Origin of the sequence: Pseudovibrio flavus (assembly GCF_009711345.1) — a bacterium.
Taxonomy (GTDB): Bacteria; Pseudomonadota; Alphaproteobacteria; order Rhizobiales; family Stappiaceae; genus Pseudovibrio; species Pseudovibrio flavus.
In genome coordinates, this window is sequence record NZ_SMMA01000064.1 from 285419 (window position 1) to 343089 (window position 57671).

Sequence of the window (57671 nt, forward strand, 5' to 3'; positions counted from 1 at the left end):
AAATGACATTGGCAGAAAAGCAAGGCGTCGGGGCGAGCCTGTCCCACCGCTCACGTGCGTTCGACCTGTTCAAGGCCGACTGCCTCTAACTTCAAAAAGCAAAAAATGACTGTGCAACCGGACGGCGGATTTGGAATCTATGTGCATTGGCCCTTCTGTTTGGCCAAATGCCCGTATTGTGACTTTAACTCACACGTTCGCCACCAGCCGGTTTCACAGCAAGCTTATGCTGACGCTCTCATCAAAGAGCTTTCGTGGTTTGCCGAGCAGACCAAGGGGCGTGAAGTTGGCTCTATCTTCTTCGGCGGAGGTACACCTTCGCTGATGGAACCGCAAACGGTTGCCGCCATTATCGACGCGATTGCCGACAAATGGTCGCTTGCGCCAAGCGCTGAAATTTCCATGGAAGCTAATCCCACCAGCGTGGAGGCAAACCGGTTCGCCGGTTATCGCGCAGCCGGTGTAAACAGGCTTTCGGTGGGTATTCAGGCGCTTAACGATCGTGATTTGAAGATCCTTGGCCGCCAGCATAACGTAGCTGAGGCTATCCGCGCCGTAGAGACCGCGCGAAAGACGTTCCCGCAGATTTCTTTTGATCTCATCTATGCTCGCCCGGAACAAACCTTGGAAGGCTGGCGCGAGGAGATCAATTTAGCGATTGATTTGGCTGCTGATCACCTTTCCATGTACCAGCTGACAATCGAGGAAGGCACCATGTTCCACCGCCTCTATGCGGCTGGAAAAATGGATATCCTCGATCCGGATAAAGCGGCGGATCTTTATGATTTGACGCAGGAAATCACCGCACAGCGCGGCCTACCCGCCTATGAGGTTTCCAACCATGCCGCGCCTGGCTCCGAGTGCAAGCACAATCTCGTTTATTGGCGCTATGGTGATTATGTCGGCGTAGGGCCCGGTGCCCACGGGCGCATCACCCGTGAGGACGGCAGCAAGCTGGCGACCTCTATGGAAAAGCACCCTGAAACGTGGATGGGCCTTGTCGATAGCGCTGGCATTGGCGTCACCGAGTCCTTTGATCTGACCACAGAAGAGCAAGGCGATGAAATGCTGCTAATGGGGCTGCGCCTTGTCGAGGGGCTGGATGTACCGCGCTATGAAGCGCTGTCTGGCCGCACCTTCAACCAGCGCCGCCTTTCCCAGTTGCAGGAAAATGGCATGGTGGAGTGGATTGGCAATACCCGCCTTAGAGCAACGCCGCAGGGTATGTGCCTACTTAACGCTGTGCTGGGTGAGTTGGTCTCAGACTAGCTCCATTACTCTTCTTTCGAGCTGCAGAATTCCCATCGTATTTGGGTGGAAATAGTTGCGTAGCCTAAAATGGCTGCTTCTATTTGTGCGTTGCACATTAATGGTTTTTCCAGATATTCACAGATAGACCCGCGTATTGACGCTATAATACGCGCTAAAACCTTGACCAATCACCATTCGACTATCCTATATGTTGAGGTTCTAAGTGATTAAACCTAAGAATTTTGCAGTGCACTAAGCGGGAGGCTGCTGCCATAGAGCAGTAATAGGGCACGAGCGGCATCACGAGCGGAGGCGTACCAGTTGCTTTATTACCAACTCTACGAGCTAAATCACGCAGCCCTTACGCCAATGCGCGCCGTTGCTGATGCAACCCGCATGTACTTCAAAAACCCGCTAAACCCAGCAACGCACACCTACCTTGGCCGCAATATCGCCGCGTCCTGCGAGCTTCTGGAGCGCATGACCCGCCGGTATAGCAAGCCTGAGTTCGGGCTGGATAGCACAGTGGTATCGGGCGAGCGGGTGGCGGTGGTTGAAAATACCGTTTGGTCGAAGCCGTTCTGCGATCTTGTCCATTTTGAACGCCAGACCACTCGAAAGCGCCGTCAGGACCCGAAAATTCTGGTTGTCGCGCCAATGTCCGGCCACTTCGCTACGCTGCTGCGCGGCACCGTAGAGGCGCTTCTGCCTGACCTTGAGGTCTTTATCACCGATTGGCAGGATGCGCGGCAGGTGCCGGTGACAGATGGGCAATTCGATCTTGATGATTACATCGACTACATCACCGAGATGCTGGAGTTCTTGGGTCCGAACACACATGTTTTAGCGGTCTGCCAGCCATCGGTTCCGGTTTTTGCTGCTGTTTCCCTGATGGAGGAAGACAAAAATCCGTGCGCTCCGGCGACCTTGACCATGATGGGCGGGCCGATTGATACCCGTGAAGCGCCGACAGCGGTCAACGACCTTGCCATGGAAAAGGGGATCGACTGGTTCCGCAGCCATGTCATTATGACTGTGCCGTTCCCGCATATGGGTATGATGCGCGAGGTTTATCCGGGCTTTTTGCAGCTCTCCGGCTTTATGAGTATGAATCTGGACCGCCATCTGGTTGCCCATCGTGATTTCTTCCAGCATCTGGTGGAAGGTGATGGTGATAGCGCGGAAAAGCACCGCGACTTTTACGATGAATACCTTGCGGTGATGGATTTGACTGCCGAGTTCTATCTGCAAACCGTCGAGACCGTGTTTATTGAGCACTCGTTGCCGAGAGGCATCATGCGCCATCGCGGGCGTTTGGTGGATCCGTCTAAAATCACCCGTACGGCGATTTTCACCGTGGAAGGGGAAAAGGACGATATCTCCGGCATCGGCCAAACCAAGGCTGCCCATACGCTAACGCCAAATCTTTCTGACGATAAACGCGCGCACTATGAGCAACCCGGCGTTGGTCATTATGGGGTGTTCAATGGTTCGCGGTATCGCTCGGAAATTGCTCCGCGTATTCTTGATTTCATCAAGACCCATAAAACGCTTGCCGATGAAGTCACCATGTAAACGTAGTTTTAAATAATAAAACAAAGCGCTTACGTCTTCATTTGGTAAAAGTGAATGTTCCTATGTGGTTATGCATGGTTACGTTCGCAAGTGCGAAGTTCTTAAATAAAAATAATATGCAAAAACACTTGAATCCTACCTTAGGGCAACTAACTCAATACTTGTGTTAGATTAAGGAGGAAAGAATGGCGTTGTCCAACACAATCCGGCCCGAGTGGAATCCGGTGATGATCGGATTGATGATACTTGGATTTATTATTGCCTGGCCTCTCGGCTTACTTGTGATCGCCTATATTATCTGGGGTGATCAGTTTCCAGCCTTTAAGCAGGACGTAAAGCGTTGCTGGAAAGACAGTCCGTTTTCTGAAAGCACCACTTACACCCGTAGTGGCCGCACCGGAAACGCGGCGTTCGACGATTACCGCGAACAGGAGCTGGAGCGCTTGGAAGAAGAGCGTAAGAAGCTGGATGCGATGCGTGAAGACTTTGACAAGTACATGAAGGAGCTTCGCCGCGCACGGGATAAGGAGGAGTTCGACCGGTTTATGGCTGCTCGCAAGGGCCGTCCAGCGGGACACCCTTCCGAGGCTGAAGGCTTCTCCGGCTAAAACAACGGCCGGAACTATAGTTAGAAGACGCGGCGCAATCCGCGTCTTTTTTGCCTTTTAGGGGCAAAGGATGTACAGCATGGATGAGCAGATCCCTGCGCTTAGCCACATTGTGATTTCAACTTTTCATTTATCGATGAAACGCCAGTGAGATTTTTATTTTCCAAGCCTGCACCTAGCCTGCCTGACACGATAGAAGTCGAGAACGAGAACGGTTCGTACACCATCCGGCTGCGCCGAAACGAGCGCGCCAAGCGGTATATCCTGCGCGTGCCAACAGGTGAAAAGCTACCGGTGCTGACAGTGCCCAAGGGCGGCAAGCTGGAAACGGCTCGTGATTTCGCCAAAAGGCAAATCGGCTGGCTGGAAGATAAGCTGGAAAAACGGCACGCGCCCGTTTCTGCTGGTGATGGCAATGCTGTCCCGTTTCGCGGTATTCCTCACGATGTGCTCTATTCGCAGAAACTGCGCGGCGGCGTTCAGCTTCTGAAAAGCGAAGAGGGGCAGCCCTACTTCTCGGTCTCAGGTGACCCTAATAACCTTTCCAAGCGCTTGGTCGACTTCTTGAAAAAGCAGGCCAGACAAGACCTTGAGCAGGCGGTTGACCGTCATGCCAAGACGCTTGGCAAAAAGGTTGCGACGGTTTCCATTCGCGATACCAAGAGCCGTTGGGGCTCTTGTACGTCTGATGGCCGCCTGTCGTTTTCATGGCGGCTCATCCTCGCGCCGCCTGAAGTGTTGGATTATGTGGCAGCTCATGAGGTTGCCCATCTGGTGCATATGAACCATTCGCCTGACTTCTGGCAGGTCTGCACCCAGCTTGCCCCACATACTCCAAAGGCGCGGCGTTGGCTGAATGATAACGGTGCTCGGCTGCATCGGTACTTCTGAGTATAAAAGCCTGCAAAAGCAGTTCCTTCCGTTGTTCACGGCTTGGCATTGGCTAGACTGATCGCATTTGTTGCTCAGTGAGGTTAGGCGCGTGAATCAAAGCATTGCCCATATCGCCCTTGTGGTGCGCGATTATGATGAAGCCATCGACTTTTATGTCTCCAAGCTTGGGTTTGAGCTGGTGGACGACACCTACCAACCGGAACAGGACAAGCGCTGGGTTGTTGTGCGCCCGAAGGGGCAAGGCTCGTGCTCGCTGCTTCTTGCACAGGCCTCGAACGAGCGACAAGCGGCATTTATTGGCGATCAAGCTGGTGGGCGGGTGTTCTTGTTCCTCAGAACTGATGACTTCTGGCGCGATTACGACAGCCTACTCAAAAAGGGCATCGAGTTCGTGCGTGAACCGCTAGAGGCCGAGTACGGCACTGTCGCGGTGTTCAAAGACCTCTATGGCAACCTGTGGGATTTGATCGAGTTTGCTAACGGAAGGCCTTAAAGAGGCCTTCCTGCTATTGCTTTAGCCGCCGAACAAGCGGTTGAGCAGGTTCATCGGCCCGCTTCGCTGCGGTGCTTGCTGTTGTTGTTGCTGCGGATAGTTTGGCGATGGCGTTCCCATTCCTTGCGGCGGTAATGCGAAGCCAGATGGCGCTTGTGGTCGCGGCGCAACCTGCTGACTGCCCTGATAAATTGGCCCCAGATGCAGCGGCACGCCCGGAAGGCGCGTCACTGGTACATTGGCGTGCATCGCCGTCATGGCCTTCTGCCAGATTTCTGCAGGCAACTTGCCACCCGTTACCTTTTTCATTGGCGAGTTGTTGTCATTGCCAAGCCAGACACCGGTGGTTAGCGAGCCCGTGTAGCCAATAAACCATGCATCGCGGAACCCTTGCGTCGTGCCGGTTTTGCCGCCAACAGGGCGGCCTTCAAGCTGGGCTTTCCTACCCGTGCCATTGGCGACAACATGAGCCATCATGGTGTTGATTTCACTCACCTTGTCACCGCGAATAACGCGGCCCAACCCGTCACTGCTGCGGTTGTAAAGAACCTTGCCCTCTTCTGTGGTGATGCGGCGAACAATGTGCGGAACAATGCCATAACCACCATTTGCAAACGGCACGTACGAGGCTGTCATTTCCAGCGGAGTGACTTCTGAGGTGCCAAGGGCAAGCGAATTGTTGGCCTTAAGCGGCGAGCTGATACCAAGGCGGCGTGCCGTCTTGACCACCTGAGATGGCTTTACTTCCCGTCCCAGCTGCACCGAGATGGTGTTGATGGAATTTGCCAGCGCGTAAGTCAGGTTCACATCGCCGTAGTAGCGATTGGTGTAGTTCTTTGGAGACCAGTTGCCGATGGTGATTGGCCTATCCGTGCGCATAGTGTAGGGCGACATGCCGCTTTCCAGCGCGGTGAGAAACACGAAAGGCTTGAACGCAGAGCCCGGTTGGCGCTTGGCATAAACGGCGCGGTTATACTGGCTCTGGCTGTAGCTGTAGCCGCCAACCATAGCGCGGATGGCCCCTGCCCCGTTCAAGGTCACAATGGCCCCTTGGGTGACGTTCTGATCGCCGCGATGCTCGCGGATAGCGCTGGTCAGCGCCTGCTCCGCTGCGTTCTGCATGTCCACATCGATGGTGGTATCGACGATAAGGTCTTCGCTAATGCCGCCCACATAGCTAGGCAGCAGATCCATCACATAGTCGGCCACATAGTTATCACCGCCTTGGTTGAAGCGACCAGAAACCTTTGCAGGACTAATCAAAGCATCTTTGGTTTCCTGCGCGGTGATAAAGCCTTCATCGTGCATGGCTGTCAGAACAAGATGAGCGCGGCTTTCGGCAAGGGCCGGATTGCGCGTTGGCGCATAGCGTGATGGCGCTTTCAAAAGTCCGGCGATGGTTGCCGCTTCTGCAATGGTCACAAGACGGGCGGACTTGCCGTAGTAGCGGCGGGCTGCAGCATCAACGCCGTATGCGCCGGCGCCAAGATAAACACGGTTGAGGTACATCTCGAGGATCTCATCCTTCGAGTAGTTCGCCTCAAGCCACAAGGCCATAACCGCTTCCTGCACCTTACGTTTGAAAGTACGTTCCGGCTTCAAAAACAAGTTCTTGGCAAGCTGCTGGGTAAGCGTAGAACCGCCCTGAACGGTTCTGCCACTGGTGTAGTTGGTTACTGCTGCGCGGAAAAGACCAATTGGATCGATTCCGAAATGATATCGGAATCGCCTGTCCTCAATCGCGATAACAGCATTAGGCAGGTAGCTTGGCAGCTGCTCAAGGCGAATGGCTTCACCGCCCGTATCACCTCGGTTGGCGATCAGGTTGCCGTTCGCTGCGATGACCCGCACGTTCGGTGGGCGCTGCGGCACAGCCCATTCCGAGGCCGGTGGCAGATGCGCGCCGTAATAGATGAGAACACAGGTTGCGATAATTGCGCCCCAGATCCCTGCAACAAGGCTCCAGTAGGCACAGAACCTGAAGGCCCTGACAATCCAGCTACGCCCACCTTTTTTGCCCGATTTACGCGGACGCATGGCGTCATCTAGCGCTGTAAGCGTTTGCTTCTTGGCCTTACGCGTTGGTCGTTTGGCTGATCGCGCCGGAGGCGGTGGTGGTGCTGGTGGTCGTTTCGGCGGCGGGGCCGCCGGCTTTCGCGCAGCAGGGCGCGGCTTGGATGGCTGACCTTGAGTACTCTGGCTTTGCTGGCGTTTGCGCACCACGCGCGGCATTTCGATTGGCTCTTCCATAAGCTCATCGAAATACGGCTCGTCGCTGCGCATTCTGGGCGTGCGAGGACGCTGGCGCGTTTGCGCGCCACGAGGTCCGGGCTGAGCCCTGCTAGTGCCAGAGTGGCGAGGTGCCATGGCGCCCGACTTTTCCTTGGTTGCTGTGATAATAAAAAATTATCCGAAAGGTTAAGCCAGTAGCCTTAAAACCAAGTTAAAAAGCCCCCTTAAACTAGGGGTGAAAAAGAAGAGCGAAGTGTCAGGATATCAGGGTTCCGCGAGGTTTTTTAGCTCGCATAGCGGCTGGCGTCGGCACCGTAATAGTTAACATAGCGATCGCTGAGGGCGGATACAGGTAAAATGATGAGAACATCGGTTGTGCCGAACTGATTATCAATTACGGCGCCGCTACCGATGTAAGCCCCAAGGCGCAAATACCCTTTCACCAGTGGTGGTAGAGCCCTCAGGGCAGCCTTCTGGTCTACCCTGTCCTTTTCTATCCGGTTCATCTCAACATATTGGTCTGGAAGCGCTTTCACATCCCACTCTGGCGGGGCACTTGCAAAGTGATGCAAGAACGAGAGCTGGTCCGCGAGCAGATCGGGGTCCGTACCCTCAATTGAAGCACAGCCGATCATCACATCGACGTTGTTCATCAAAACGTAAGACCAGATGCCGTGCCAGAGGAGTTCGACAGTTTTCTTGGTGCGGTAAGGCTTCATTACGCATGAGCGGCCAAGCTCCATAAAGGTCTTGTCGCTATGCCGATCCAGTAATGGCTGGATGTCATATTCGCCCGCCGTATAAAAACCGCCATGCATTTCCGCCGTGTTTTGAGTAAGCAGGCGATAGGTGCCGACAATTTCTGGCCGCGCTTTTGCGAACGGTTGCGGCTTGACCTGACTGTTATGATCTACCACCAGCATATGATCGCAGATTTCGTCATATTGATCGGCATCAAGGCGCGTCATCTGGGTCTGCGAATCCGCAATCGCTGACATTTCCTCGTAGAAAATGTGGTAGCGCAGCCTTTGGGCTTCCTTTAGCTCCTTGGCGTTCTGCGCAAGTCGTACCTCTAACGGCCCCTTTTTGCCAAGGGAAGGTGGTGGTGAGAAGCGGTCTCGTATGGGCGCAGGAACCCAGCGGGAGGGTTCGAAATAAGGTGGTTTAAGGGGCGAGAACATTTTGACGATGCTCATCGGAGATAAACGACCAGACGCTGTCATTGCTTCACTTCCTCCCAAACACCTGAGCTGCACTTTTGTGCCGAGTTGACCTCAAGCTGCTTAGAACTGCCAGTTTGATATCCAGTGATACAAATACCAATCTTTCCTCGGGCAAATCTAAAACATGGTTTTAGTACAATAACATGACAGTACTTTAGAAACATACATTCCAGTATGTAAGCACCAATCCATTAAAAGCGCTTTAAACACCGCTACCAAGTATTATATCGCTGCTTTTTCAAGAATCCATGATTACTGAATCCAGCAGTTCTTCTAGGGCTTCAGGGTCTAGAGGCTTGGTAATAAAGCCATCTGCACCTGCCTTATGGGCCGCTTCTCGCGCTTCTGGCATAGCATCGGCTGTCACCGCGATGATGGGTATCGAGCCACCTTGGTGTTTTTCCATCTCTCTAATACGGCGAATCGCTTCCAGCCCATCTAGGCCGGGCATATGAAGGTCCATCAACATCGCATCGAACGACCCGTCCTTAAAAGCTTCCAGAGCTTTGATACCATCAGGTACGATAGTCGCCTCGTATCCCATTTTACGCAGCAGTGCTTCGGTAAGTAAGCGGTTGATTTCATTGTCTTCTGCCACAAGGAAGTGCTTGCCGCGAACGTTCTTGCGTTTTGGCTGGCGCTCTTTGGGCGGTGCTTCAGCGGCAACCAGATCTTCTTTGGAGACGCCGCCATCACGTAACAAGCTGTGACTGATAGAAACTAGGGACGCACCTCTTACCGGCCGGATTAGGTAGGCGCCCGCCCCTGCATCATGCAGCCTTTCCAGTTGGTCACGCCTATGCGGCGGAACAAGAATAATGATCCGCGCTTGCGGAAGGCGAACCTGAATGGCTGCAATCCACCCAGCCGGATCGACCACAGCATCATAATCAAGCAAAATTCCATCAACACCGGCGAGCAGATCATCAAGGTCGGGCGTGCGAGCGGGCAAAATGTCAACGTGGGCTCCGGCTTGCTCAAGGTCTTTCTTGAGCGTTGCCGCTTCAATGGTTTTGTCGGTTACGATCGCAAGGTGATTGTTTGATAGAGCCTGTGTAAGTGGCGGCTTCTCGCCCCTTGCTCGCTCTTCAACGGGCAAAGTGAGAATAAAGTCTGCGCCCTTTCCGGGTGTACTGCGCGCTTTCAGGGAGCCGCCCATAAGGTCCGCAAGACGGCGGGAGATGGAAAGCCCAAGGCCGGTTCCGCCATGCTTTCGGGCGCGCCCTTCTTCGCCCTGCTCAAACTCGTTAAACAGGCGCGCAGCGTCCTTACTGTCAAAGCCTGGCCCACTGTCAGCTACGGTAATTTGCAGCAGAGGATTGTTTTGCTCCGTGCGGGCATTGGGTAGGTAGATTGCTTCGACGCTAACCCCGCCTTCCTCGGTAAACTTGATCGCATTGCCGATCAGGTTGAACAAAATCTGGCGCAGGCGCGGGCCATCAATATTCACGCGGTTGTAGATGCTGCCTTCAATAAATGCCCCAATTTCCAGCCCCTTCTCGTGGGCACGAGGGGCAAGCAGCTCCACAGAGCGTTCTATGAGGGCGCGGATATCGGTCTCTTCTGGGTAGATCTCCAGCCGTCCCGCTTCAATCTTGGAGTAATCGAGAATTTCCTCGATAAGCAGTCGAAGTGCCTCTCCAGAGGTATGAACCGCCTCAAGATAGTTGCGTTGTTCCGGTGTAAGCCGGGTTTCTTCAAGCAGCCCTGTCATTCCCAAAATGCCGTTCAAGGGGGTGCGAATTTCATGGCTGACCATCGCCAGAAAACGGGATTTTGCTTCACTAGCGCTTGCTGCCTGATCGCGGTCTTCGCGAAGACGCGCTTCGGCTTGGCGGCGCGGTGTGATATCGCGCAGGATTGTCTGGATGATCGGCGCATCACCGCTGCCATCGCGGATGCTGAGGTTAAGCCGTGAGAACCAGCGAACCCCTTCGCGGGTTTCAAGCGGAATGTCAGAAAGCTCCTCCATTACATCGCGTTCGTGCTCGTTTATGTGGAGGCTTGCCGTTGGCAAGGTGAGCGGCGCGCCAATTTGCGGGCAATCCTCTCGCTTAAATACCTTATGCACGGCGTCATTTACATAAAGCACGCGCCCCGCCGCATCACGGCGAATAACCATCGCTCCGAGGGCCTCTAACACCGAGCGGTGCCGATCATCAGCTTCTCGCAGCTCCCAAGCTGTATCCCGCTGAACTTCAAGCTCTTCTTCCAGTTGACGCACTTCACTGCGAATCTGGTCCATATTGCGTCGGGCTGTGAGGCCATAAGGAGCCGGAAACCAGCGAAACACGATAGCACCACATGCAAATGCCAGAACAGGCGCTGCCATAGTGTAGGGAAACGGAGCAAGGCTAACGATTACGGAGACGAGAAAGCCGAGGGTTGCAGTAAAAACGGCCAGAAGCTTTAGAAGGCGCAGGTGTGAGCGCTCGGGAAGAGATGCCCGCAAAGCCTCTGGCGGTTCAGCGTGTTGCCCGTTCAGGTCCCACTGGTCTTTGGAGGGCTTGGAAGCTTTTGGCATTACATGAATCAACCCATTGAGAAATTAAGGATAGAATGGGAGAAAATGCGTAAAGAAAGCTTTGAGGTAGCCCAATTGAACTCCCTCATGCCATTAAAAGTTCAGCGCCTTGGCGATAACTTAAAGCTTCGGCCAAATGGTTTCGGTGAACACTTTCGCAGTCTTCCAAGTCGGCAAGAGTGCGCGCTACTTTAAGGATGCGGTGGTATCCACGAGCAGAAAAGCCTTTCTTTTCAGCAACGGCGTAGAGCAGTTTCTTTCCTTCCGCATCTGGCTCTGCAATGCTTTCAATTAGTTGAGCGCCCGCTTGGGCGTTGGTCAAAATAGAAAGGCCAAGAGCTTTAAAGCGTGCTTTTTGGCGTTTGCGGGCTGCTCTCACCCGTTCTGCAACCACGGCAGAAGGTTCATTATGGGTGGTATCAATGAGATCCTGCGCAGCAACAGCAGGAACATCGATTTGTAGGTCAATGCGGTCAAGAAATGGGCCGGAAACGCGGGCCTGATAATCAGCGGAGCAACGATCGCCTCTCCTGCATGTATGGCCGGGTTCTCCGGCATAGCCACAACGGCATGGGTTCATTGCTGCAATGATCTGAACCTGACTGGGATAGCTGACACGGTGATTGGCGCGCACAATGGTCGCTTCGCCGCTTTCAATCGGTTGGCGCAAACTATCGAGTACCTGCGGGTTAAACTCTGGCAGCTCGTCTAGAAACAACACGCCATTGTGGGCAAGAGAGACCTCCCCCGGCTTTGCACTGATACCGCCGCCCACCAAGGCGGGCATAGATGCAGAATGATGCGGTGAGCGAAACGGCCTGATATCGCTGAGCTGCCCCTCTTTTAGTTCACCGGCAATGGAAGCGATCATCGATACTTCCAAAAGCTCTTTGGGTTCCAACGGCGGCAACAGTGAAGGCAGCCTTTTGGCCAGCATAGACTTTCCGGAACCTGGAGGTCCGACCATAAGCAGGTTATGTCCGCCAGCTGCAGCAATCTCAAGAGTTCGCTTGGCGCTCTCCTGCCCGCGTATTTCGCTAAGGTCCGGCAGGCTTTTGCGGCTGACGGGTGCACTGGGGCGCGGGGCTGCAAGAACCTGATTGCCTTTGAAGTGATTGGAAAGCTCAATCAAATTCCCGGCAGCAAGAACGGCGATGTCATTTCCTGCCCATGCCGCTTCACTACCGCACTGGGACGGGCATATGAGGCCCTTCCCCATACCGTTGGCGGAAATAGCTGCGGGCAGAGCACCGTTAACAGGACAAATCCGGCCATCCAGAGATAACTCGCCAATAACGACATATTCTGCAAGCTCTTCTGGAGGGATGAGCCCCATGGCACTCATGAGCCCTAAGGCTATTGGGAGATCGTAATGCGACCCTTCCTTTGGCAGATCGGCGGGAGCAAGATTAATCGTAACGCGCTTGGCAGGCAGAGCGAGGCCGGAAGATAGGAGCGCTGAGCGCACCCTCTCCCTGCTTTCAGCAACAGCTTTGCTAGGAAGCCCCACGATGGAAAACTGCACAGAACCAGGTCCAATTTGGACCTGTACATCAACGGGTACCGCATCAATGCCTTGAAAGGCGACTGTGGTAATCCGAGAAAACATTTAGCCCTCCCCAACGGCCATCTCACTATCCTTGATGGCAAGTTTAGGTCCTCGGTAGGCCTGTTGGGCAGCCGCATAAACTGCGGGCACATCTACTGCCTAAAGGGGATTGAGGAGTTAAACAAAAAAAGCCGCCCTTTGCGCAGGCAACGGGCGGCTTGAATTTTGGAATTTTGAGGTCGGTTAGTTTGCAGCGCGGCGCTTTTCTTCCAGCACATTCCAGACGGTCGCAGCAACATCAGGGCCGCCGAGCCTTTGAATGGCGCGGATACCAGTTGGCGCTGTGACGTTGATCTCGGTCAGATAACCGTCAATCACGTCGATACCCACCAGAATAAGCCCCTTTTCTTTCAAGGAAGGGCCAAGGCGTGCGCAAATTTCGCGCTCGCGTTCTGTAAGATCGCTGTCTTTTGGCGAGCCGCCTCTAACCATGTTTGAGCGAAGATCACCTTCGGCCGGAACGCGGTTCACAGCACCGGCAAACTCTCCATCAACAAGCAGAATACGCTTGTCGCCATGCTTTACATTCGGCAGGAACTCCTGAATGACCCAAGGTTCGCGGAAAGTCACGGAGAAAAAGTCGTAAAGAGAACCGTAGTTAAGGTCGTCCTTGGTGACACGGAACACCGCAGCACCGCCGTGACCAAACAACGGCTTCATAACGATATCGCCGTACTGCTCGCGGAAGAGGTCAATCTCGCTTTTGCTATGAGTGATGAGCGTTGCAGGCATTAGATCTGCAAACTCGGTCACAAACAGCTTTTCTGGAGCGTTGCGCACGTGAACAGGGTCGTTCACCACCAAGGTTTTCGGATGGATTTTTTGAAGAAGGTGGGTCGCAGCGATGTAGGCAAGATCAAACGGCGGATCCTGACGCATGAGCACGATATCCATATCGCTCATGTCAACGCGAACTGGCTCGCCAAAGGAGTAATGGTTACCCGGTTCATCGCGTACCGTGACTGGTTCTACAACACACATAACCTTGTCGCCCCACAGCGCCAAACGGTCCGGTGTGTAATGAAAAAGTTCGTGTCCGCGTGCTTGCGCTTCCAGCATCAGTGCAAAAGCACTGTCGCCAGCGATATTGATGGTCGAGATATGATCCATTTGAACAGCGACACGAAGGGACATCACAAACTCCATTTGTGGCTTCGGACAAAGCGAAGCATCGGCAATTAGCACATGCACATATGAGCCCGCCTAGGCGGTTTGTCCATGGCACTATAAAAAAATCTTCGTGAGGCTAAAGAAAGTCGCTTTGAAAAAAGTTGGGCAGGTGCTCTGGGCGCAGCGCGTTATCAAGCACCATCGCATCAAAGCGCAAGGTCAGTTTGTTAAAGTCTTCCAGCGCATCACCGTTGCTGGCTACCCAATGACGGGCAGCATTTGCAATGCGGGTTTGATTGCGCTGAGAAATAGCTTCGATGGCGAGATCACGGGTTTTGCGGGCTTTGACCTCGATAAAGGCAAGACATGCGCCGCGGCGGGCAATGATGTCGATTTCACCGCCCTTTGCCTTGTAACGGGTCTCTAAAATGCGCCAGTAATTGCGGCGAAGGTAGGCTGCACAGCACTGCTCTGCCATCAAGCCTTTGTGGTAGGCCTGCTTGCGCGCCAGTGTCGTGTGCCTGAGGGTACTGTGCCAGTTAGTCCTCGGCATCTCCAGAGTGAGAGAATTCAGCATCCTGCTTTAGCTCCAAAGCCCGTGCATAGATCAGTTTTCTGTCACCGCCCGTCAGCTTTGCAACATGTTTTGCAGCAGCGCTTACAGGCATTGTTTGCAGGGATTCTCGCAGAAGTGCACTGATATCAAGCGTTTCACTTGCCCGCTTTTCCCCCGGCGCGATCATTATAACCAATTCGCCCTTCACCGTGTTCTCCGAAAACAAAGAGGCAAGTTCCCGGAGGGTGCCGCGCTTGAATTCCTCAAATTTCTTGGTGAGTTCGCGGGCAACAACAGCTTCCCTGTCTGGGCCCAGAATTTGCGCCATATCGCCAAGGCTAGAGCCAACGCGGTGCGGGCTTTCATAAAGAACAAGAGTGCCAGCCTGTTCGCTTAGCTCTTCCAATCTTTTACGCCGTGCGCCGCTTTTGTGTGGCAAAAACCCGGCAAACACCACCATATCGGAAGGAAGGCCAGAAGCCACAATGCCGGTGAGCATGGCAGATGCGCCCGGTATCGGAACAACTTTGTGACCAGCTTCCAAAAGAGCGCGCACAAGCTGGTAGCCCGGATCTGAAATGAGAGGCGTGCCCGCGTCAGAAACCAGCGAGACGATTTTGCCTTCTGCAAGCGCTGCCTCAATACGCGGGCGCTGCCGTTCGCCGTTGTGTTCATGATACGGGATCATCTGAGTTCGGATGCCGAAGCGGTGCAAAAGACCGCCCGTCACGCGGGTGTCTTCGCAGGCAATCAAATCGCTTGCCGCTAGAGTTTCGAGCGCGCGGATGGTGATATCACCCAAGTTTCCGATGGGCGTGGAGACGATGTAAAACCCCGCTTCGATCGGCTTTGCCTCAAAAGTGGTGGCGCCAATCGAGTAGTTGGTGTGACCTTTTTCGTGTGGGGCTTGCATTGCTCTCTCTTTCTTGAACGCGCTCGGGTTTTACACAAGCGTAGGCGCAGATTTAACGAACTCCGGCCTTTCCCGCCAGATTTGAGAGGCAATTTTTGTGCAGGAACCGCAAAAAATATAAGAAAGCGATAGAGTAAGCGCTGTAATCACGGTTAATGATCTATAACAATAATAGGTGTGGGGCCTCGAACCGCTGCACAGGCTGAAGAAACTAAGGACATTATGGTGAAAGACAATCGGGCGAAGACGAGACGTATCTTCAAGCACCTTTCTACCACGCTGGTTGTCGGCGCGGCGCTCGCTCTTGCCGGCTGTATGAATTCCACAAGCTCGTACTATCCGGGTTCTTATCCGGGCGGCTTTAACGGCTACCCGCAGCAGGGTCAAACCCAGCAGCCAACAGGTCAGACCATTGGCAATGGTTCTGTAAAGGTTGCACTATTGCTGCCGTTTTCCGGTGAAGGTGCAAGTGCTGCATCTGTAGCGACACTGTTTCAGAACTCTGCGCAGATGGCTCTTTCGGACTTTCCGGGTGCTGACCTTCAGATTCTCGTGAAGGACACCGCAGGCACTGCTGATGGTGCTCGTGTTGCTGCTGAAACCGCTGTGCAGGAAGGTGCGGAGCTGGTGATCGGCCCTGTTTTTGCTGATGCTGTGCGCGGTGCAAGCCAGGTTACCCGCCGTTCTGGCGTGCCAATGGTTGCGTTTTCAACGGACGTGAACGTGGCTGACCAAGGCACCTACTTGCTAAGCTACCTGCCACAATCCGACGTGAACCGCGTTGTAAGCTATGCGATTGAACAAGAGCGTCAGTCCTTCTCCGCTTTGCTGCCGGATAATTCCTACGGCGCAGTTGTTGAAGCCACCTTCCGTCAGGCAGTCGGTAATGCCGGTGGACGTGTGGTCGCCATTGAGCGGTACACCCCGGGCAATGCGGAAAGCATCCGCGAAAAGGTGATGAGCCTCAGCCGTTCTGTCTCTCAGGTTGATACGCTTTACATCCCTGAGGGCGGTGCGGTCCCATCCTACGCCATGCAGGTGATGACAGAAATCGGCGCAAATGTCGGTGAAGTTAAGCTGATCGGCAGCGGCCTTTGGAATACTCCTGAAGTGCTGAGTTCGCCTTTCCTTGTTGGCGCTTGGTTCCCGGGTCCTGATAACCGCAGCTTCGACCAGTTTGCAGAGCGCTACGCTCAGACTTATGGCAGCAAACCAGCGCGCAACGCTTCTCTTGCCTATGATGCGACAATCCTTGCTGCAGGACTTGTAAAGTCCGCAGGTCCTGATCGCTTCTCAGAGCGCATCCTGACCAACCGCGACGGTTTCCTTGGTATCGACGGTGTGTTCCGTTTCAACCGCTATGGTCACAGTGACCGCGGCTTGGCCATTTACACGCCAAAGGGACATGGGGAAGTTGAAGTGTTGGCTGCTGCGCCGCGCTCCTTTGCCCTTTAACCAAGCGGCTCCTTAAGTTTGTGAAAGCCCGGTCTGATCATCAGGCCGGGCTTTTTCGTGCAATATCCCTGATGATTTTTCTTTTCTAAGGGGTTAGAAAGACGGCAAACACGGTGCGGGGATACGGAGAAACTGATGCTGTCCAACAAGCGCATTCTACTCATCATCACTGGCGGAATTGCCTGCTACAAAACGCTGGATCTCATCCGTCGTTTAAAGGAGCGCGGCGCTCATGTTCGTGCGGTGATGACGAATGGTGCAACCCAGTTTGTAACCCCGCTTACAGTGGGTGCGCTAACTGGCGGCAAGGTGTTTACCGAACTGTTTGACCGCGAAGCCGAGCACGATGTTGGCCATATCCGCCTTTCCCGTGAAGCAGACCTTCTGGTTGTCGCGCCCGCAACGGCCAATATGATGGCCAAGATGGCCCATGGCCTTGCTGACGACCTTGCCTCTTGTGTGCTGCTTGCAACCGATAAGCCGGTGCTAATCGCTCCTGCCATGAACTCCCGCATGTGGTCTCACCCAGCTACGCAGCGCAATCTTGCGCAGCTCGCTTCTGACGGTATCAACTTTGTTGGGCCTAACGCCGGTGAAATGGCGGAAAGCGGCGAGGCTGGTTTTGGACGCATGTCCGAACCTATGGAAATTCTTGCAGCTATCGAAGCGTTGCTTACGCCGGTCAACAAGCCGCTTTCTGGAAAAACAGCAGTGGTGACATCTGGCCCAACCCATGAGCCGATCGATCCGGTACGCTATATCGCCAACCGTTCCTCCGGTAAGCAGGGCCACGCGATTGCACAGGCGCTGGCGGATGCTGGGGCATCTGTCACGCTGGTTTCAGGTCCTGTTACTATTCCTGACCCGAAGGGCGTGAATGTGGTGCATGTGGAATCGGCACGGGATATGCAAAAGGCAGTTGAAGCAGCGCTTCCTGCTGATATTGCGGTGATGGCGGCAGCCGTTGCCGACTGGCGCACCTCCAACGAAGGTGGTCAGAAAATCAAGAAGGATGGTAGCGGCCTTCCTCCAGCACTCTCCCTTGTCGAGAACCCGGATATTCTATCCGGCGTTGGTAATCACGGCGAAAAACGACCGGGTTTGGTGGTTGGTTTCGCAGCCGAAACGCAAAACCTTATCGATAACGCGACTGGTAAATTGAAGCGTAAAGGTGCCGACTGGATCGTTGCGAACGATGTAAGCCCTGAGAACAACGTCATGGGCGGCGACAACAACACCGTCCGCATCGTTTCTCATGACGGCGTTGAAGACTGGCCGAAAATGGATAAGGGCGCAGTCGCTCAAAAGCTGGTCGAAAAGATCATCGACAAGGTCACCAGTTAAGACGCGGCCGAGGCGCCAATAGCTTCATCTTTGCGTTCAAATGGCGCTTCATATTGGCGGCGGATCATGTCTGCCGCCTTCTCGGCGATCATTATCGCAGGCGCATTTGTATTGCCGGAAATGATCGTCGGCATGACCGATACATCAACAACGCGCAGGCCCTCAAGCCCCCGCACTTTCAACTCGGCATCTACAACGCTCATCTCATCAGCACCCATTTTACAGGTGCCTGCCGGATGGTAGATCGTCTCCGCCCGTTGGCGAATAGCTGAGCGAACATCCTCTCTGCTCGTTCCCATGTGGTACAGCGGCTTGCCGCGATAGGCGTCAAACGGCGCGCTCTCTAGAATTGCGCGGGTTTTCTCAACGCCGTCTGCCATAACCTCCATATCCTCAGGCTCACTCAGGTACCGCGGATCAATGCGCGGCGGAACGCGTGGGTCATTGGAATAAAGGCCGATTTCACCTCGGGATTTGGGCCTTAGAACACATACATGACACCCAAAGCCGTAGCCCATGTGGAGTTTGCGGGCGTGATTATCGACGATTGCAATAACGAAGTGGTGCTGCAGGTCTGCCCGCCCGCCTGACTGGTTGGAATGGAAAAACGCACCAGCCTCGGAGGCTGGAGAAGCGATCATGCCGCTTCCATCCTCCCGCCACTGCATGGCTTCTTTCGCCAGTTGGATTGCGGGGCGAATGCCGATGCCGACCATATCCGTGTTATCGGAGCGGTACGATACCGTGTAGTCCAAATGATCTTGCAGGTTTTGCCCGACACCTTCCAGCTTGTGATGCACTGTGATGTCGTTGCGTCCCAGTTCCACCTCTGGGCCAATGCCGGACAGCATCATGATATGCGGGCTCTGGATGGCTCCGGCGCTTAGGATCGTCTCCTTCTCCGCTTTGATAGTGTGCATGCGTCCCCTTTGGATGAAGGAGACACCAGTGACGCGGGTTTCCTCCATATTGAGTGCGATCACGCGGGCACCGGTTAAAACGGTGAGGTTGGGCCGGTCCATAACCGGATGGAGGTAGGCGGCGGCAGCCGAACAGCGCTCGCCTTTGCGGTGGTCGTGAAACTGGGTGACGTGGTAAAGGCCCGCGCCTTCCTGTGTTTCGCTGTTAAAGTCATCGTTTCTAGCAATGCCGTTCAAACCGGCTGCTTCAATAAAGGCCTCACTCAAAGCGCGAGGACTGCGCTGATCACTGACATGAAGTGGTCCGTGCCCGCCGTGAAGCGGCGAGCGGCCATGCTGGAACTGTTCGGACTTCAAAAAGTACGGCAGCACATCATCATAGGCCCAGCCGTCGCAGCCATTCTCTGCCCAGCTGTCGTAATCTTCCCTTTGGCCGCGCACATACAACATGGCGTTAATGGCACTTGAGCCGCCCAAGGCTTTGCCTCGCGGCTGGAAAAGGCGTCTGCCGTTCAAATGCTTTTGCGGAGCACTTTGGAAGGCCCAGTTGTTGAGCTTGAGAGGGCGGCCGGGAACGCAGGCGACAATGCCCAGAGGCGCGCGCACAACAACGGAGCGGCCCTCCCCGCCAGCTTCCAAAAGGCAAACTTTAACGTCAGGATTTTCAGAAAGACGGGCAGCCAGTACAGAACCGGCAGAACCTCCGCCAGCGATAATGAAGTCGTAGTGCAAGGTATGCCCCTCCCTGCGGCTTGTTTGCCTGTGCAACATCTATTGCTGGAAGGCTACCGACAAGCAGGCGGGCGGACCACCCGTAATTATCTCTGGTGTCTAGGCTTTTGGTCGAAGTTTGAAGCTGGCGTGAATTTAGCCAAGTCGCCGGTCAGGGTCGGAGATGTCTTGCAAACGGCGGGCCGCGCACTGGGCAAAGCGCAAGGTGACGGCTTTTCTGCGGGCAGCAGCCAGCTTATGTTCTGGCGCCTCTCTTATTATTTCGGCTCCGTAACTATCGCAGAGAATAAGCCCAGCCTCTTGCGGAAAGATATCCAGCGGAACCTCCGCAACCGTCGCGAAGTAGAGGCGGTCACAAAAATCGCGATAGGTTTCCCATTTGCTGTCTGCTCTAAAATCGGCAACTGAAGATTTGATCTCGATAATCCAGAGGTCAGATTTTGGTCCAAGTGCGAGTAGATCGGCCCGACGCCCCGAGGCAAGCGTTACTTCGGGAACGGAGCAGAAATCCAGACCACGGAGATAACGTTGGCAACCACGTTGGATTTTCAGCGCTGTTTCCGATTGGCGACCGTCAATGAGCGGGTCTTTCAGCTGCACGCGGTTCCTATCCGAAATAAAGGTCATCAGGTCTCCTCAGATCAGTACCTAGCCTAGCACGCCTGCGTCAGTGGCTGAACCCACGCCCAGCACTCAGTGTCCAGAGGGCGTTTCAATGCCAAGCTTGGAAGCAAGCTCGGCCATGCGGTCATCAATCGGAAAGCGCTCCATGGTCTCGCTGAGGAGTTCAGTGGCCTGCGAGTGATGCCCTTCAGACATCAAGGTCTCGACAGCCAGCAGAGGGAACTTCTTGCGCCAGCGTTTTGGACAATTGGCAAGAACCGGATCATCAGTGATCGCGGCATCCCATTTCTTCAATAAAGAGACAGCTCTCCCGGTTTCTCCAGATTGCGAGAGAAGTTCTGCTGCAAGCAATCCCGCTCCCGCGTTGTCCAAGGTGGCTAAAACTTCAAGGTCCACATCATCGCCTTGACCTGCTGATGCAAAAAGTGAAAGCCCCTCGTAAGAGCTGTCAAACGGCATCTGCTTCTCGTGGAGAAGCTCTCGGATATCTCGTGTGAAAGTTGTGATCAGCTTGCGGATAACATTGATCGTGTAGAGGTGGTCATGGCTAGCGTGTGATGAAGAAACCAAGAGAATTTCGATATTATTTCGGTTTCGTAATGAGTTTAAGGCGTTGAAACTATAGACATCGACCGCATCAAAAGCGCCAAAGATAATATGCACGGGATGATTTGGCGGACTTGCCTCCAAAAGAGCAGCTACTGATGGAGCAGTTCGCGCTGCAAGGCCTATATGCTCAAGGCTTTGGCTTTGCAGCAGACCAAGTGGAACCTCAGGTCCAAATGCATAGATTTCACCGTCCTGCCGCCGCAAGCCGGTAACAAGCGCACCGTAAGCACCCATTGAAGCACCGTAATAGATGATGCGGGTTGGGCTTGCTGCATGAATAGCGCCGTCGATGGCAGCATCAATGGCTGCTTCTTGGTTCATGTACCAGCCGTTTCCGACATGGTTTAGGAACAGGCAAGCGTGCTGTGTCTTTGCAAACAGTCGCTCAAGGCCAAATTTTCCGGAGGGGATTCGTGCTTGAGAAAACACGATGACAAGTGTGGTGGACTGACCCGCTGGTTTAAAGCGGGTCTCCAAGATCGTGTTTGGTGATGGCTCGTGCATCACGTCAGTCATGGTGAGCGATAACTCGCTTATTTCCGTTTCAGGTAAGCACCGGTAGACGGCGCAGACTGTGCCTGACCATCATTGCCGCGGGAACGACGTGGAGGCTGGGATGGTTTCTTTGCGCCGCCTTTAGGCCCGCTTGGCTTGTTTCCGGTAGGCTTGAATTGACCTGATCCAGACTTTGCCTTGCCTTGGCCAGAACCCTTCTTGCCGCCTTTGCCTTGGAACTTAGGAGTGCGTGCAGACTTCGGCTCGCTGTCGGATTTGAACCAAGGATAGCCTTCCAGAACTTCGATTTTCTGGCGGGTGAGGTTTTCGATAGCGCGCAGCATACCGCGCTCTTCCGGCAGACAAAGGCTGATAGCCTCGCCATCGCGGCCAGCACGCGCTGTGCGGCCAATACGGTGAACGTAGTTCTCGGTCACGTTCGGCATGTCAAAGTTGATCACGCGGGAAATGCCGGTCACATCGATACCACGAGCGGCAACGTCGGTTGCAACGAGCACCTTGATACGCTTGCGCTTGAACAGATCCAGCGTTTTCTGGCGCTCGGCCTGATCCATGTCACCATGAATAGCCTGCGCATCGATACCCTGCGCTGCGAGCGCTCCGGCAAGCTGCGCTGTACGTTCACGCGTTCCGGCAAAAACGAGTGCGCTTTCAACGCCCTCTTCGTTCAGAAGCTCGATAAGAAGCGGCTGCTTTTGCTTCTCTTCTTTAAGATGCGCGATTTTCTGCGTTACCGTTTCTACGGTTGTCGCGGCAGGGGCGACTTTCACCTCAACCGGATTGCGCAGGAAACGCTTTGAAAGAGCCGCAATTGGCTTTGGCATTGTTGCGGAGAAGAACAGCGTCTGACGCTCAGGCGGCAGCAGATCGGCAAGCTCTTGCAGAATTTCAAAGAAGCCCAGATCCAGCATCTGATCGGCTTCATCGAGCACGAAGATTTCCAGGTCATCAAAGTGAACGGCGTTGCGGCGATAAAGGTCCATCAAGCGACCCGGTGTCGCTACGAGGATATCAATACCGCGCTGACAGGCTTTAACCTGCGGGCCAATCGGAACGCCGCCAACAACACAGCCAAAGTGCATCGGCAAGCGGCCGGAATAGGCTTTGATGTTGGAGTGGATCTGATCGCTCAGCTCGCGGGTTGGTGACAGGATCAGTGCGCGCACGCCGCGCGGAGAGGCGCGGTAACGGCTCTCGTTAAGGCGCTGGATGAGAGGAAGCGAGAACGCAGCGGTTTTGCCAGTGCCGGTTTGCGCGAGGCCAAGCAGATCTTTGCCTTCCAGAACAACAGGGATCGCCTGTTCCTGAATAGGTGTTGGTTTGGTGTATTGCTTTGCGTCCAGCGCATTCAAAAGGGGCTTGATAAGGCCCAGTTCTGCAAAATCGGTCAACCTATGATCTTTCACTTGTGCGGCGCTCCATAGGCCGCAAACCCGTTCAGGTCCTATTAAATTGAAGTTTTATTCTGCCTAAGCTGTCACAAACAAGCGCCAATCAGCAAATTGTAGGTGATGCTGGCGAAAGGGAGAAAGCCTGCCAAAAAGCAAGGTGCCTTCCCGCGAAAAAAGGTCAGATGGCCCTCATCTGTTGCCTTACCCTTTAAAAGTCAAGAGAAATCGACAGCAGCCGAACTCTCTGCCATAATGAGCGCTTGTTTCGATTTGAGTTTTGACGGCACCGATGGAATTGCAAGAAAAGATGGATTTGTCCCAGATGGAGCCTAAAGCAGAGGCTGCGGCTGAGCTTTTGTCATCTATGGCTCACCCCAAGCGGCTTCTAGTGCTGTGCACGCTGCTCGGCGGAGAGTGTTCGGTAGGGCATTTGGTAGAAATAACCGGATTGAGCCAGTCCGCGCTAAGCCAGCATCTAGCGAAGATGCGCGCCAGCGAACTCGTCACCACGCGCCGTAGTGCGCAAACCATCTACTATTCTCTCGCCAGCCATGAAGTAGAGCAGATATTGCAAACGCTTTACCAGCTCTACTGCGCACCACAAACCTCTGCCTAAGGGCGCGGACCTGCTATTACAACGGTCTCACCAGTTGGATAGGACTTCATAAGCGCATGGGGTAGGTCCACCAGCTCGCGCTTGATGTCTGCACCCTTTTCCGCATCATCTGTGATTGCCGAGAACTCACCAAACAGGCGGATCGTTTCCTCGCTAATCACTGTGCCGGTGTAAAGCGGCTCTACCGCGCCGTCGTCAGCAGCAAGCTGATAGCGCGACTTCCATAGCCAGAAGACCTGACGGTGATCGATATCGCCTTCCATGACCATGGTAAGCGTTGGAAGACGGCCAAGGTTTGTTTGCGGTACAGGTGGCAGGTCGATTGCTGGTGTTTCTCCGGTCAGATAGCCGATTGCGGAAGGAACAGACCAGTCTTTGGCAACCCGCCAGCCTTCTTTTTCCATCAAGGCCTGCAGCTCATCTGGGGTGCCAGACCATTGCAGAACGATGTCCTCTTCAAACTCACCAATCAGATTGATGCGCTTTGCCGGAATATTCTGCCAGCCGGTTCTGCGCCACTGTACATAGCCCATCACCAGAAGACCGCTGCGAACACGGTAGTCAAACTGCGCTTCTTTGAAGCCTGCCGGAATGTGGAAAGCGGAGATGGCAAGAAGTGTACTAACCGCAATGGCAGCTAGGGTATTGCGGCCGATCTTCTCGTTGCTGATATGGCCAAATATAAAGCCGAATACCGCCGTTGTACCAGCGCCAAAGAAGAGGCCGGCAACCACATCAGACATCCAGTGGGCGCCCAGATAAACGCGGCTGAAACCGATCATGATGGCAAAGGTGGCAGCAAGTGAATAGATCAGCGTTTTAACGCGCAGTGAACGCTCGTGAGCAATAAGAACCGCCAGTACGCCCCACAAAACAGCGTTGATGGTTGTGTGACCGGACGGAAACGAGAAAGAGTGAGCACCGTCGAACAGTTCAATCGGTCTATCGCGGCCCAGTAGCGTCTTTGCAATCACTACAAACAGCGCGGAGCTTGCGATAGCGATAATAAAGCCGCTTGCCCGTCGCCACGCTTTGCAGCGCATAAGATAGAGCGCGACAGCGCCGGTAATCATGGTGGTAACAATGCCATCGCCCATCATGGTGATGGAGATCATAAAGTCATCCATACGCGGCGTTCTGGCTGTTTCAAAAAGCGTATTGATCGCTTCATCAGCCCGCGCCAACGGCATGTCGGGCGAAATGGCACTGATAAACCAGACAAAGGCGGGATAGGTGGTTAGCAGCACCGCAGCAGAAAACAGCATACCAACGGAGCGTGGATTCTCCGGGTTATAGGTCTGGGCAATCCACTGAGAGAATGAGCCGGGACGACGGGCAAACCAATTGATGATTGCTTGATGCGAGCCGCCGAAAACCGGCATGATAAACATAATCATCCAGCGGATGAGAACAACGGCAACCAGAAGCGCAAGACAGAGCCCGCCCAGCACAATAGCGAGGCGAGTGTTGGTTGCGCTGATTGCCGAAAGCGCCGAGCCAGCCATAACACCGGGCAGAATGTGCGCAGCCGTCCAGAACACAGCTGAAACAACATTGACCACCTGAAATTTTATCAGGCTCATATCCGCCATACCGGCAATACCGGCAACAACAGACTTCACACCCGGTACAAACCTGCCAATGAAGATGCTCTTGCCGCCGTGTTTTTCAAAGAAACGCTCACCTGCATCGACAAGATAGGAGTACTTGCTGAAAGGCCAGACAGTGCGGATCCGGTCTTTAAAGAAATACCCTACCCAATAGGAAACAGCATCGCCCACCACTGCACCGGCAAGGGTCCAGAGGAAAATGGAAGTGAAGTCCAGCTTACCAAGACCGATCAGCGTACCTGCACCCACCAGCACAACCGTGCTTGGAAAGAACAAACCAACCAGAAACAGCGCCTCACCCATCGCGACGAAAAAGCAGATAAAGCCTGCCAGAGATGGGTTTGCGCCGATAAAGGCTACAATCTGCTGCAAATATTCGGTTATAAAGTCTGTATTCACAAACGGCTCACTGATTACCCGGGAGACATTGGTAGCTACTTAGAGACACCAGATGCGATTATCAACGCAGCTTGTGCGAAAATAGTCGAATTTGAAAAGCGTTTCCTTCACCATTAATGCAGCCTTTAGCAGAAACTTGCGGGCTTTGCATGCTATGGATTGTGAGCTGGAAGAATTAGAATTTCTGCGTAAAAGATGCAGTTTTAGCTTGAGACAGGCCCTCTCGCTGGGCCAAAACGACCCCGCAAAAAACAAATCGGTAGGCACCATGTTTCAATCAGCAGATCTCCCGCAAAACATCAGTAAAGAGGATTTTGAGGCGCGCTTGCCGGCGCTAAGGGAAGAGCTGCTGGATGCGCAGCATAAGCTGCAGGAAAACAAGGACTTTGCCGTTGTAATTGTAATGGCGGGTCTCGATGGTGCCGGTAAAGGCGCAGCTATCTCGCGCCTTTATGAGTGGATGGATACCCGCTACCTGTTTTGTAATGCCTACCCTGAAAAGCGAAGCGAAGAAGAAAAGCTGCGCCCGCGAATGTGGCGCTATTGGCGCGATTTGCCAGCACGCGGTGAAGTTTCTGTCGTTCTTGGCTCTTGGTATCAAAAGCCGCTGGGCAACTATGTTTATGGCAAGACAGATGATGATGGTTTGGAGCGCCAACTTTCGGCGATCAACCGCTTTGAGCGCATGCTCACCCATGAGAACGTCTTGCTTCTCAAATTCTGGTTCACCCTGCCAACAGATGAGCAGAAAAAGCGCCTTGATGGACTGAAAGGCTTTAAAAGCCATCGCCACTATTTTCAGGAATGGACCAACCTAGACAACCACCGCAAAGCCCAGTTGGCGGGTGAAAAGGCGGCGATACACACCAGCACCGGTTATGCGCCGTGGGTCGTTATTCCATCGCAAGACCCTGAATATCGTGACCTTGCTATGGGCGAAACCATTGCCGATGCCATTACCCGCAAGCTTGAGGATGGTAAGTCTATTCCAAACTCTGCCCCTGCTGTGGTGAGCGGTATTTCCAAAACAAGCGCCGTTGATGCCATCGATCTATCAGCGACCTTGAGCAAGGATGATTACAAGCAGCAGTTGGAGCACTGGCAAGACAGGGTTGCCCAGCTTATGGACAAGAAGCGTTTTCAAAAGCGCTCCCTTGTTTGCGTGTTCCAAGGCAACGATGCGGCTGGCAAGGGCGGCGCGATCCGACGTCTTACCCGTTCCATGGACCCGCGCACCTATAAGGTCTATCCAATCGCCGCGCCTAGCGAAGAAGAGAACCTGCATCCTTATCTCTGGCGCTTCTGGCGACGTATCCCGAAGAAAGGCCATGCCGCGATCTTTGATCGCTCTTGGTATGAGCGCATTCTGGTGGAGCGCATTGAAGGCTTTTGTTCTGAATCTGACTGGCTGCGGGCCTACAACGAGATCAACTTCTTTGAAAGCGATCTGACAAACGAGGGCGTGATCCTTTGTAAGTTCTGGCTGGCGATTTCAGAAGAAGAGCAACTGCGTCGCTTTAAAGCGCGTGAGGAAACAGCTTACAAGAACTACAAGATCACCGAGGAAGATTGGCGCAATCGCCTCAAGTGGCAGGAATACTCTATCGCGGCGGGCGATATGGTGGATCGCACCTCCACCCGCAACGCGCCGTGGACACTGGTTGCCTCTGAAGATAAGCGCTACGCTCGCATCAAGGTGCTGAAAACCGTCTGCCAGACTCTAGAAAAGGCGCTGGACAAGGGAAAATAACCCTACCCGCCTGTGCCCCTTTGGGTTCTATGAAGCGGCGCTACGCGCAAATGGTAAAGGCTGGTGCATTATTAAGCCCAGCCTCTACACCACATTGACCTCAATAAGCTTGCGATCTTCATAGAGACGGTCAAGCGAGAGTTCGCTCATATCGAGAGTTTCATAGGAACCGCTAACGATGTGCTCCGCCAACGCGCGGCCCACTGCTGGTGCCTGCTGCAGGCCGTGCCCGGAGAAGCCGACAGCGATATAGAAATTCGGCGCTTGTTCCACAGGACCGACAAACGCGTTGTGGTCAAAAAGGTTCATATCATAATGGCCAGACCACGCTGCGCCCGGTTTAATGGCTTCAAATGCCGGAATGCGGTGCGCCAGTGTTGGCCACAGGTGCTCTTCGAAGTAGGAGTAGTCCACCTCGAAGGAATAACTGTCCGGATCATTGTCTTCCTCCGGGCTACAGCCGCAAATAAAGCAATGGCCTTCGGGCCTTACATAGGTTCCAGTTGGATCCACAAGCAGTGGAAGATTGGGGATAATATCGCGGCATTCGAAGGTGAAAATGCTTCTTTTGCGAGAATGTATCGGAACCGTAACGTTCGCCATTTCGCAAATCTGGGCACCGCCTGATGCCCCCGCCGTATTAACGATGGTTCCCGCTTCAATGGTCTCGCCGCTCTTGAGCGAAATCAGCCAGCCTGAGCCAGAGCGCTCCAGAGCACACACCTCATCGTCGATGTAAGGAACGCCGAGGGAACGGGCCTTGCGGCGGAAAGCCTGCATCAAGCCGTACCCGTCAAACCACCCCTCTCCTGAGGTTCCATGACAGCCTGCCGCGATGTCCTCGACGTTAAGCCAAGGGAATTTTTGCAAAAGCGCGTCTGGTTCGTACCACGCGATATCTGCGCCCATGGAAATTTGCGTTTGATGGTTGGCCTCCAGAATATGCCGCGTTTCCGGTGTAGCTAGGAACAGATAGCCGCCTTCCACCAGATCAATGCGTGGTTTATCGCCATCCACCTCAAGGTGCTCCCCAATGTTGCGCAGGAAGTCGATCCCGTAGAGCGATATCTCGATATTGATGGCGCTGGAAAATTGCTGGCGGATAGAGGCCGCAGACAGAGCTGAAGCGCACTGCTGATAGGACGGATCTTTCTCGATCACACACACAGAGCCGCTAAATCCCTTGTGGCTGACAAGGTTATAGGCGGTAGCAGAGCCCATCACTGCGCCGCCAACAATGGCAACATCGACCGTTTTGTGCGCCATAGAAGCATTCCATCAAAAGCATCGCAGCCGATAACTGTGCTGCGGAACAACCATTTAAACAAAAAACGGGCGCCGCTAAGAGAGACAGGTTTAGCGGCGCCCCGAGTTGGGCAGTTGGCGCATAGTTTCGAAAGATTGGAGGATCTTCCGCCCAAGACTACGCGCCAGAAAGGCCATGAGCGCTGCTGGAAAAATAAAACAGCGCTCTAAAGGTGTTAGGCAGACTTAAAAGAACGCCTGCAAGCCGGTCTGTGCGCGGCCCAGAATAAGGGCGTGCACGTCATGGGTGCCTTCGTAGGTGTTTACGGTTTCAAGGTTCTGCGCATGACGCATAACCATGAATTCCTCAGAGATGCCGTTACCGCCGTGCATATCGCGAGCCTGACGGGCGATATCCAGAGCCTTGCCGCAGTTGTTGCGCTTGACCAAGGAGATCATCTCAGGGGCAACACGGCCCTCGTCCATCAAGCGGCCAACACGCAAGGAACCCTGAAGGCCAAGAGAAATCTCGGTCTGCATGTCGGCAAGCTTCTTCTGGAAGAGCTGGGTCTGAGCCAGAGGACGGTTGAACTGCTTGCGGTCCAGACCGTACTGACGGGCACGGTGCCAGCAGTCTTCTGCTGCGCCCAGTGCGCCCCAAGAAATGCCGTAGCGAGCACGGTTCAAGCAGCCAAACGGACCTTTAAGACCGGAAACGTTAGGCAGCAGAGCGTCTTCAGGAACTTCCACGCCGTCCATGACGATTTCACCGGTGATGGAAGCGCGCAGAGAAAGCTTGCCGCCGATCTTTGGTGCGCTGAGGCCCTTCATGCCTTTTTCAAGCACAAAGCCGCGGATCTTGTTGTCATGCTCTTCAGACTTGGCCCAAACCACGAAAACGTCAGCAATCGGGGAGTTGGAGATCCACATCTTGGTACCGGTAATACGGTAGCCACCGTCGATCTTTTCAGCGCGGGTGCGCATGCCTGCTGGATCAGAACCAGCATCTGGCTCGGTCAGGCCGAAGCAACCAACATACTCGCCGCTGGCAAGCTTTGGCAGGTATTTCATGCGCTGCTCTTCAGAGCCGTAAGCGTAGATCGGGAACATGACGAGGGAGGACTGCACGCTCATCATAGAGCGGTAGCCACTGTCGATGCGCTCTACTTCGCGGGCAACAAGGCCATAAGCAACGTAGGAAGCTTCCGCACAGCCGTACTTTTCTGGCAGCGTTACGCCAAGAAGACCCTGTTCGCCCATCTCGTTGAAGATACTGCGGTCGGTTACTTCATCACGGTACGCTTCAATAACGCGTGGCAGCAGGTTTTCCTGCGCGTAGGCGCGGGCGCTTTCCATGATGAGGACTTCGTCTTCGTTCAGCTGATCGCGCAGCAGAAACGCGTCTTCCCAGTCAAAGGTTCCGCCGCCAGTTGGATCGATACTCATAAACTGTCTCTCTTATTCTACGTCAAACTTCACGCCCTGTGCCAAAGGCAGGGCGCCGGAGTAGTTGATGGTGTTGGTTGCGCGGCGCATGTAGGCTTTCCATGCATCGGAGCCTGCTTCACGGCCGCCGCCGGTTTCTTTTTCACCGCCAAACGCGCCTCCAATTTCAGCGCCGGATGGGCCAATGTTGACGTTTGCGATGCCGCAGTCAGAGCCGATTGCAGAGGTAAAGGTCTCGGCTTCGGACAGGGAGTTGGTGAAGATGGAGGAGGAAAGGCCAGCAGCAACGCCGTTCTGCATTGCAATTGCTTCTTCCAGAGTGCTGTAGCGCATCACGTAAAGGATTGGCGCGAAGGTCTCTTCCAGCACTGGGCCGCACTGGGATGGCATTTCAACAATCGCTGGCTGAGCGTAGTAGGCGTTTTCATAACCGCCAACGTTTACGCGCTCGCCGCCGTGTACGGTGCCGCCTTCTGCCTTGGCCGATTCAAGCGCTGCCTGCATGTTGTCAAACGCGTCTTTGTCGATCAGCGGGCCAACAAGCGTACCTTCTTCGGTAGAAACGCCAACACTGACAGAAGCGTAAGCGGAAATCAGGCGTGGGACCAGCGCATCATAAACGCTTTCATGCACGATCAGGCGGCGCAAGGTGGTGCAGCGCTGACCAGCTGTGCCCATGGCAGCAAAAGCAACGCCGCGCAGGGTGAGGTCAAGATCGGCAGATGATGAGACGATCGCCGCATTGTTACCGCCAAGCTCAAGGATAGAGCGGCCGAAGCGTTCTGCCACACGTGGGCCAACCTGACGGCCCATACGGGTGGAGCCGGTTGCGGAGAGCACAGGAACGCGTGGATCGTCTACCAGCGCTTCACCAACTTCACGTCCGCCCTGCACCATTTCCAGCAGGCCATCAGGTGCATCAGCGCCGAACTTGGCACGAGCACGCTCGTAAAGCGCTTGGACAGCAATCGCGGTCAGTGGGGATTTTTCAGATGGCTTCCAAACAACGCTATCGCCGCTAACAAAGGCAAGGGCAGCGTTCCAAGACCATACAGCGACAGGGAAGTTGAACGCAGTGATCACGCCAACAACACCGGCAGGGTGCCATGTTTCCATCATACGGTGACCTGGACGCTCGGTAGCGATGGTCAAACCGTAGAGCTGGCGGGAAAGACCAACGGCAAAGTCGCAGATGTCGATCATTTCCTGAACTTCGCCAAGACCTTCAGAGGTGATCTTGCCAGCTTCAATGCTTATCAGAAGGCCAAGGTCTTCTTTGTGGGCGCGCAGCTCCTCACCCAGCAGGCGAACCAGCTCACCGCGGCGCGGTGCAGGCACTGTACGCCATGCCTTGAACGCTTCAACAGCGCGGCCAACCGCGGCAGTGGCTTCTTCAGCGCTGTCTTCTTTCAAAGACGCAACAGTCTCACCGGTCAGGGGGGAGTTGGCTGGCATAGAGCCAGCAGAAAGCACGGCAGGGTCAACCCCCATGCGTCCCATCAGCTCGGCTGTTTCCGCATCAAGGCGGGTCAGGTCAAGGGCCGAAGTCATGTCAAAACCTCTTTTTCGCGAAACGGCTAAATCGAATATTCGTGAGGTTAGTGTCGTGCTTCGGCGTCGGTTTTAAAAACTACGTATTCTCCGCAGTTCATGCTTGATTGGAATGAACATTATCTGCTATTGGAGAGTTATCAGGTATATTACATAGATAAACCGATAAAAATCAGAGGCTTGATCGAACGTAGCGGAAATCCCTCATTCGACAGATTTTCATGGAGTTGACGCGGCGGGCGCCGTTGAAAAACTCCGGTAAACACGGTGGGAAAGCGCTTTTGAGGTTCCTCTGAATGGAGAACACTTGTGAAACGCGGATTCATTCCACCCGTCGATAGTTTGATCGCCTTTGAGTGCGCAGCACGCCATGGCAGCTTTACCCGCGCAGCTGAAGAGCTGTTTCTCACCCAAGGCGCGGTGAGTAAGCAGGTGCGTCTGCTTGAGGGGCGTTTGGGAGTGGAGCTGTTTCGCCGGGTGCGCCAGCGCATTGTGCTGACCGACGCGGGCCGTCTTTATCTGCACGATATTCGCGGCACGCTGGAGAAGATGACCAACGCAACGCGTCAGGTAATGTCCTTTGCCGGTAGTGCAGATGTTCTCAATCTGGCAGTTCTGCCAACCTTTGGTACCCGCTGGCTGGCCCCTCGTCTGCCGCGCTTTCATGAGCGCTATCCAAAAGCGAGCTTTAACCTGACGGTTCGCCTAACGCCCTTCGATTTTGAGGTAGAGCCATTTGACGGTGCAATCCACTTTGGCGAGCCGGTCTGGGCTGGGGCGTTTGCAGAGCCCCTATTCCATGAAGACGTGATTCCGGTGGCGTCTCGCGCCTTCAGGGATCGTTACATGATCCGCAAGCCGGAGGACCTTGCCGGAGTGCTGCGTTTGCACCAGTCCACCCGTCCCGATGCGTGGCAAAAATGGTTCCAGCAGGCAGGCGTTGAAACGGATACCGCTTTTCAAGGCCCCCGTTTTGATCAGTTCTCCATGATCTCGCAGGCTGCAGTTTCCGGCTTGGGTGCAGCGCTCGTTCCGCGGTTCTTTGTCGAAGACGAATTGGCATCGGGTAGCTTAGTAAAGCTCTTTGATATCTCCCAGCGCCAACCGTCCGCCTATCACTTCGTCTATCCGGTGAACCGGACGCTACGCCCCGTGGTGAGCGCGTTCAAAAGCTGGCTTATTGAAGAGGCGCGAGAGCAGGAGCAGGACCGCGAGGCACTGCTCCCCGGTTAAACTGGTTCTATCTTGGACTTAGCCAAGCTCAAAAGTGGTTACGCCGTAAATACGGTCCAACGGTAGTTTCGGCGCGCTGCCCTTATACATGCGTGCGGTTTCAAACACTGGCGAAAGCTCGTAGCGCTCAGCAAGGCGCTCTGCTAGAGGGTTCGTTTCTGGCAGATCTAGGAAGATGTTTTGCCCACGAACTGTTCCCGCGAGCGTGCGGAACAAAAGGTCTGCGATTTCTTCTGTGTCGGCAAATAGCGGTCCGATCTTGTAGCCAATGTCACTGGCGCGAATGGTGCCGTAGCCTTTTATGCTGCCGTTCTCAATGGCATAGAAGCCATAGCGTTGGCGGTTCATAGGTGCATTCCAAAGGCGCACAAATGCCTCTCGGTCCTCGGCAAAAAACGGACGATCATACTCAACGATACTATCCATAATGCCGGTGCCGATCTGGCTGATGCGCGAATCTATTGGCGTTGCAACGTTGGAAATGCCGCCAAAGCGAATGTTGCGATGGGCAAGCTCAAAGCCGGATTTGGCGTAGTTTTCCTGCTGCTCCACCACTCCATCCAGACCAATGGTGCGTCCGTCCAGGTGAGCCATGGCTTCATTCCAAATGCGCAGACCATGCCCCTGCCCGCGAAACTCCGGCTTGCAGATATAAAAGCCGAGAAAACCGAAATCATTGCCATATCGGATGCTGGAAATAACCGAGATCGGCTCATCGCCTTTGAAAAGGCAAAGAAAGCCATGCGGATCAGCGGCATGGAATGGCGCGGCATCGTCTGCTCCCGGCCCCCAACCTTCTTCTCCCGCCCATGCAAGCATCATAGGCAGTTCCTCAAGGCTAAGGCGTTTAATGGAAACGGCCTCACTCATATCCAGTTCCTTCCAATATCAAGCGGAATCATGCGCATTAATGCGGATAGTGCAGGGCGAGTGCAGCGCCGTCAATTGGCGGATAACTGTCATGGTCATGTTCCGCCTCTATACGTAAACTCCAAGCTCGGGTTATGGTCAGTACCGCATCAATCGGCAGTGGGAGGCAGAGGCGATGGAAGTGCAGGGTGTAGCGTATCGCTCGATCTGGGCGATTGAAGAGGGAAAGCGCGTCGGCATTATCGATCAGACCCGCCTGCCCCATGAGTTTGTCGAGGTCGAGTTGACCGCCATGAACGATGCGGCCATTGCTATTCGCGATATGTGGGTGCGCGGCGCGCCGCTTATTGGGGCAACGGCTGCCTACGGTATGGCGCTGGCCATGAGCGAGGATACCTCCAACGATTCCCTCGACCACGCCTATGAAACGCTCTACGCCACGCGGCCAACGGCAGTGAACCTGCGTTGGGCGCTCGATGATATGAAAATGCTGCTGCAGCCTGCAATGCAGGAAGACCGCGTTGCTATCGCGTGGCAGCGTGCGCGGGAAATCTGCGATGAAGATGCAGAAGCCAACCGCCAGCTTGGCGCCCACGGTCTTCGTCTTATTGAAGAGATTGCCGCAAAGAAGCCAGCAGGTGAGCCGGTCAATATTCTCACCCATTGCAATGCAGGCTGGCTTGCGACAGTGGACTGGGGTACGGCGACCTCAGCCATTTATCAGGCCCATAATAAAGGCATCAAAGTTCATGTCTGGGTGGACGAAACCCGCCCGCGCAATCAAGGTGCTCACCTTACAGCATGGGAGCTGGGCGAACACGGTGTTCCTCATACGCTGATCGTCGATAATGTCGGCGGCCACCTTATGCAGCACGGCTTGGTGGACCTTTGTATAGTGGGCACAGACCGCACCACTGCCAGCGGCGATGTGTGCAATAAGATCGGCACCTACCTGAAGGCGCTGGCCGCTCATGATAATGGTGTGCCGTTTTATGTCGCCCTACCCTCCTCAACCATCGACTGGACCATCCATGATGGAATCAAGGAAATCCCGATAGAGCAGCGCTGCGGCGATGAGGTTGCCTTCATCACCGGTCAGAATGCAGCAGGTGTCGTCGAAAATGTGCGAATCTGTCCGCAGTCAACGCCGGTCGCCAATTACGCGTTCGATGTGACGCCCGCCAAGTATGTGAACGGTTTGATGACCGAGCGCGGTGTATGCGCAGCAAGTGCCGAAGGTCTGGCCTCGCTCTTCCCTGAACGTGTCATGGTTCCCCAACCCTGAGCAAAAGGTTGAATAGGCGAACCTACGCGTTCTAGTCTACGTAAAACTATGTGTTTACGGATTTGGCACGGGGAGGTCGCCATGAGCTACAATAATATCATCGCCGAGATTCGCGAAAATGTCGGGCTTATTACATTGAATAGGCCAACGGTACTCAACGCTTTGAACGCAGAGCTTATTGATGAGCTGAACAGCGCGCTCAAAGACTTTGAGAAAAACGATATGATCGGTGCCGTTGTTATAACTGGTTCTGAAAAAGCTTTCGCCGCTGGCGCAGACATCAAAGCGATGGCGGACAACCAGTATGTTGCCACCTACCTTGATGACTTCCTTGGCAATTGGGATCAGGTCGCACAGAATCGTAAGCCGGTTATCGCAGCGGTAGCAGGTTATGCTTTAGGCGGTGGCTGTGAGCTGGCTATGATGTGTGACTTTATTCTGGCAGCAGATACGGCCCAGTTCGGCCAGCCGGAAATCAAGCTTGGTGTAATGCCCGGCGCAGGTGGTACACAGAGACTCACACGCTTTGTGGGTAAGTCAAAAGCAATGGAAATGTGCTTGACTGGCCGCATGATGGATGCCGCTGAAGCCGAGCGCAGCGGTCTTGTCTCCAGAGTGATTCCAGCGGCTGATTTGCTTGATGAAGCCTTGAAGGCAGCAGGAAAAATCGCGTCTTTCTCGCGTCCTATCGCTATGATGACAAAGGAAAGTGTCAATCGTTCCTATGAAGTCACGTTGAACGAAGGTATCCGCTTCGAACGCCGCCTCTTCCAGTCTATGTTTGCTACAGAAGACCAGAAGGAAGGAATGGGTGCATTCATAGAAAAGCGTAAACCGACCTTCAAAAATCGCTAAGCGACTCTTTTTGAAGAAAGTCATTCCGATTTTCCATTGACGCCGTTGCTTGTGCTGACTATAAGCGCTCGACAACAGATGGCGGACGTTTAGTTCGCTACGGCTTTCGTTTTACCGGGGTTGCTTGCTAGTGGGCGGCCTCGTTCGCGATTTAAAGACGGATTAGGAAGAGCCCATGGCCAACACACCTTCGGCCAAGAAGGCAGCACGTAAAATTGCTCGCCGGACGGCCATCAATAAGGCTCGCCGCAGTCGTGTACGTTCTTACGTACGCAAGGTAGAAGAAGCTATCACTGCAGGTGACCTCGCAGTTGCTAACGACGCGCTGAAGGCTGCACAGCCTGAAATCATGCGGGCTGTTACGAAAGGCATCGTTCACAAGAACACTGCTTCTCGTAAAATCTCCCGCCTGAACGCTCGCGTGAAAGCACTGAGCGCATAAGCGAGCTTTTCGTGGATAAAAAAAGCCCGGTCGTCAGGCCGGGTTTTTTTTTGCCATTTAACAAAAACTACCTAAATTTTTGAGTAAATTTCAAGAAAATCAGGCGTCTTTTGACGTTTTGATATGACATGAAAAACTATTTAAAAACAGGTGGTTACGGTTAGGTTGGCGACTCTTCGAGACTCACTGAGAGATTCTTGCGGAGTCAAGATGCTTTCATATTAATTTTTTTTGACGGCGCCCGATTATGTGCGTTGTGGTGATGATGAAAGCAAAAGCTCTTGAGTCCCAAGCTCTTTCGCGAAATGTAAGACAGTAGCACTGGCGTACTTGATACGCTTGTGGATAGGGGCGATTACGATTTGTCATTTCGGCCCTATTGCGACCCCAAATTCCTCTGTATATGGTCTTAAGAGAATTCAGGCGGGGGCTTGAACCTCTCAAGAAATTTCTAGGAAATCGGCCAGAATACTCTTTTATCTGCGTCTTGGGTTAGCCGCGTCTCACGGCCTTAATAGGGCTCGTAGGGCGACGGTCTTTTGCGACCTAAAGTGATGAAGAGTGCGGGTTTCGCATAGTGTGTTTGTAGTTTGTTTAGTTCTTCTCCGCTCCATGCGGTACAGGAGCGTGGTGAAGATTTGGAAATGCTAATGTCGACTTCTAACTTTGCTGCTAGCGAAGACACCGCACCCTACGCGGGTGATATTGGTGTCACGCAAACCTTTGAGGTTCTGCGGGACCAGCAGGCAAGTGTTTTGGTTGATGTTCGTACTGAAGCGGAATGGGGCTATGTAGGCGTGCCGGACCTATCGGCACTCGGCAAGCACGTTTTGTTTGTGCAGTGGAAGCTGTTCCCGTCTGGCGAGTTGAATCCCGCCTTCGTAGAGCAACTTTCTGACGCGCTGATGCAAAAAGGACTTGACCAAAGCGCTCCAATCTTCTTTTTGTGCCGCTCCGGTGTGCGTAGTAAAGCAGCTGCACAAGCGCTAACCGCACACGGCTTTCAACAATGCTTCAACGTTGCCCACGGATTTGAGGGGCAGTTGGATGCTGAGAGCCATAGAGGGTCTGTATCGGGTTGGAAGGCTGAAGGTCTTCCATGGCTCCAGACATGATCCGACAGGAAATTTAGAGGCTTTTTTCGTGGCGGGTTCGTCCCGGCACACAAGGTTCGCTGTTCGCAGCTAAATGAGAATAGCCCCGAAACAAGGGGCATGGAATTGGTCCGAGTGTCTGTGGCGGAATACTCGGAATACTTGAAGGAGGCGGATATGCACGTTCAGGACGCTCCAGGTCCGGAGCAATGGGATCGCGTTAAAAAACGCCTACGTGCTGAGCTTGGTGAAGATGTATTTACCAGCTGGTTTGCGCGCGTAGACTTGGAAGGGCACAACGACGGAACAATTAAGCTTTCCGTTCCAACCCGCTTTTTGAAGCAGTGGATCCAGTCCCACTACCGTGACCGTTTGATGGGTCTTTGGAAGGACGAATGCGATAACGTTCATCGCATTGAACTCACTGTGCGCGGCGCAATCCGTGCCCGTCCTGCGCCAGCTCCGGCAGCGCAGAGCCCGGCTCTGGGTTCAAAGCCTGCGGACATGCGTCCAATTCAGGTCAACGACCCGGCTGGTCTTCGCGCAAGCTCCCCGGCACCAATGATGGGCGCTCGTCCTATCGGCCGTGTTGATGGCGCTGGCAAAGACGTTCTGGAAGGCGCTGCCCTTGATCCGAAGTACAGCTTCGAGACATTTGTTGAAGGCGAATCCAACGTTCTGGCCCTTGCTGCAGCCCGTCAGGTTGCCAGCGGCGGCGTTGTCACCTTTAACCCGCTTTACCTGCACGCCTCTGTAGGTCTTGGTAAAACCCACCTGATGCAGGCAATCGCCAATCAGGCACGAAACAACGGTCGCCGCGTTCTGTACCTAACCGCAGAACATTTCATGTACCGTTTTGTTGCTGCGCTGCAGGCGCAGTCCGCCATGAACTTCAAGGAAACGCTCCGCTCGATCGACCTCCTTCTGATCGACGATATGCAGTTCCTCCATGGTAAGCAGATCCAGCAGGAATTCTGTCATACCCTGAATGCTCTCATTGACGGTGCCCGTCAGGTTGTCGTTGCAGCAGACCGCGCGCCATCTGATCTGGAAAGCCTCGACGATCGCGTTCGCTCTCGCCTTGCAGGCGGCCTTGTGGTCAATATTTCCGAGCCTGACTTTGGTCTGCGCCGTGCAATTATTGAAGACCGCATGCGTCACCAGCAGCGCAACTATCCAAACTTTGCTGTTCCTGACACTGTTCTGGATTACGTTGCTCGCAATGTTACGTCCTCTGGCCGTGACCTTGAAGGCGCACTGAACCGTCTTGTTGCCCATAACCAGCTGACCAACTCTCCGGTTACGCTTGATATGGCTGAAATCACCCTGCGTGACCTTATCCGCACTGCCGAGCCGCGCCGTGTGAAGATTGAGGACATCCAGCGCGTTGTTTCCAAGCACTACAATGTTTCCAAAGCGGACCTTCTGTCTGCGCGCCGTACCCGCACCATCGTGCGCCCGCGCCAGATCGCCATGTATCTTGCTAAGATCATGACGCCGCGCTCTCTGCCGGAAATCGGCCGTCGCTTTGGTAATCGTGACCACACCACAGTACTTCACGCTGTTCGTAAGATCGAGGAGCTGCAGAAAGCAGATAACGGTCTGGCGCAGGAGCTGGAGCTACTAAAGCGCATGCTGGATGCCTGATTTGAGGTGAGGCCCGTGACGGGCCGCCTTTTCAGGAGAATTCCGTGACTATCAGGGCACCCGTAGCGGTGCCCTCTTGCATTTCAGGCTAACAAGTTGCAGTCTCTCCTACCCTGCATTTACGTGGACAGGGTGTAATTTGTGAATATTCGCGCTCCCTGTACTCACGGGAACGCCAGAAGAACGGACGTTTCGTATGAAAGTGACACTTGAGCGGACCGAGCTCCTGAAGTCTTTGACCCACGTTCATCGTGTTGTTGAAAGACGAAATACGATACCGATCCTTTCAAACGTCATGCTGCAAGCCGAAGGTGGGGACCTCAAGCTCAAAGCAACCGACTTGGATCTGGAAGTAACCGAAACCATTTCTGCAATGGTCGAAGTTCCTGGTTCCACGACTGTTCCTGCACACATGATCTACGAGATCGTACGCAAGCTGCCGGACGGCTCACAGGTGGTTCTGGAAACTTCTGGCGATGAGAGCACCATGGAAATCCGTGCTGGTCGCTCCCGCTTCTCCTTGCAAATTCTTCCTGTGACTGACTTCCCGGATGTAACCGCCGGCGAGTTCACCCACGCTTTCAAAACAACAGCTGGCAACTTCCGTCATCTGACCGATTGCACTCAGTTTGCAATCTCTACCGAAGAAACTCGCTACTACCTGAACGGTATCTTCATGCACACCGTCGATAGCGACGGTAAGCTGCGGTTCCGCGCTGTAGCGACTGACGGTCACCGTTTGGCACAGGCTGAACTGGATGCGCCGGAAGGTTCTGAAGGCATGCCGGGCATTATCGTACCGCGCAAATGCGTTGGCGAAATCCAGAAGCTTATGGATGAGCCGGAAGCAGAAGTGCTGGTCGAGATCTCCGAGACTAAAATCCGTTTCACCATCGGCTCTGTGGTGCTGACCTCCAAGCTGATCGATGGTTCCTTCCCGGACTATGGCCGCGTTATTCCGAAGAATAACGACAAGGAACTGCTTGTTGACCGCGATGCATTCAAAGCTGCTGTTGACCGCGTATCCACCATCGCTTCCGAGCGTGGCCGCGCTGTTAAGCTCTCTTTGAGCGAAGGCAAGCTGGTTCTGACCGTGACCAACCCGGATTCCGGTACTGCGACTGAAGAGCTGGCAGTTGAATACAACGCCGAAGAAATGGAAATCGGCTTCAACTCCAAATACCTGCTCGACATCGCAGCGCAGCTGGAAACCGACTCTGCGCTCTTCCGTCTGGCAGATTCCGGTTCTCCGACCCTGATTCAAGAAGGTGGCGATACCAGCTCCCTTTATGTATTGATGCCTATGCGCGTCTGATTGCATTGGTTAGACGGGCCGGCGCGCGCCGGCCCGCGCCACTTTGCGATGCAGGACGCTCCCATTTCGAGAGCGAATTAAGAGAGATCTGAATGACGGATCCCGTTGCCGTGTCCCTGCGTCGGCTAACTCTGAGTGACTTCAGAAACTACGAAAATGCCAGCATTTCTTTGAATAGTCGCATGGTTGCCTTTGTTGGCAACAACGGCGCTGGCAAAACAAATATCCTCGAAGCAATCTCTTTTCTGTCTGCTGGCCGCGGCTTGCGGCGGGCCATGCTGTCCGAAGTGGCGCGCCATGCACATACCGGCGCTTGGGCTGTCTCTGCGCTCATTGATGGCGCTTATGGTGAGACACGTTTAGGCACCGGCCTCAACGCCGGCGATCAAAGCCGCAAAGTTCGCATCGACGGAGAGGACGCCAGAAGCTCTGAAGCACTGCTGGAATACCTGCGCGTTCTCTGGCTGGTGCCGAGCATGGACGGGCTGTTTACCGGCTCTGCGGGGGATCGGCGCAAGTTTCTGGACCGTTTGGTTCTTTCTCTCAACCCTAGCCATGGAAAAACCGTAACCGAGTTTGAACGCGCTCTTCGGCAACGTAACCGTCTGCTTTCCGAAGGCGGAACAGCAGCATTTTTGGATGCAATTGAGGCGCAGGTCGCTGAACTTGGAACAGCCGTCTCCCTAGCGCGCAACGAGACCGTTAGCTTGCTGTCGGCCAAGCTAAAAGCGCAGGCAGAACTGGGACTTCCATTCCCGACCGCTGAAATCCATCTAGAAGGGGCGTTTGAAACTGCCACCATCGGTCTTGGCGCTTCCGACCGTGAGGACTGCTACCGCGAGCTCCTACGGGAAGGGCGCTTCCGCGATAAAGCAGCTGGTAGAACGCTGGACGGACCGCACCGTAGCGATCTTGGCGTGTTGCATGTCGATAAGCATGTCCCTGCTGCTCTTGCCTCTACAGGCGAACAAAAAGCGCTGCTAATTGGCATCATTTTGGCCCATGCAGACCTTACAACGGCGATTTCGGGCATGACGCCGGTTCTGTTGCTGGATGAGGTCGCAGCCCACCTTGATCCTGGCCGCCGCGCCGCGCTTTTCTCCCGTTTGCAGGCTATGGGGCCGCAGGTTTTCATGACCGGAACGGACGTAAATCTTTTCAAGGATTTACCGGAGGACGCGCAAATCTTCGAAGTTGCCGATGGCCTGATAAATCCGCTATAAAGGGCGCTTGCAGCCCTTTGCTGCGTGTTCAGGATTTCACCCCAATGGATAGTTCTTCGCTCGCGTTTTTTGCGTCGACGCTGTTTGTCGCCGCCATCATTCCAGGCCCCGGTATCACGGCACTGGTACTGCGCGTTTTGGGCTACGGCTCACGCGGTGCCCTAGGCTTTTGCATCGGTATGGCACTTGGTGACTTCACATGGTTCACTTTTGCCGTTTTGGGCCTTGCTGCCATCGCGTCTACATTTGCGCTTGCCTTCACCATCATCAAGTATGTTGGTGCGGCCTATCTGGTTTATATTGCTTGGAAAATGTGGACCGCTCGCGATATGGGGCTGGAGATTGATAGCTCGAAGAAGAGCAGGGGTTCCACCTTGGTCGGGTCCATTCTTTCTGGGCTTTTCCTGACCCTTGGAAACCCGAAGGTCATGGTGTTTTATTTGGCGCTTTTGCCCAACATCATCCGCATCGACCAGATCTCCCTGATCGGCTATGGCCAGTTGCTTATTGTGCTTCTCAGCGTGCTTCTGGTGGTTTTCGCGATCTATGTTTTTCTCGCACTAAAAGCGCGTAGAATGATCAGCTCGAACCGTGTTATGGGCTATGTCGGAAAGGGGTCCAGCTTGCTTATGCTTGGCGTTGCGGCAACCATTGTTACCCGTTAAGGCAAGTTCCCCCAATTAAATAAGGTTTTTCCAGTGTTTCTCTGGGCTTATCCGTAGGCTGAACCCTCTGGTTGGTTGAACCATTCGTGAGAGGCCCTATAACACTGTTATTGGTCTAAAAACCTAAGAATGAAGTGATTCGGATGAACGATACATCGACCCTTGGTAATGGCAATGCAGAGCAGGACAACGGTGCCTCTGAATATGGCGCAGGATCCATCAAGGTACTGAAGGGCCTTGATGCCGTTCGCAAGCGCCCAGGCATGTACATCGGTGACACCGATGACGGGTCCGGCCTTCATCACATGGTCTACGAAGTGGTCGACAACTCCATCGACGAAGCGCTGGCAGGTCACGCCGACCATGTTACCGTGACGCTGAACGCCGATGGCTCTGTAACTGTCACCGATAACGGCCGCGGTATCCCTGTTGATCTGCATCCGGAAGAAGGCATTTCCGCAGCTGAAGTTATCATGACCCAGCTGCACGCTGGTGGTAAGTTCGACAGCAATTCTTATAAGGTTTCTGGCGGTCTGCACGGTGTGGGTGTTTCCGTGGTGAACGCGCTCTCCACCGTTTTGGACCTGCGCATCTACCGCAACAACAAAGAACACTTCATCCGCTTCCGTCACGGTGAATCCGAAGCACCGCTTGCAGAAGTTGGCGATGCGCCGGGCCGTTCCGGTACCGAGGTTACTTTCACCCCGTCTCCTGAGACCTTCACCAAGATCGAGTTCGATTACGATACGCTTGAGCACCGCCTGCGCGAGCTCGCGTTCCTGAACTCCGGTGTGCGCATTATCCTCACCGATAACCGCGGCGTTGAGCCGAAGGTGGAAGAGCTTTACTATGAAGGCGGCCTTGAAGCGTTTGTGCGCTATCTCGACCGCGCAAAGCACCCGCTGATCGAAACTCCTGTAACCATGATTGCTGAAAAAGACGGCATCACGGTTGAGGTGGCGATGTGGTGGAACAACAGCTACCACGAGCAGGTGCTGTGCTTCACCAACAACATCCCGCAGCGTGATGGTGGTACCCACCTTGCTGGTTTCCGTGCCGCTCTGACCCGCCAGATCACCGGCTACGCTGACGCTTCCGGCTTGCTGAAGCGTGAAAAGGTTAGCCCGACCGGTGAAGATTGCCGTGAAGGTTTGTCTTGCGTTCTCTCCGTTAAGGTGCCGGATCCGAAATTCTCGTCCCAGACGAAAGACAAGCTGGTTTCGTCCGAAGTTCGCCCTGTTGTTGAGAGCCTTGTAAGTGAAGCGCTTTCCACTTGGCTGGAAGAAAACCCGGCACCAGCCCGCAACATCGTTTCCAAGGTTGTTGAAGCGGCAAGCGCTCGTGAAGCTGCACGTAAGGCGCGCGAACTCACCCGCCGCAAAGGTGCACTCGATATTGCATCGCTGCCGGGTAAGCTGGCCGACTGTCAGGAGCGCGACGCTTCCAAAGCTGAACTGTTCATCGTGGAGGGTGATTCCGCGGGTGGCTCTGCAAAACAGGGCCGCGATCGTTCCAATCAGGCAGTTCTGCCGCTTAAAGGTAAAATCCTCAACGTCGAGCGCGCACGCTTTGATCGTATGATTTCCTCGCAGGAAATCGGTACGTTGATCACTGCGCTTGGTACCGGTATCGGTAAAGAAGAGTTCAACGTCGAAAAGCTGCGCTACCATAAGATCGTCATCATGACCGATGCTGACGTCGACGGTGCGCACATTCGTACGCTGCTGTTGACCTTCTTCTTCCGCCAAATGCCAGAGCTGATCGAGCGTGGATACATCTACATCGCGCAGCCACCGCTTTACAAAGTGAAGCGCGGTCAGTCCGAGCAGTACCTGAAAGATCAGGAATCCCTTGAAGAGTATCTGATCAACTCCGGTCTTGAAGATACAACACTGACGCTAGCGAACGGCGAAGTGCGCATGGGCGCTGACCTGCGTGCACTGGCAGAAGAGTCACGCGATATCGCAAGCATTCTCGATGGCTTGCATTCCCGTTACGACAAAGGAGTGGTCGAGCAGGCCGCTATTGCTGGTGCGCTGAACCCGAGTACTCTGAACGACCGTGAAAAAGCGCAGGAAGCTGCTGCTTACATCGCTCGCCGCCTTGATATTCTGGCTGACGAGTTCGAGCGTGGCTGGGTTGGTGAAGCAACTGAAGATGGCGATCTCGTCTTCTCCCGCGTTGTGCGCGGCGTGAAGGAAGTGACCACCGTGGATGCAGCGCTTCTGGGTTCTGCAGATGCGCGTCGCCTGAATGCTCACTTTGACCATCTCAACGAGATCTACAAGAAGGCTGGTGTGCTGACCCGCCGCGAAAAATCGACGGAAATCCGTGGCCCTAAGGCTCTGCTGGAAGCGATCTATGCGCAAGGCCGCAAGGGTATCTCCATGCAGCGCTATAAAGGTCTGGGTGAGATGAACCCTGAGCAGCTCTGGGAAACCACTTTGGACCCGAATGTCCGCTCTTTGCTGCAGGTTAGGGTGAAGGAAGCAGACGCTGCTGATGACATCTTCACCAAGCTGATGGGTGATGAAGTAGAACCGCGCCGCGACTTTATTCAGACAAACGCTCTGACGGTTGCAAACCTCGACGTTTAAGGCCTGAAAACCTCCAAAAATAAGAAAGCCGCCCATCTGAGGCGGCTTTTTGTTTTCTAACTACGCTCTATGGGAAGAGTTAGGCGTCTTCTTCCTGCAACTCCGGCGACCACTGGTTTACCAGCAGGCTGATATGGCTCTCTACAGTGCGCGCGGCATCCTCTTCAGAACCATTTTGAATGGATTCAAGAATGCCAACATGCTGTTCGCGTATGGAGGGCGCATTGAGGGGCTTGGAGCGAGAGCCAAGGGTGTAGCGGTGCATATGCACCAGACAGCGCGTCAACACTGGCTCAAGGCCCCAAAAACCGGATGCGTGGAAGAGGGTGGTATGAAAATAGCGATCATACTCACTGCAAAGATAAACGCGGTTTTCTTTTGCAGCCAGATACATAGCCTCAGCCACCACAAGCAGTGCTGCCGCCACATCGTCGGATAGCTTTTGGGCAATATGGCGGGCTGCCACGGTTTCCAATTGCCGCCGAATGAGCACCATCTGCTGCGCTTCGTTCAAAATCATATCCGAGACGTGCGTGCCTTTGAAATCATGACGCACAACAAGGCCAATATGTTCAAGCCGGATAAGCGCTTCTCTGACAGTTCCTTGCGCGCAATCAAACTCTGCCGCGATCTGCTGCTCGCCCAAGATCTCGCTTGGCCCAAGGTGCGACATGACGATTTTTTCCTTTAGGCCGTAATAGACCAAGTCGCTTTTTCGGGCCTTTTGTGACCAGCGCGGGCTGCTGCTAAAGAACCGAGCGATTTTATTCCGGTCTTGCAGGCAAGGGGCTGAGGCCATTCCGTTCTGAATGAGGAACAGGTCTGGTCGCAAAGTTTGATAAATGCTCTCGTCGTTCATTACATAAGCCCGCCAATGGAAGTCGCTCGAGAGAGCAATAAACATTTTAACTTGAGAGGCTTGCATGGCATTTGCCGTGTCGGCCCAACGCTTTGCAAGTGACTCTCTAAATTGATTTAGGTCAACCTTAGAATATGCAGGTACCACTTGGTAATTTAGACAATAGTTTTAGCGTCTAAAATTAATATTTGGTGAGCGCTGATTGGTCTTGAGGGCGAGTTACGATGCATCAGCACGAGCATCTTTTGAAGTGGGTTAAGAATAACTGACCGGAACAGGAAGAGAGTTTGCCCCGCGCCTTCACAGAGTAAATAGGAATTATGCGTAAAATGCCGTAGATCTAAAAGAAAAAGAGTGATGATCTATGGCGGTAGCAAAACCAACAACAGACGCCCACCTAAGTCACGAGGACCTTTCGGAAGACCATCCCGATCCGTTGGTAACGTGCTTACAGATCGTCGCTGCACGCTTTAACCGGCCGACATCCCTAACAGTTTTAACCGCTGGTTTGCCCCATGACACTGATCACTTTACGCCTGAGCTTGCTGTAAGAGCTGCCAGTCGCATCGAACTGGTCGCGGCGGTCAAAACAGGCAAGCTCGAAAAACACGCACCCTTTACCCTTCCGCTTATTTTGGCAACCAAGGAGCGTGGCCCGCTGGTTTTGCTGGAACGAAGCGGTGAGGGCGTATTCGAGGTTCAAATACCCGGTGACAAAGAAACCACCACCATTGCCGAAAATGAGCTGGTTGCAGACTATGCTGGCTGGTTATTGACGTTCTCCCAGCCTGAAGACAAGCGCATGGCCTCTGCCCTTGGAGGTAAAAAGAAGCGCGAAAACGAATGGTTTTGGGGCCCGCTCTCTGCTTACTGGAAGAGTATGGTGCAGGTCATCATGGCCGCGAGCATCATCAATTTGCTTGCTCTGGCTTCACCCTTGTTTGTTATGAACGTCTACGACAGGGTGCTACCAAACAAGGCCATCGCAACGCTCTGGGTGCTCGCGATTGGCCTCAGCATTGCCTTCATTTTTGACTTCCTGCTCAAAGTCGCGCGTGCGGGCTTGATTGATTACGTCGGCAGGCGTCTCGACCATCATATGTCGACAGCCTTATTCGAAAAGGTGCTCAACATTCGCCTTCAGGAGCGGCCGGAATCCACCGGTGTGTTCGCCAATAACGTTGCTCAGTACGAATATATTCGCGAGTTCTTTACCTCCAGCACACTGTCGCTGTTGGTGGACGTGTGCTTCTTGTTCCTGTTCTTGTTCGTGATCTACTACTTGGGCGGCTGGATGGTGATCGTACCACTCATTGCAGTGCTGCTTGTGATCATATCGTCACTCATCCTTCAGGCTGTCGTCTCACGATATTTAGAACGCGCCCAAATGGACTCTGCACAGCGACACGGCCTATTGGTGGAAAGCGTGAACGCTATGGAAACCGTGAAGAGCTTGCGGGCAGAAGGCTATTTTCTCTCCAAGTGGGAGCGTTTTATTGCTGAAGGCAGCCGCACACAGGCTAACGTAAAGTCCTATAGCAATCTTGCGGTAAACCTAGCGCAGTTCTTGCAGCAAATGGTTACCGTGTGGGTCGTTGTGACAGGCGTTTACAGGTTTTCTGAAAACGAAATCACCATGGGCGTGATTATTGCTGTTGTGATGCTGTCGGGTAGGGCCGTTGCTCCGCTCACGCAAATCACCATGGTGCTGACCCGCGCCCGCTACGCCTTTGCAGCCCTCAAGACCTTAAACGGCCTAATGGCCCAGCCAGACGAACGAACAGGCGTAAAAGACTACGTAAACCGCGTTGTTCTGGATGGAGAGTTGGAGTTTAGAAACGTTAGCTTCCAATACCCTGCTGTTGAGCGGGATGTTCTAACCGGCGTTTCCTTTCATATTAAACCCGGTGAGAAGGTCGGGATTTTGGGCCCCATAGGCTCGGGCAAAACGACCATCGCACGGTTGGCTTCCGGCCTTTATACGCCATCGGCGGGCGAGGTGCTTATCGACGGTGTCGATATCCGCCAGTATCACCCCTATGAAGTCCGCAAAGCGGTTGGCCTTGTGGTTCAAGAGACGGATCTGTTTCGTGGCTCCTTGAAAGAAAACGTTCTGATTGCCAAGCCTGGCGCGACGGATGATGAGATCCTCTATGCGTGCCGTATGGCTGGCGTCGATACGTTCGCAGCGCGTCACCCGATGGGATACGATATGCCTGTCGGTGAACGTGGTACATTCCTCTCCAGTGGCCAAATTCAGTCGATTGCACTGGCGCGGGTGTTCTTGATGTCGCCGCCAATCCTCTTCCTTGATGAGCCGTCTAGTTCACTCGACCTTGCCGCTGAGCGCATCTTGATCAAGCACCTGAAGGAAGCCGTCTGGCCAGACCAAACGCTTATTCTGGCGACGCATAGACAAGCCATGTTGGAACTTGTCGAGCGCCTGATCGTCGTTGAATCGGGCCGCATTCTAGCAGATGGTCCTAAAGACAAAATCTTGCAGGCACTGGCTAACAGAGCTGCTGGTAAACCGGTCTCTGAACTGAAACCAACCATCGTTTCAAAAAAGATCGAGAAAAAAGGCGTTAGCGATAAGAGCGATAGCGAGGGCGGCAAGTAGCCTTGATGGTCCAATAAGAATGAAATCAAGAGTTAACGTGTCAATATTATCAAGTTCCATGCCAATTTGGGATATTTGGGTATGGCCTGTGTACCAGCGCTTCAACATGCGATGATGTGCGGATAGGTATTGATAAAATTTTAACTTTCTCTTTCCCCTTAGAGCGCGCAGCTAGCACTTCACATTGCTGAAGTCTGGTGAAAAGCAAATATTTGCCGATGGGCTTTGCTTTCGTATGCCCTCAAAGCATGCGAAAACATTCCTAATATTTTTTTGGTGTTTGGCCGTAGCGGACCGCCAAGTCGAAGTTTGAAAAGAAAGCAAGAATGACAAAACGAGCGCTTATCACCGGTGTAACGGGACAGGATGGTTCTTATTTAGCAGAGTTCTTGCTCGATAAAGGTTACGAAGTTCACGGTATAAAGCGTCGAGCCTCTTCATTTAATACGCAGCGCATTGACCATCTTTTTGAAGATCCGCATTTGGAGAATGTGCGTTTCAAGTTACATTATGGTGATCTGACTGATAGTTCTAACCTCACTCGTATTTTGCAGGAAGTGCAGCCGGACGAGGTTTATAATCTCGCTGCTCAAAGCCATGTTGCCGTGAGTTTCGAGAGTCCGGAATATACCGCAGACGTGGATGCGATTGGAACTCTACGACTACTTGAGGCTATCCGTTTTCTTGGTCTCGAAAAGAAAACCCGCTTTTATCAAGCATCAACATCAGAGTTGTATGGTCTGGTTCAAGAGACGCCTCAGACTGAAACGACTCCGTTCCATCCTAGATCGCCTTATGCCGTTGCCAAGATGTACGCTTATTGGATAACCGTAAATTATCGCGAAGCCTATGGAATGTTCGCCTGTAACGGTATCCTTTTCAATCATGAATCCCCTCGTCGAGGCGAGACTTTCGTAACACGTAAGATCACTCGTGGTCTTGCCAATATTGCACAAGGTCTCGAGCCATGCCTGTATATGGGCAACATTGATGCTTTACGTGATTGGGGGCACGCCAAAGATTATGTTCGCATGCAGTGGATGCTACTACAGCAAGATGAGCCGGATGATTTTGTCATAGCAACCGGCGTTCAGTATTCAGTCCGGGAGTTTATCCAATGGTCAGCTAAAGAATTGGGTATCACGATCCACTTTGAAGGCAAGGGGCTTGATGAAATTGGCGTCGTTGTGGCGGTCGAAGGCGGAGATGCTGACGCGCTATCAGTGGGCGATGTAATTGTCCGGATCGACCCAAGGTATTTCCGCCCCGCAGAGGTAGAGACGCTGCTTGGAGATCCATCAAAGGCCAAAGAAAAGCTTGGCTGGGTTCCAGAGATCACAGTTCAAGAAATGTGCTCTGAAATGGTTGCTCATGATTTGAAAAATGCCCGTAGGGTAAGGTTGTTGCGTGATCATGGGTTGGACCTTCCTGTGTCCGCAGAAAGCTAGTTGTAATGGCCAAAAAAAAACTCCTTCTTACAGGTGCTTCAGGTATGGTTGGCCGAAATATACTCGAGCATCCTGCCGCCGCAGACTGGGAAATTCTGGCTCCTAGCTCAAAAGAGCTGGACTTGACGGATTCCCATGCAACTGACGCCTATTTAACCCATTATCAGCCGCACATTGTAATTCATGCAGCTGGTCAAGTGGGGGGGATCCAGGCAAACATGGCACACCCGGTTGCTTTTTTGGAGCGTAACACTGCAATCGGGCGCAATATTATCATGGCGGCCTATAAAGCAAATGTTAAACAGTTTCTTAACTTAGCATCAACATGTATGTATCCTCGTGTTGCCGGAAACCCACTAAGAGAAACTATGATTTTGACGGGTGAGTTGGAGCCTACCAATGAGGGTTATGCAATCGCGAAGATTATGGCAACCCGGCTTTGTCAGTATATTCGCCGGGAGGATGAGACGGCCCTCTTTAAGACTATATTGCCGTGCAATCTCTATGGGCGGCATGATAAATTTGACCCAAAAAATTCGCATCTTTTGCCTGCAATTATTCATAAAATCCATATGGCGAAGGAGCGCGGGGACAGAACAGTAGAGATTTGGGGTGACGGCGAAGCTCGTCGTGAGTTCATGTACGCTGCTGATCTGGCCGACGCGGTAATGAAAGCGGCAGAAGACATGATTAGCTTACCAGATTTGATGAACTGTGGGCTTGGTCATGACTATAGCATTAACGACTACTATCGTATCGTCGCCAACGTTATTGGTTGGACTGGAGAATTTACTTACGACCTAACGAAGCCAGTTGGGATGAAGCAAAAACTCTGCTCAACTGAACTTCAATCTGCCTGGGGCTTTTCTTCGCCGACTTCTTTGGAAGACGGTATCCGTTCTACCTACGATTTCTATCTCAACGAGAAAAAAAAATGACATCCCGCTTCCCTCTTGCAACTTCCTCATGGGATCAAAAAGAACTCGACGCATTGCAGCGAGTTATTGCTTCTGACCAGTATTCCATGGGAAATGAGGTAGCTGAATTTGAACGCAAATTTGCTGCTTTTTTTGGATCTAGCTATGCGGTAATGGTAAACTCTGGCTCTTCAGCCAATTTGCTAATGACCGCAGCCTTGGCTTTTACGCAGAATTCTGACCTCAGACTCTCGCGTGGGGACGAGATCATCGTACCAGCCGTGAGCTGGTCAACGACATACTTCCCCCTTAGTCAATATGGTCTGCACCTAAAGTTTGTTGATGTCGACCTGGCAACGCTGAATTATGATCTGGCCGCTCTTGCAGACGCTGTCAGCGAAAATACACGCGCGATTATGGCCGTAAATTTGCTCGGAAACCCAAATGATTTCACAGCTATTAAAGGTATTATTGGTGATCGCAATATAATACTTCTTGAGGACAATTGTGAATCGATGGGAGCCACGTTTGAAGGAAAACAGGCCGGGACCCTTGGGGTTATGGGGTCTTATTCATGCTTCTTTTCACACCATATCTCGACGATGGAAGGTGGTGTCGTAGTTACCGATGACGAGGAGCTTTACCATGTAATGTTAGCGCTTCGAGCCCATGGGTGGACACGCAATCTGCCTAAGTTTAATAAAGTAACAGGTGAAAAATCTGACGATCCTTTCGAGGAGAGTTATCGTTTTGTGCTACCCGGTTACAATCTACGCCCTCTCGAAATGTCAGGCGCTTTAGGCATAGAGCAACTAGAAAAACTTCCAAGTCTAATCGATGGCCGTCGTGCAAACGCAGCGCTAGTTCAACAATTGCTTTCAGATCACCCAACCTTCCAAATCCAGAAGGAAATTGGCGCTTCAAGTTGGTTTGGCTTCTCACTTATCATTCGTCCCGAAGCAAATTTACCACGAACCACAGTAGTCAAAGAGTTGAGTGCGGCTGGGTTTGAGTGTCGCCCAATTGTGGCCGGTAACTTTGCCAATAATGAAGTGATGAAATACCTTGATTATTCAATCCATCAGAACCTGAAAAATGCTGACTATATCGACCAAAACGGTCTATTTATTGGCAATCATCATTATCCTATTCCGGAAGCAATCGATACTTTATCAACACTGTTTCGCTGACGGCTGGTTAAATACGAATAATCCCGAGCCTTGTGGTAATCTCTAGCTACACTTTTCAGCCTATCCAAAAAACTATTACGCAAGTGGCAAGGCGGGAGGCGCAGTAATGTACTTATCGCTAATCAATAAAGAGTTATAATTTTTGACTGCGCCAATAATTCAGCTAACAAGCAATAACGACATAGGTTGTTTCTTTCGCCAAATGCCAGACAGTTCCGGCTGTTGGGGAAAGTATCAATTCAAGCTCCATAATGGAAAGCAACAAGCAGATTGGCTTGTTGCTTATGACGAGCCCCACAAGAATTGTGAAACTGATCTCCCCATATCTCGCCGCATTCTATTCCGCACGGAACCTCAGAGCATAAAGGCCTATTCGGATGAATTTCTGAAACAATTCGGCACTGTTGTCGCTATCGATCCTGATCCCTCCTTCAGGGGGCAGACAATAATATCGCAAGTAGCTTTACCTTGGATGTACGGGATCGATTTTGAGAAACCTCAACAGGCACTTAAATGGGATGATCTTTTGCTCGGTCAATCCTCGGGTTACAAGGGGGAGCTCTCGGTTGTCTGCTCCAACAAGAAGATTAATCTCAATCAAGAAAGGCGACTGAGATTTCTTGCGATGTTGAAAGAGGTTTTGGGCGACCGTTTAACCATCTACGGGCGAGGGTTCAAACCGATTGGGGACAAGCGTGAGGCTATCGACGGTTATCGCTATCATCTGGTTCTGGAAAATAATCTCTTATCTCATGGTTGGACCGAAAAGTTGGCCGACCCGATTCTAGGAGGGGCCTACCCTATTAGTGCGGGGGCGGACAACCTTAGTCACTATTTCAACCCAAATGGGTTTGCCTGCATCAACATTACAGCGCCGCGGCAAGCCGTTGCTGACGTACTGAGCATCTTGGAGAGTGACCCTGCTCGGAGTGCTCGGAGTGCAATGGAGGAAAATAGGTTACGTCTCTTAACGGAGCACAACTTCTTTCCTTTGTGCAGCAGCGTTATCGATACCATTCGGCAGAAGTCAGATATTGAAACGTTTGATCGCTTGAGCCGGAGTTTTTCATTCCGCCCGAACAAAAGGCCTAAACTCGATAGGCTTATGAGCATTCCCAGACCTATAAGGTCCTCATCTCGAAGACTTTACCTGACGCTGTTTGAAAGGAAGTAGCTCCATGCGAATAGCTCCACATCACCGGGAGTTCGGCAATATCATTGTAACAAAGCTTCAGGGTGGTCTTGGAAATATTTTATTTCAATATCTAGCAGGACTAGCTTTAGCAGAAAGGCATGGATGCCCACTTTACTGCGCGCAGGATGGTGGCGTTTTACATCATTCAGGGTTGGAGCTAGTTGGGGTCGAACCCCAATATATAGACCTTCCATCGTCATTGATGCGGCGATCACGTCGAAAAAAGGATAAGCGTTTAACTGATCACGTTAATACAATGTTGGATTTGTGGCCGCTAAAGCCATGCACGGAGCCGCATTTTCACTATTGGCCTGAGTTTGAAAGCTTACCAACGGGCATACTTTTATCTGGCTATTGGCAAAGCCCGCGCTATTTTGCACGGCTAAAAGATCGACTCCTGGATATTGTCAAACTAGGTGCGATTTTGGATAGCTGCGATCAAGGTTTGGTTTCGCAACTCAGGCGTCAAGAAACGGTCAGTGTGCATATACGCCGGGGAGATTTTCAGAATAATCCAGAGGCTAAGGCTATCCACGGCATCTTGGATAAAGACTACTATGACCGCGCGCGGTACCAACTAGAGCGAGGTCATACTTCCCATATCTATTGCGTTTTTTCAGATGCGCCTGAAGAGGCTAAAAACATGTTGTCTGATTGGGACAATACTCTCTTCATTTGTGGCAACAGTCAGCAACAGGATCTGGCATTGATGAGTTGTTGTGATCACAACATTATTGCCAACAGTAGCTTCAGTTGGTGGGGCGCGATGCTGAACACAAATCCTGCAAAGCAAGTCATTACGCCTAAGCAGTGGTTCACCGTTCAGGCGCTGAAAAGCCGATCAGTAAAGGATCTTGTCCCCGACACATGGAGCCGCGTTTAGCAAGGACGCACGATAAGCGGTATTCCGTTGAAAGAAGTTACATGAAAGTCCTGAATTACCTACCTCGGAATATGCATTTCGGTCCTCAGAAAGCGACATCCATAGATTTGTGTGTATACCAACAGAGCCTCAAGAGTGAACATGAGGTACTGGTCGTTTGTGACGAAATAGAAGAGCCTTTTAAAGGTATCCCTGTTCGAATGTTGAAAAAAGGTAGCCGAGGCGAAAGGTTGCGGCAGCTAGAAGAGATTGTCTCAAAATTTCAACCCGATCTTATCGTAGTTCAACAACATGGCCCCACTGCACACAAAGTGGCGGGCTTGTTCAACTATGTTCCAGTTTTGCTTCATCGCCATAACTTTGAGAATGATTATAAACTCTCTTGGTTCAAAACCTGGCGTCATCGTAGGCGCTATCAGGGACTGCAAGGCCTCATTTTTGTTTCTGAAACCTGTAAGAATGCTTTCGAAGCGCTACACCCCAACCTCAATCTGCCTTTGTATACTGTCTTTAATGGGATCGATAGCTCACTTTGGCAGCATGACAAAGAAAAGAAAAACAAAGTTATTTTTGTGGGTCGGATAGAGCCTCACAAAAATGCTTTGCCGGCAGCCCAAGCAATGGCTAAATTCCTTAGTCTCATGCCAGATTGGTCAGCCAGTTTGATCGGACCCTTCAGTGGCCCGGAAGACTATGTGAGTCGAGTAAAAGAGGTTGTAGATAGTTGCGATCGTCTTTTTCTTGAAAAAGAGCTGCCTCATGAGGAGATTAAGATGAGGCTAGAAGAGTCAAAGATCTCTCTCATCTGTTCTGAGAGTGAAAGCTTCTGTCTCGTAGCCATTGAGTCTTTTGCTGCTGGCTCAGCCGTCGTGTCCACCGCCAATGGAGCATTGCCAGAAACTATAGGTAATGCGGGCATATTTCTCAGAAACCTAAATGTCGATGAGATTACAGCAAGTTTATTGGAGATGGTTGAAAACACCGCTTGCTATGCTGATCTTGGTCGACAAAAGGTGAGAAATTATGATCTCAAGACAACTGCCAAGAGGTTGGATGAAGTCTATCGGAAATCCAAGGCATAAAGGCTAGAGTTGGACAAATTATATAATGCCAAAGAAACCATTAATTTCTGTCGTCCTGCCCGTTTTCAACGGCGAAAATTACATTGAAGCAGCACTGACTAGCATTATGAATCAGGATTTCAAGGATATTGAGATTCTGGTCATTAATGATGGTTCTGTCGATCAGACGGGAGCAATTCTGGAAAGGTTGGCAGGCCTAGATAAGCGCATTAGAGTGTTAACTAAAGGCAATGGCGGTCTTGTTTCGGCGTTAAACTGGGGGTTGGCCGAGGCAAAAGCCGATGTTATTGCCCGCATGGACGCAGACGACATTTCTTATCCTAGCCGGCTCTCGAAGCAGTGGCAGGTTTTGAAGGAGCGCCCTGAAATCGGCCTCGTTTTTTCCCAAATGAACAAGATCGATACGCGAGGGAGATCCATAGGTGAGATCACTAATACGAAGTTATCAGCTGAGGATGTAGCTGAAGCTCTGAGTAAAGGGGATTGCCTACCCCACCACCCAACCGTTATGGCCAGAAAAATGGATATGCTGGATGTTGGTGGCTATAGAGAGGCCTTCAAGGGAGCTGAAGATCTCGATTTATGGTATCGAATGAGCAAGAGAACTAAGCTTATCGGCCTTTCGGAGATTTTGCTTGACTATCGTTTGCACGATGGTCAAGTCACGCAAGTCTCAGTGGTGCGGCAGCGCTTTTCGCGGGACTTGGTAGCTCTTATCGCAAAAGAGGTCGATGCCGGTCGCCGGGATCCCTCGGAAGGTTGGATAGATGCGCCTGATTATGCTTGGACCGTAGACACACCTCAATTATGCGACGCACCAGCCGATATGCTGATGCTTTTTAGTTTGTACAAGCTGATTGATCAAATCCTAACTGACAAAAATATCAGCGATCTTTCGACGGAGGATATAAGTTTCGTCCTGAAAGGTTTAAACGAAAAGCCGTTCTTCTGTAGTGCAAAGCTTCGGCAAGTTTTAGCGCATCATCTGGTGCAAGAAGCCAAGCAACGAGGTTTGCGAATATTGAGAATGAACGCGATGTTATTTGCGCTTAAGAATAACCCATCTCGTGCGTTACGCAAAAAATTCAAGCCATTCTAGAGAGGATATGGCGCGAAGGCCATATAGAATTAAACTTTATTGCGTGTATAGGTGTTAAAAGTTAAGGAATACTTTGGTCTATTTGAAGCTCGACGATTACGGCTGCTGCCTTGAGTGGAACGTCGTTCGTTGAACGAGTGTCTTTTTCAAGGAGACGATGAAGCGATCCATAGGCACATTAACGAGGCTCTGACCATTGCTGCTCATGGATGTTTAATACCAGTCGACCGTAGCCGCTGGTGATAGCCCTTATAGTGTCTTTGTCGATGTGATGCATGGGGCCAGTCACAAATCTAAAGCTTGTCAGAGCGATATTTAAAGCATCACAGCACTAGCTTGCTGCCATTTGCAGTTCTCTTACTTGCTTGCCCAACAACACGTCCTTGTAAGCGTCAGGAGAATGAGAAACAACGCGATAAATTGCAAAGCGGCATTCAAGCACGCGTTCTCTCGGCTGTTCTCAGACCCTTCTCGGCTCCGGAGAGTTTTGACCTCGAAAATTCTATCTCAAGACGTCTTGAGTGTTCCCCATATCGCTCTCGAAGCTCTTGGAGACAGATGCCACCAAGTCGGCTTGTTGTTGCTGTGCTTCTTACATTTTGGCCCTGAAGCGCTTGCTGAGAGTAGCCTTGTCGGGTCCATCCTTCGTTGGGGATCTTTTTTTTTGACGCCAACGACTGTTAGTTTCTGGGTTGTTGATTGTGAGATATTCACTGCCAGTGCGAGGCGCTTCTAAGTCTGCTGTTTGAAAGGCCATGATTATTTCCGATCTGTCGTTGATGTGACCCGACAAGATTCGCTCTTCCAACAAAGATCAGATCGGATTGCATTTCGCCCGTGCGTTCTGGTGCTGGGCTCCATGTCAGGCTTGATGACTCTGGCAATAAATCGATTTTTGGGATCGGCCCAACTGTATTGTTCATTCAGTAAGTCACGGAGCTAGTCGACGTGTTTGATATAATCTCGCAGGCGATGTTGAAGTTCTTGCCAGGGCCGAGTTCCAAGCTCTGCGTGCAGAAGTGCAGTTCAATGCGGTTCTCATGGGTGAGTCGTACCAAAAGAATGTTGGATTGGTCCTGCTCCAAGTCCACGAAAAGGAATTTCTCGGATGCGGCCGCTGCTTCCCGTTACTGCTGCTCAGAAGTGCTTCGTGCTGGTCAAAGCTGATAACATCCGCGCTGTAACTCCATTCCCCAATAACACCGCAGGCAAAGGAACTCACTGCTTTAGAACAATTGTACCATGCTCGTCTTTGAACAGATTGCGGGTGTCGTCTTACGCAAGAACTTTCTCGGCAATCAGGTAGTCGACCGGATTTGCGCCGCCACCTTCACTACCTTTGAATCACTTAACCAGCATTCGATGTCTCCGGTGCAGAGTGATTAGATGGGATGGCCACGCTCCTTTTGTGTGGCCGGCCACGACTTGGTGGCGATTAGAGCACCAAGACATTTCTAGCTTTGGATCGCAGAGAAATTGCTGCAACCACTGCAATTTCACTTTACGGAAAGGACGGTGCTCAGACATAGGCACCCAAAAGTAACCATAGGGCGTTAAAGGTCACTTGCGGGTATTTCACTGTTTGCAGAGGGCTATTTTTGGGTTGCGTGCAGACAAGGCCTCAATTCAAGGCATGAATATTTTAGCTAAGTCATTGAAAAATATGGCGCACCCGACAGGATTCGAACCTGTGACCTCTGCCTTCGGAGGATTGGATCATTCTCTTACCCTTTGATTTTACAGCGTTTTCATTTTCAGGAGTTTCCCTATTTCTCCTGAATTTCCCTTGTGTATCTTGTTCTAGTTCTTCTTATCGCGAACTTTTCGCGAACGTCCCAGGCGGTTAGCCATTTCCCGGATATGGTCCTTGTTAAAATGAGCATAGACCTTCTCAAGCGTTTGAAAACTCATCGCCATGTACTCTGAGACATCTGAGATTTTCTCGCCAGATTGAAC

The 57671-nt window shown here is 52.7% G+C and carries 46 protein-coding genes (2 of these 46 running past the window's edge); 28 read left to right on the forward strand and 18 right to left on the reverse strand.

Annotated features, from left to right (window positions below; all coding sequences use genetic code 11):
- The 6 genes from rdgB to E1162_RS14875 form a co-directional block, all read left to right on the forward strand.
- Window positions 1–89: the 3' end of an RdgB/HAM1 family non-canonical purine NTP pyrophosphatase gene (gene rdgB, locus E1162_RS14850; protein ID WP_155132486.1), read on the forward strand. 535 nt of this gene lie to the left of the window's left edge; 89 of the gene's 624 nt are visible here — the last part of the coding sequence; its start codon lies beyond the left edge, outside the window; the stop codon is at window positions 87–89.
- Window positions 90–105: 16 nt separating this feature from the next.
- Entirely contained in the window at window positions 106–1269 is a 1164-nt protein-coding gene (gene hemW / locus E1162_RS14855) for a radical SAM family heme chaperone HemW (protein WP_155132489.1), read from the forward strand.
- A 303-nt stretch (window positions 1270–1572) separates the two neighbouring features.
- A complete protein-coding gene (locus E1162_RS14860; RefSeq protein ID WP_155132492.1) occupies window positions 1573–2826 on the forward strand; it encodes a polyhydroxyalkanoate depolymerase in 1254 nt (417 codons plus the stop codon).
- 185 nt (window positions 2827–3011) lie between these two features.
- The gene (locus E1162_RS14865; protein WP_155132495.1) at window positions 3012–3434 is read left to right on the forward strand and encodes a DUF2852 domain-containing protein; all 423 of its coding nucleotides are present in this window, start codon (window positions 3012–3014) and stop codon (window positions 3432–3434) included.
- A 147-nt stretch (window positions 3435–3581) separates the two neighbouring features.
- Entirely contained in the window at window positions 3582–4325 is a 744-nt protein-coding gene (locus tag E1162_RS14870) for a M48 family metallopeptidase (protein ID WP_371311959.1), read from the forward strand.
- A 91-nt stretch (window positions 4326–4416) separates the two neighbouring features.
- The gene (locus E1162_RS14875; RefSeq protein ID WP_371311960.1) at window positions 4417–4821 is read left to right on the forward strand and encodes a VOC family protein; all 405 of its coding nucleotides are present in this window, start codon (window positions 4417–4419) and stop codon (window positions 4819–4821) included.
- Window positions 4822–4842: 21 nt separating this feature from the next.
- Here the strand turns inward: E1162_RS14875 and E1162_RS14880 are convergent, their stop codons facing one another.
- The 7 genes from E1162_RS14880 to rsmI form a co-directional block, all read right to left on the reverse strand.
- Window positions 4843–7188 carry a transglycosylase domain-containing protein gene (locus E1162_RS14880; protein WP_257099015.1) on the reverse strand — a complete coding sequence of 782 codons (2346 nt, stop codon included), beginning with the start codon at window positions 7186–7188 and terminating at the stop codon, window positions 4843–4845.
- 149 nt (window positions 7189–7337) lie between these two features.
- Complete coding sequence (olsB, locus tag E1162_RS14885) at window positions 7338–8276, reverse strand: l-ornithine N(alpha)-acyltransferase (protein ID WP_155132501.1); 939 nt, start codon at window positions 8274–8276, stop codon at window positions 7338–7340.
- A gap of 238 nt (window positions 8277–8514) precedes the next feature.
- Window positions 8515–10800 carry a response regulator gene (locus E1162_RS14890; RefSeq protein ID WP_155132504.1) on the reverse strand — a complete coding sequence of 762 codons (2286 nt, stop codon included), beginning with the start codon at window positions 10798–10800 and terminating at the stop codon, window positions 8515–8517.
- Window positions 10801–10885: 85 nt separating this feature from the next.
- Entirely contained in the window at window positions 10886–12409 is a 1524-nt protein-coding gene (locus E1162_RS14895; protein WP_155132507.1) for a YifB family Mg chelatase-like AAA ATPase, read from the reverse strand.
- Window positions 12410–12592: 183 nt separating this feature from the next.
- Complete coding sequence (gene gshB / locus E1162_RS14900) at window positions 12593–13543, reverse strand: glutathione synthase (protein ID WP_155132510.1); 951 nt, start codon at window positions 13541–13543, stop codon at window positions 12593–12595.
- A gap of 112 nt (window positions 13544–13655) precedes the next feature.
- Window positions 13656–14096 (reverse strand): YraN family protein, encoded by a 441-nt coding sequence (locus E1162_RS14905; RefSeq protein ID WP_155132513.1) that lies wholly within the window; start codon window positions 14094–14096, stop codon window positions 13656–13658.
- A complete protein-coding gene (gene rsmI, locus E1162_RS14910) occupies window positions 14059–14988 on the reverse strand; it encodes a 16S rRNA (cytidine(1402)-2'-O)-methyltransferase (protein ID WP_155132516.1) in 930 nt (309 codons plus the stop codon). The genes E1162_RS14905 and rsmI overlap by 38 nt, the downstream gene beginning before the upstream one ends.
- 222 nt (window positions 14989–15210) lie before the next feature.
- Between rsmI and E1162_RS14915 the strand changes: the two genes are divergently transcribed.
- Together E1162_RS14915 and coaBC are read left to right on the forward strand one after the other, a co-directional pair.
- Window positions 15211–16443, forward strand: coding sequence for a penicillin-binding protein activator (locus tag E1162_RS14915; RefSeq protein ID WP_257099016.1), 1233 nt, complete (start codon window positions 15211–15213; stop codon window positions 16441–16443).
- A 135-nt stretch (window positions 16444–16578) separates the two neighbouring features.
- Complete coding sequence (coaBC, locus tag E1162_RS14920) at window positions 16579–17787, forward strand: bifunctional phosphopantothenoylcysteine decarboxylase/phosphopantothenate--cysteine ligase CoaBC (protein WP_155132519.1); 1209 nt, start codon at window positions 16579–16581, stop codon at window positions 17785–17787.
- On the opposite strand, the gene E1162_RS14925 is transcribed toward coaBC, so the two are convergent.
- The 4 genes from E1162_RS14925 to E1162_RS14940 form a co-directional block, all read right to left on the reverse strand.
- On the reverse strand, window positions 17784–19439 hold the full coding sequence (locus E1162_RS14925; protein ID WP_155132522.1) for a GMC family oxidoreductase: 1656 nt from the start codon (window positions 19437–19439) through the stop codon (window positions 17784–17786). The two genes, coaBC and E1162_RS14925, sit on opposite strands and share 4 nt — an antisense overlap.
- 135 nt (window positions 19440–19574) lie before the next feature.
- On the reverse strand, window positions 19575–20066 hold the full coding sequence (locus tag E1162_RS14930; protein ID WP_155132525.1) for an MmcB family DNA repair protein: 492 nt from the start codon (window positions 20064–20066) through the stop codon (window positions 19575–19577).
- A 66-nt stretch (window positions 20067–20132) separates the two neighbouring features.
- Entirely contained in the window at window positions 20133–21188 is a 1056-nt protein-coding gene (locus E1162_RS14935; RefSeq protein WP_155132528.1) for a hypothetical protein, read from the reverse strand.
- Between the two features lie 17 nt (window positions 21189–21205).
- Window positions 21206–22594 carry a DEAD/DEAH box helicase gene (locus tag E1162_RS14940; protein ID WP_371311961.1) on the reverse strand — a complete coding sequence of 463 codons (1389 nt, stop codon included), beginning with the start codon at window positions 22592–22594 and terminating at the stop codon, window positions 21206–21208.
- Between the two features lie 274 nt (window positions 22595–22868).
- Here E1162_RS14940 and E1162_RS14945 point away from each other — a divergent pair, with 274 nt between their 5' ends.
- The gene (locus E1162_RS14945; RefSeq protein WP_155132531.1) at window positions 22869–23195 is read left to right on the forward strand and encodes an ArsR/SmtB family transcription factor; all 327 of its coding nucleotides are present in this window, start codon (window positions 22869–22871) and stop codon (window positions 23193–23195) included.
- Here E1162_RS14945 and E1162_RS14950 read toward each other — a convergent pair.
- Window positions 23192–25204, reverse strand: coding sequence for a bifunctional DedA family/phosphatase PAP2 family protein (locus E1162_RS14950; protein ID WP_371311962.1), 2013 nt, complete (start codon window positions 25202–25204; stop codon window positions 23192–23194). The two genes, E1162_RS14945 and E1162_RS14950, sit on opposite strands and share 4 nt — an antisense overlap.
- A 268-nt stretch (window positions 25205–25472) precedes the next feature.
- Between E1162_RS14950 and pap the strand changes: the two genes are divergently transcribed.
- A complete protein-coding gene (gene pap, locus E1162_RS14955) occupies window positions 25473–26954 on the forward strand; it encodes a polyphosphate:AMP phosphotransferase (RefSeq protein WP_155132534.1) in 1482 nt (493 codons plus the stop codon).
- A gap of 84 nt (window positions 26955–27038) precedes the next feature.
- Here pap and E1162_RS14960 read toward each other — a convergent pair whose 3' ends face one another.
- The 3 genes from E1162_RS14960 to amaB all read right to left on the reverse strand — a co-directional run bounded on the left by E1162_RS14960 (window position 27039) and on the right by amaB (window position 31145).
- Window positions 27039–28220, reverse strand: a complete 1182-nt coding sequence (locus E1162_RS14960; protein WP_155132537.1) for an NAD(P)/FAD-dependent oxidoreductase — start codon at window positions 28218–28220, stop codon at window positions 27039–27041.
- 225 nt (window positions 28221–28445) lie between these two features.
- Window positions 28446–29645: an acyl-CoA dehydrogenase gene (locus E1162_RS14965; protein WP_155132540.1), complete on the reverse strand. Its 1200-nt coding sequence runs from the start codon at window positions 29643–29645 to the stop codon at window positions 28446–28448.
- Between the two features lie 12 nt (window positions 29646–29657).
- Window positions 29658–31145 (reverse strand): L-piperidine-6-carboxylate dehydrogenase, encoded by a 1488-nt coding sequence (amaB, locus tag E1162_RS14970; RefSeq protein ID WP_371311966.1) that lies wholly within the window; start codon window positions 31143–31145, stop codon window positions 29658–29660.
- Between the two features lie 360 nt (window positions 31146–31505).
- Here amaB and E1162_RS14975 point away from each other — a divergent pair, with 360 nt between their 5' ends.
- On the forward strand, window positions 31506–32429 hold the full coding sequence (locus E1162_RS14975; protein WP_371311963.1) for a LysR substrate-binding domain-containing protein: 924 nt from the start codon (window positions 31506–31508) through the stop codon (window positions 32427–32429).
- Window positions 32430–32447: 18 nt separating this feature from the next.
- On the opposite strand, the gene E1162_RS14980 is transcribed toward E1162_RS14975, so the two are convergent.
- On the reverse strand, window positions 32448–33299 hold the full coding sequence (locus tag E1162_RS14980; protein WP_155132546.1) for a GNAT family N-acetyltransferase: 852 nt from the start codon (window positions 33297–33299) through the stop codon (window positions 32448–32450).
- Between the two features lie 175 nt (window positions 33300–33474).
- On the opposite strand from E1162_RS14980, the gene mtnA reads away from it, so the two are divergent.
- The 9 genes from mtnA to gyrB all read left to right on the forward strand — a co-directional run bounded on the left by mtnA (window position 33475) and on the right by gyrB (window position 44422).
- Entirely contained in the window at window positions 33475–34584 is a 1110-nt protein-coding gene (gene mtnA / locus E1162_RS14985) for an S-methyl-5-thioribose-1-phosphate isomerase (protein ID WP_155132549.1), read from the forward strand.
- Between the two features lie 81 nt (window positions 34585–34665).
- Window positions 34666–35439, forward strand: coding sequence for an enoyl-CoA hydratase (locus tag E1162_RS14990; protein WP_155132552.1), 774 nt, complete (start codon window positions 34666–34668; stop codon window positions 35437–35439).
- 175 nt (window positions 35440–35614) lie between these two features.
- The gene (gene rpsT / locus E1162_RS14995) at window positions 35615–35881 is read left to right on the forward strand and encodes a 30S ribosomal protein S20 (protein ID WP_155132555.1); all 267 of its coding nucleotides are present in this window, start codon (window positions 35615–35617) and stop codon (window positions 35879–35881) included.
- Window positions 35882–36531: 650 nt separating this feature from the next.
- Window positions 36532–36996: a rhodanese-like domain-containing protein gene (locus E1162_RS15000; protein WP_155132558.1), complete on the forward strand. Its 465-nt coding sequence runs from the start codon at window positions 36532–36534 to the stop codon at window positions 36994–36996.
- Between the two features lie 156 nt (window positions 36997–37152).
- The gene (gene dnaA / locus E1162_RS15005) at window positions 37153–38622 is read left to right on the forward strand and encodes a chromosomal replication initiator protein DnaA (protein WP_155132561.1); all 1470 of its coding nucleotides are present in this window, start codon (window positions 37153–37155) and stop codon (window positions 38620–38622) included.
- Window positions 38623–38818: 196 nt separating this feature from the next.
- Complete coding sequence (gene dnaN, locus E1162_RS15010) at window positions 38819–39937, forward strand: DNA polymerase III subunit beta (protein ID WP_155132564.1); 1119 nt, start codon at window positions 38819–38821, stop codon at window positions 39935–39937.
- A gap of 92 nt (window positions 39938–40029) precedes the next feature.
- Window positions 40030–41160 (forward strand): DNA replication/repair protein RecF, encoded by a 1131-nt coding sequence (recF, locus tag E1162_RS15015; protein WP_155132567.1) that lies wholly within the window; start codon window positions 40030–40032, stop codon window positions 41158–41160.
- A gap of 44 nt (window positions 41161–41204) precedes the next feature.
- Window positions 41205–41825 (forward strand): LysE family translocator, encoded by a 621-nt coding sequence (locus E1162_RS15020; RefSeq protein ID WP_155132570.1) that lies wholly within the window; start codon window positions 41205–41207, stop codon window positions 41823–41825.
- Between the two features lie 143 nt (window positions 41826–41968).
- Window positions 41969–44422 (forward strand): DNA topoisomerase (ATP-hydrolyzing) subunit B, encoded by a 2454-nt coding sequence (gyrB, locus tag E1162_RS15025; protein ID WP_155132573.1) that lies wholly within the window; start codon window positions 41969–41971, stop codon window positions 44420–44422.
- 79 nt (window positions 44423–44501) lie between these two features.
- Here the strand turns inward: gyrB and E1162_RS15030 are convergent, their stop codons facing one another.
- Window positions 44502–45281: a GntR family transcriptional regulator gene (locus tag E1162_RS15030; protein ID WP_257099017.1), complete on the reverse strand. Its 780-nt coding sequence runs from the start codon at window positions 45279–45281 to the stop codon at window positions 44502–44504.
- A gap of 364 nt (window positions 45282–45645) precedes the next feature.
- Between E1162_RS15030 and E1162_RS15035 the strand changes: the two genes are divergently transcribed.
- The 8 genes from E1162_RS15035 (at window position 45646) to E1162_RS15070 (ending at window position 55715) form a co-directional block, all read left to right on the forward strand.
- Window positions 45646–47901: a type I secretion system permease/ATPase gene (locus E1162_RS15035; RefSeq protein WP_155132579.1), complete on the forward strand. Its 2256-nt coding sequence runs from the start codon at window positions 45646–45648 to the stop codon at window positions 47899–47901.
- A gap of 326 nt (window positions 47902–48227) precedes the next feature.
- Window positions 48228–49349 (forward strand): GDP-mannose 4,6-dehydratase, encoded by a 1122-nt coding sequence (gene gmd / locus E1162_RS15040; protein WP_155132582.1) that lies wholly within the window; start codon window positions 48228–48230, stop codon window positions 49347–49349.
- A gap of 5 nt (window positions 49350–49354) precedes the next feature.
- Window positions 49355–50287 carry a GDP-L-fucose synthase family protein gene (locus tag E1162_RS15045; RefSeq protein WP_155132585.1) on the forward strand — a complete coding sequence of 311 codons (933 nt, stop codon included), beginning with the start codon at window positions 49355–49357 and terminating at the stop codon, window positions 50285–50287.
- Window positions 50284–51456: a DegT/DnrJ/EryC1/StrS family aminotransferase gene (locus tag E1162_RS15050; RefSeq protein WP_155132588.1), complete on the forward strand. Its 1173-nt coding sequence runs from the start codon at window positions 50284–50286 to the stop codon at window positions 51454–51456. Before E1162_RS15045 ends, E1162_RS15050 begins: the two co-directional genes overlap by 4 nt.
- Before the next feature lie 142 nt (window positions 51457–51598).
- Window positions 51599–52630, forward strand: a complete 1032-nt coding sequence (locus E1162_RS15055) for a hypothetical protein (RefSeq protein WP_257099018.1) — start codon at window positions 51599–51601, stop codon at window positions 52628–52630.
- A gap of 4 nt (window positions 52631–52634) precedes the next feature.
- Window positions 52635–53534 (forward strand): alpha-1,2-fucosyltransferase, encoded by a 900-nt coding sequence (locus tag E1162_RS15060; protein WP_155132594.1) that lies wholly within the window; start codon window positions 52635–52637, stop codon window positions 53532–53534.
- Between the two features lie 41 nt (window positions 53535–53575).
- Entirely contained in the window at window positions 53576–54616 is a 1041-nt protein-coding gene (locus E1162_RS15065; RefSeq protein WP_257099019.1) for a glycosyltransferase family 4 protein, read from the forward strand.
- A 25-nt stretch (window positions 54617–54641) separates the two neighbouring features.
- Window positions 54642–55715, forward strand: coding sequence for a glycosyltransferase family 2 protein (locus E1162_RS15070; RefSeq protein WP_155132600.1), 1074 nt, complete (start codon window positions 54642–54644; stop codon window positions 55713–55715).
- 1800 nt (window positions 55716–57515) lie between these two features.
- On the opposite strand, the gene E1162_RS15075 is transcribed toward E1162_RS15070, so the two are convergent.
- Window positions 57516–57671, reverse strand: partial view of a tyrosine-type recombinase/integrase gene (locus tag E1162_RS15075; protein WP_257099020.1) — the final stretch only. 735 nt of this gene lie beyond the right edge of the window; the window shows 156 of its 891 coding nt (coding positions 736–891); the start codon falls outside the window, past its right edge — the gene reads right to left on this strand; the stop codon is at window positions 57516–57518.

Excerpts from the sequence above, each read along its gene's own strand:
- gyrB (WP_155132573.1), top strand. The coding sequence starts at position 41,969 with ATGAACGATACATCGACCCTTGGTAATGGCAATGCAGAGCAGGACAAC.
- E1162_RS14905 (WP_155132513.1), bottom strand. The coding sequence starts at position 14,096 with ATGCTGAATTCTCTCACTCTGGAGATGCCGAGGACTAACTGGCACAGT.
- E1162_RS14980 (WP_155132546.1), bottom strand. The coding sequence starts at position 33,299 with ATGAGTGAGGCCGTTTCCATTAAACGCCTTAGCCTTGAGGAACTGCCT.
- E1162_RS15060 (WP_155132594.1), top strand. The coding sequence starts at position 52,635 with ATGCGAATAGCTCCACATCACCGGGAGTTCGGCAATATCATTGTAACA.
- E1162_RS15070 (WP_155132600.1), top strand. The coding sequence starts at position 54,642 with ATGCCAAAGAAACCATTAATTTCTGTCGTCCTGCCCGTTTTCAACGGC.
- gmd (WP_155132582.1), top strand. The coding sequence starts at position 48,228 with ATGACAAAACGAGCGCTTATCACCGGTGTAACGGGACAGGATGGTTCT.
- E1162_RS14890 (WP_155132504.1), bottom strand. The coding sequence starts at position 10,800 with ATGCCAAAAGCTTCCAAGCCCTCCAAAGACCAGTGGGACCTGAACGGG.
- E1162_RS15035 (WP_155132579.1), top strand. The coding sequence starts at position 45,646 with ATGGCGGTAGCAAAACCAACAACAGACGCCCACCTAAGTCACGAGGAC.
- pap (WP_155132534.1), top strand. The coding sequence starts at position 25,473 with ATGTTTCAATCAGCAGATCTCCCGCAAAACATCAGTAAAGAGGATTTT.
- olsB (WP_155132501.1), bottom strand. The coding sequence starts at position 8,276 with ATGACAGCGTCTGGTCGTTTATCTCCGATGAGCATCGTCAAAATGTTC.
- E1162_RS14930 (WP_155132525.1), bottom strand. The coding sequence starts at position 20,066 with ATGACCTTTATTTCGGATAGGAACCGCGTGCAGCTGAAAGACCCGCTC.
- rsmI (WP_155132516.1), bottom strand. The coding sequence starts at position 14,988 with ATGCAAGCCCCACACGAAAAAGGTCACACCAACTACTCGATTGGCGCC.
- mtnA (WP_155132549.1), top strand. The coding sequence starts at position 33,475 with ATGGAAGTGCAGGGTGTAGCGTATCGCTCGATCTGGGCGATTGAAGAG.
- dnaA (WP_155132561.1), top strand. The coding sequence starts at position 37,153 with ATGCACGTTCAGGACGCTCCAGGTCCGGAGCAATGGGATCGCGTTAAA.
- E1162_RS15020 (WP_155132570.1), top strand. The coding sequence starts at position 41,205 with ATGGATAGTTCTTCGCTCGCGTTTTTTGCGTCGACGCTGTTTGTCGCC.
- E1162_RS15045 (WP_155132585.1), top strand. The coding sequence starts at position 49,355 with ATGGCCAAAAAAAAACTCCTTCTTACAGGTGCTTCAGGTATGGTTGGC.
- E1162_RS14895 (WP_155132507.1), bottom strand. The coding sequence starts at position 12,409 with ATGTTTTCTCGGATTACCACAGTCGCCTTTCAAGGCATTGATGCGGTA.
- rpsT (WP_155132555.1), top strand. The coding sequence starts at position 35,615 with ATGGCCAACACACCTTCGGCCAAGAAGGCAGCACGTAAAATTGCTCGC.
- E1162_RS14915 (WP_257099016.1), top strand. The coding sequence starts at position 15,211 with ATGGTGAAAGACAATCGGGCGAAGACGAGACGTATCTTCAAGCACCTT.
- E1162_RS14960 (WP_155132537.1), bottom strand. The coding sequence starts at position 28,220 with ATGGCGCACAAAACGGTCGATGTTGCCATTGTTGGCGGCGCAGTGATG.
- E1162_RS15050 (WP_155132588.1), top strand. The coding sequence starts at position 50,284 with ATGACATCCCGCTTCCCTCTTGCAACTTCCTCATGGGATCAAAAAGAA.
- E1162_RS14965 (WP_155132540.1), bottom strand. The coding sequence starts at position 29,645 with ATGAGTATCGATCCAACTGGCGGCGGAACCTTTGACTGGGAAGACGCG.
- E1162_RS14990 (WP_155132552.1), top strand. The coding sequence starts at position 34,666 with ATGAGCTACAATAATATCATCGCCGAGATTCGCGAAAATGTCGGGCTT.
- dnaN (WP_155132564.1), top strand. The coding sequence starts at position 38,819 with ATGAAAGTGACACTTGAGCGGACCGAGCTCCTGAAGTCTTTGACCCAC.
- E1162_RS15065 (WP_257099019.1), top strand. The coding sequence starts at position 53,576 with ATGAAAGTCCTGAATTACCTACCTCGGAATATGCATTTCGGTCCTCAG.
- E1162_RS14865 (WP_155132495.1), top strand. The coding sequence starts at position 3,012 with ATGGCGTTGTCCAACACAATCCGGCCCGAGTGGAATCCGGTGATGATC.
- recF (WP_155132567.1), top strand. The coding sequence starts at position 40,030 with ATGACGGATCCCGTTGCCGTGTCCCTGCGTCGGCTAACTCTGAGTGAC.
- E1162_RS14945 (WP_155132531.1), top strand. The coding sequence starts at position 22,869 with ATGGAATTGCAAGAAAAGATGGATTTGTCCCAGATGGAGCCTAAAGCA.
- E1162_RS14935 (WP_155132528.1), bottom strand. The coding sequence starts at position 21,188 with ATGACTGACGTGATGCACGAGCCATCACCAAACACGATCTTGGAGACC.
- amaB (WP_371311966.1), bottom strand. The coding sequence starts at position 31,145 with ATGGGACGCATGGGGGTTGACCCTGCCGTGCTTTCTGCTGGCTCTATG.
- E1162_RS15000 (WP_155132558.1), top strand. The coding sequence starts at position 36,532 with ATGTCGACTTCTAACTTTGCTGCTAGCGAAGACACCGCACCCTACGCG.
- E1162_RS15030 (WP_257099017.1), bottom strand. The coding sequence starts at position 45,281 with ATGAACGACGAGAGCATTTATCAAACTTTGCGACCAGACCTGTTCCTC.
- coaBC (WP_155132519.1), top strand. The coding sequence starts at position 16,579 with ATGCTGTCCAACAAGCGCATTCTACTCATCATCACTGGCGGAATTGCC.
- gshB (WP_155132510.1), bottom strand. The coding sequence starts at position 13,543 with ATGTCCCTTCGTGTCGCTGTTCAAATGGATCATATCTCGACCATCAAT.
- E1162_RS14880 (WP_257099015.1), bottom strand. The coding sequence starts at position 7,188 with ATGGCACCTCGCCACTCTGGCACTAGCAGGGCTCAGCCCGGACCTCGT.
- hemW (WP_155132489.1), top strand. The coding sequence starts at position 106 with ATGACTGTGCAACCGGACGGCGGATTTGGAATCTATGTGCATTGGCCC.